The 56,825-nt window shown below is 74.1% G+C and carries 50 protein-coding genes (1 of these 50 only partly in view); 30 read left to right on the top strand and 20 right to left on the bottom strand.

The window, feature by feature from the left end; genetic code table 11:
* Positions 1 to 917: the 3' portion of a succinyl-diaminopimelate desuccinylase gene (gene dapE, locus ACIQIB_RS09595; protein ID WP_400655094.1), read on the top strand. 157 nt of this gene lie to the left of the window's left edge; 917 of the gene's 1,074 nt are visible here — the last part of the coding sequence; its start codon lies off the left edge, out of view; the stop codon is at positions 915 to 917.
* Between the two features lie 88 nt (positions 918 to 1,005).
* Entirely contained in the window at positions 1,006 to 1,815 is an 810-nt protein-coding gene (locus tag ACIQIB_RS09590; protein ID WP_363610848.1) for a TIGR00730 family Rossman fold protein, read from the top strand.
* Positions 1,816 to 1,820: 5 nt separating this feature from the next.
* Here the strand turns inward: ACIQIB_RS09590 and folP are convergent, their stop codons facing one another.
* Positions 1,821 to 2,633, bottom strand: coding sequence for a dihydropteroate synthase (gene folP / locus ACIQIB_RS09585; protein WP_363610931.1), 813 nt, complete (start codon positions 2,631 to 2,633; stop codon positions 1,821 to 1,823).
* A gap of 157 nt (positions 2,634 to 2,790) precedes the next feature.
* On the opposite strand from folP, the gene ACIQIB_RS09580 reads away from it, so the two are divergent.
* Both ACIQIB_RS09580 and ACIQIB_RS09575 read left to right on the top strand, forming a co-directional pair.
* Positions 2,791 to 3,207, top strand: a complete 417-nt coding sequence (locus tag ACIQIB_RS09580; protein ID WP_363610850.1) for a DivIVA domain-containing protein — start codon at positions 2,791 to 2,793, stop codon at positions 3,205 to 3,207.
* The gene (locus tag ACIQIB_RS09575) at positions 3,204 to 3,815 is read left to right on the top strand and encodes a DNA-3-methyladenine glycosylase I (RefSeq protein ID WP_400757432.1); all 612 of its coding nucleotides are present in this window, start codon (positions 3,204 to 3,206) and stop codon (positions 3,813 to 3,815) included. The genes ACIQIB_RS09580 and ACIQIB_RS09575 overlap by 4 nt, the downstream gene beginning before the upstream one ends.
* Positions 3,816 to 3,846: 31 nt before the next feature.
* On the opposite strand, the gene ACIQIB_RS09570 is transcribed toward ACIQIB_RS09575, so the two are convergent.
* Positions 3,847 to 4,647, bottom strand: a complete 801-nt coding sequence (locus ACIQIB_RS09570) for an enoyl-CoA hydratase-related protein (protein WP_363610853.1) — start codon at positions 4,645 to 4,647, stop codon at positions 3,847 to 3,849.
* Positions 4,648 to 4,943: 296 nt separating this feature from the next.
* Here ACIQIB_RS09570 and ACIQIB_RS09565 point away from each other — a divergent pair, with 296 nt between their 5' ends.
* Entirely contained in the window at positions 4,944 to 5,111 is a 168-nt protein-coding gene (locus ACIQIB_RS09565) for a DUF3117 domain-containing protein (RefSeq protein ID WP_014137929.1), read from the top strand.
* A 148-nt stretch (positions 5,112 to 5,259) separates the two neighbouring features.
* On the opposite strand, the gene ACIQIB_RS09560 is transcribed toward ACIQIB_RS09565, so the two are convergent.
* Complete coding sequence (locus tag ACIQIB_RS09560; protein WP_363610933.1) at positions 5,260 to 5,892, bottom strand: O-methyltransferase; 633 nt, start codon at positions 5,890 to 5,892, stop codon at positions 5,260 to 5,262.
* Positions 5,893 to 6,183: 291 nt separating this feature from the next.
* Here ACIQIB_RS09560 and sigE point away from each other — a divergent pair, with 291 nt between their 5' ends.
* From sigE to ACIQIB_RS09540, 4 genes are all read left to right on the top strand, one after another.
* The gene (sigE, locus tag ACIQIB_RS09555; protein WP_400655258.1) at positions 6,184 to 6,918 is read left to right on the top strand and encodes an RNA polymerase sigma factor SigE; all 735 of its coding nucleotides are present in this window, start codon (positions 6,184 to 6,186) and stop codon (positions 6,916 to 6,918) included.
* The gene (locus ACIQIB_RS09550; protein ID WP_363610855.1) at positions 6,915 to 7,907 is read left to right on the top strand and encodes a zf-HC2 domain-containing protein; all 993 of its coding nucleotides are present in this window, start codon (positions 6,915 to 6,917) and stop codon (positions 7,905 to 7,907) included. The genes sigE and ACIQIB_RS09550 overlap by 4 nt, the downstream gene beginning before the upstream one ends.
* A 138-nt stretch (positions 7,908 to 8,045) precedes the next feature.
* Entirely contained in the window at positions 8,046 to 8,483 is a 438-nt protein-coding gene (locus tag ACIQIB_RS09545; RefSeq protein ID WP_363610857.1) for a sec-independent translocase, read from the top strand.
* Between the two features lie 232 nt (positions 8,484 to 8,715).
* Positions 8,716 to 9,408: a hypothetical protein gene (locus tag ACIQIB_RS09540; protein ID WP_400757430.1), complete on the top strand. Its 693-nt coding sequence runs from the start codon at positions 8,716 to 8,718 to the stop codon at positions 9,406 to 9,408.
* 79 nt (positions 9,409 to 9,487) lie between these two features.
* Here ACIQIB_RS09540 and ACIQIB_RS09535 read toward each other — a convergent pair whose 3' ends face one another.
* The 4 genes from ACIQIB_RS09535 to ACIQIB_RS09520 all read right to left on the bottom strand — a co-directional run bounded on the left by ACIQIB_RS09535 (position 9,488) and on the right by ACIQIB_RS09520 (position 13,304).
* Positions 9,488 to 10,648: an Mrp/NBP35 family ATP-binding protein gene (locus tag ACIQIB_RS09535; RefSeq protein ID WP_400757429.1), complete on the bottom strand. Its 1,161-nt coding sequence runs from the start codon at positions 10,646 to 10,648 to the stop codon at positions 9,488 to 9,490.
* Positions 10,649 to 10,704: 56 nt separating this feature from the next.
* Positions 10,705 to 11,271, bottom strand: coding sequence for a DUF1003 domain-containing protein (locus ACIQIB_RS09530; protein ID WP_363610937.1), 567 nt, complete (start codon positions 11,269 to 11,271; stop codon positions 10,705 to 10,707).
* Between the two features lie 76 nt (positions 11,272 to 11,347).
* Entirely contained in the window at positions 11,348 to 12,631 is a 1,284-nt protein-coding gene (locus ACIQIB_RS09525; RefSeq protein WP_363610863.1) for a magnesium transporter MgtE N-terminal domain-containing protein, read from the bottom strand.
* Between the two features lie 100 nt (positions 12,632 to 12,731).
* A complete protein-coding gene (locus tag ACIQIB_RS09520; protein WP_400757428.1) occupies positions 12,732 to 13,304 on the bottom strand; it encodes a hypothetical protein in 573 nt (190 codons plus the stop codon).
* Positions 13,305 to 13,439: 135 nt separating this feature from the next.
* On the opposite strand from ACIQIB_RS09520, the gene ACIQIB_RS09515 reads away from it, so the two are divergent.
* A complete protein-coding gene (locus tag ACIQIB_RS09515; RefSeq protein WP_400757427.1) occupies positions 13,440 to 14,363 on the top strand; it encodes a DMT family transporter in 924 nt (307 codons plus the stop codon).
* Between the two features lie 9 nt (positions 14,364 to 14,372).
* Here the strand turns inward: ACIQIB_RS09515 and corA are convergent, their stop codons facing one another.
* A complete protein-coding gene (corA, locus tag ACIQIB_RS09510) occupies positions 14,373 to 15,497 on the bottom strand; it encodes a magnesium/cobalt transporter CorA (RefSeq protein ID WP_363610867.1) in 1,125 nt (374 codons plus the stop codon).
* A 453-nt stretch (positions 15,498 to 15,950) separates the two neighbouring features.
* On the opposite strand from corA, the gene ACIQIB_RS09505 reads away from it, so the two are divergent.
* Positions 15,951 to 16,616 (top strand): suppressor of fused domain protein, encoded by a 666-nt coding sequence (locus ACIQIB_RS09505; protein WP_363610869.1) that lies wholly within the window; start codon positions 15,951 to 15,953, stop codon positions 16,614 to 16,616.
* A gap of 71 nt (positions 16,617 to 16,687) precedes the next feature.
* Here ACIQIB_RS09505 and ACIQIB_RS09500 read toward each other — a convergent pair whose 3' ends face one another.
* From ACIQIB_RS09500 to ACIQIB_RS09480, 5 genes are all read right to left on the bottom strand, one after another.
* Positions 16,688 to 17,548 carry a PHP domain-containing protein gene (locus ACIQIB_RS09500; RefSeq protein ID WP_363610871.1) on the bottom strand — a complete coding sequence of 287 codons (861 nt, stop codon included), beginning with the start codon at positions 17,546 to 17,548 and terminating at the stop codon, positions 16,688 to 16,690.
* 62 nt (positions 17,549 to 17,610) lie between these two features.
* Complete coding sequence (locus tag ACIQIB_RS09495) at positions 17,611 to 18,249, bottom strand: DUF6758 family protein (protein ID WP_363610873.1); 639 nt, start codon at positions 18,247 to 18,249, stop codon at positions 17,611 to 17,613.
* Positions 18,250 to 18,569: 320 nt separating this feature from the next.
* A complete protein-coding gene (locus tag ACIQIB_RS09490; protein ID WP_363610875.1) occupies positions 18,570 to 18,716 on the bottom strand; it encodes a hypothetical protein in 147 nt (48 codons plus the stop codon).
* A gap of 406 nt (positions 18,717 to 19,122) precedes the next feature.
* Complete coding sequence (locus ACIQIB_RS09485) at positions 19,123 to 20,007, bottom strand: alpha/beta fold hydrolase (protein WP_400757425.1); 885 nt, start codon at positions 20,005 to 20,007, stop codon at positions 19,123 to 19,125.
* Positions 20,008 to 20,141: 134 nt separating this feature from the next.
* On the bottom strand, positions 20,142 to 21,905 hold the full coding sequence (locus ACIQIB_RS09480) for a DEAD/DEAH box helicase (RefSeq protein ID WP_400757423.1): 1,764 nt from the start codon (positions 21,903 to 21,905) through the stop codon (positions 20,142 to 20,144).
* Positions 21,906 to 22,666: 761 nt separating this feature from the next.
* On the opposite strand from ACIQIB_RS09480, the gene ACIQIB_RS09475 reads away from it, so the two are divergent.
* Positions 22,667 to 23,395 carry a ferritin-like fold-containing protein gene (locus ACIQIB_RS09475; protein ID WP_363610881.1) on the top strand — a complete coding sequence of 243 codons (729 nt, stop codon included), beginning with the start codon at positions 22,667 to 22,669 and terminating at the stop codon, positions 23,393 to 23,395.
* Between the two features lie 12 nt (positions 23,396 to 23,407).
* Here ACIQIB_RS09475 and ACIQIB_RS09470 read toward each other — a convergent pair whose 3' ends face one another.
* From ACIQIB_RS09470 to ACIQIB_RS09460, 3 genes are all read right to left on the bottom strand, one after another.
* Entirely contained in the window at positions 23,408 to 23,734 is a 327-nt protein-coding gene (locus ACIQIB_RS09470) for a hypothetical protein (RefSeq protein ID WP_363610883.1), read from the bottom strand.
* A gap of 126 nt (positions 23,735 to 23,860) precedes the next feature.
* The gene (locus ACIQIB_RS09465) at positions 23,861 to 24,088 is read right to left on the bottom strand and encodes a DUF3107 domain-containing protein (RefSeq protein WP_363610885.1); all 228 of its coding nucleotides are present in this window, start codon (positions 24,086 to 24,088) and stop codon (positions 23,861 to 23,863) included.
* A 132-nt stretch (positions 24,089 to 24,220) separates the two neighbouring features.
* Positions 24,221 to 24,883, bottom strand: coding sequence for a TetR/AcrR family transcriptional regulator (locus tag ACIQIB_RS09460; RefSeq protein ID WP_363610887.1), 663 nt, complete (start codon positions 24,881 to 24,883; stop codon positions 24,221 to 24,223).
* A 221-nt stretch (positions 24,884 to 25,104) separates the two neighbouring features.
* Between ACIQIB_RS09460 and ACIQIB_RS09455 the strand changes: the two genes are divergently transcribed.
* The 4 genes from ACIQIB_RS09455 (at position 25,105) to moeZ (ending at position 29,737) form a co-directional block, all read left to right on the top strand.
* Positions 25,105 to 26,034 carry an alpha/beta fold hydrolase gene (locus ACIQIB_RS09455; RefSeq protein ID WP_400655123.1) on the top strand — a complete coding sequence of 310 codons (930 nt, stop codon included), beginning with the start codon at positions 25,105 to 25,107 and terminating at the stop codon, positions 26,032 to 26,034.
* 380 nt (positions 26,035 to 26,414) lie between these two features.
* On the top strand, positions 26,415 to 27,206 hold the full coding sequence (locus ACIQIB_RS09450) for a glycosyltransferase (RefSeq protein WP_363610891.1): 792 nt from the start codon (positions 26,415 to 26,417) through the stop codon (positions 27,204 to 27,206).
* Between the two features lie 95 nt (positions 27,207 to 27,301).
* Positions 27,302 to 28,291: an NAD-dependent epimerase/dehydratase family protein gene (locus ACIQIB_RS09445; RefSeq protein ID WP_363610893.1), complete on the top strand. Its 990-nt coding sequence runs from the start codon at positions 27,302 to 27,304 to the stop codon at positions 28,289 to 28,291.
* Positions 28,292 to 28,558: 267 nt separating this feature from the next.
* A complete protein-coding gene (moeZ, locus tag ACIQIB_RS09440) occupies positions 28,559 to 29,737 on the top strand; it encodes an adenylyltransferase/sulfurtransferase MoeZ (RefSeq protein WP_363610895.1) in 1,179 nt (392 codons plus the stop codon).
* Between the two features lie 82 nt (positions 29,738 to 29,819).
* Here moeZ and ACIQIB_RS09435 read toward each other — a convergent pair whose 3' ends face one another.
* On the bottom strand, positions 29,820 to 32,582 hold the full coding sequence (locus ACIQIB_RS09435; RefSeq protein ID WP_400757421.1) for a flippase-like domain-containing protein: 2,763 nt from the start codon (positions 32,580 to 32,582) through the stop codon (positions 29,820 to 29,822).
* 134 nt (positions 32,583 to 32,716) lie between these two features.
* Between ACIQIB_RS09435 and ACIQIB_RS09430 the strand changes: the two genes are divergently transcribed.
* The 4 genes from ACIQIB_RS09430 (at position 32,717) to ACIQIB_RS09415 (ending at position 41,215) form a co-directional block, all read left to right on the top strand.
* On the top strand, positions 32,717 to 33,061 hold the full coding sequence (locus ACIQIB_RS09430; RefSeq protein ID WP_400655130.1) for an MGMT family protein: 345 nt from the start codon (positions 32,717 to 32,719) through the stop codon (positions 33,059 to 33,061).
* A gap of 36 nt (positions 33,062 to 33,097) precedes the next feature.
* Positions 33,098 to 36,562: an ATP-dependent helicase gene (locus ACIQIB_RS09425; RefSeq protein ID WP_400757419.1), complete on the top strand. Its 3,465-nt coding sequence runs from the start codon at positions 33,098 to 33,100 to the stop codon at positions 36,560 to 36,562.
* Positions 36,563 to 36,627: 65 nt separating this feature from the next.
* A complete protein-coding gene (locus tag ACIQIB_RS09420; RefSeq protein WP_400655134.1) occupies positions 36,628 to 39,837 on the top strand; it encodes a UvrD-helicase domain-containing protein in 3,210 nt (1,069 codons plus the stop codon).
* A 190-nt stretch (positions 39,838 to 40,027) separates the two neighbouring features.
* Positions 40,028 to 41,215, top strand: coding sequence for a PP2C family protein-serine/threonine phosphatase (locus ACIQIB_RS09415; RefSeq protein WP_400655136.1), 1,188 nt, complete (start codon positions 40,028 to 40,030; stop codon positions 41,213 to 41,215).
* Positions 41,216 to 41,225: 10 nt separating this feature from the next.
* Here ACIQIB_RS09415 and ACIQIB_RS09410 read toward each other — a convergent pair whose 3' ends face one another.
* Entirely contained in the window at positions 41,226 to 42,194 is a 969-nt protein-coding gene (locus tag ACIQIB_RS09410; protein ID WP_400655138.1) for an endonuclease/exonuclease/phosphatase family protein, read from the bottom strand.
* 78 nt (positions 42,195 to 42,272) lie between these two features.
* Here ACIQIB_RS09410 and ACIQIB_RS09405 point away from each other — a divergent pair, with 78 nt between their 5' ends.
* The 6 genes from ACIQIB_RS09405 to ACIQIB_RS09380 all read left to right on the top strand — a co-directional run bounded on the left by ACIQIB_RS09405 (position 42,273) and on the right by ACIQIB_RS09380 (position 50,368).
* Positions 42,273 to 42,923: a PadR family transcriptional regulator gene (locus ACIQIB_RS09405; protein WP_363610909.1), complete on the top strand. Its 651-nt coding sequence runs from the start codon at positions 42,273 to 42,275 to the stop codon at positions 42,921 to 42,923.
* A gap of 100 nt (positions 42,924 to 43,023) precedes the next feature.
* The gene (locus ACIQIB_RS09400) at positions 43,024 to 43,800 is read left to right on the top strand and encodes an ABC transporter ATP-binding protein (protein ID WP_400757418.1); all 777 of its coding nucleotides are present in this window, start codon (positions 43,024 to 43,026) and stop codon (positions 43,798 to 43,800) included.
* Entirely contained in the window at positions 43,797 to 46,682 is a 2,886-nt protein-coding gene (locus tag ACIQIB_RS09395; RefSeq protein WP_400757417.1) for an FtsX-like permease family protein, read from the top strand. Before ACIQIB_RS09400 ends, ACIQIB_RS09395 begins: the two co-directional genes overlap by 4 nt.
* 131 nt (positions 46,683 to 46,813) lie before the next feature.
* Positions 46,814 to 48,226 carry a dipeptidase gene (locus ACIQIB_RS09390; protein WP_363610915.1) on the top strand — a complete coding sequence of 471 codons (1,413 nt, stop codon included), beginning with the start codon at positions 46,814 to 46,816 and terminating at the stop codon, positions 48,224 to 48,226.
* A gap of 69 nt (positions 48,227 to 48,295) precedes the next feature.
* Positions 48,296 to 49,237, top strand: coding sequence for an NAD(+) diphosphatase (gene nudC, locus ACIQIB_RS09385; RefSeq protein WP_363610917.1), 942 nt, complete (start codon positions 48,296 to 48,298; stop codon positions 49,235 to 49,237).
* A 261-nt stretch (positions 49,238 to 49,498) separates the two neighbouring features.
* On the top strand, positions 49,499 to 50,368 hold the full coding sequence (locus ACIQIB_RS09380) for a GntR family transcriptional regulator (RefSeq protein ID WP_400757416.1): 870 nt from the start codon (positions 49,499 to 49,501) through the stop codon (positions 50,366 to 50,368).
* Between the two features lie 26 nt (positions 50,369 to 50,394).
* On the opposite strand, the gene ACIQIB_RS09375 is transcribed toward ACIQIB_RS09380, so the two are convergent.
* A complete protein-coding gene (locus tag ACIQIB_RS09375) occupies positions 50,395 to 50,652 on the bottom strand; it encodes a mycoredoxin (protein WP_363610921.1) in 258 nt (85 codons plus the stop codon).
* A gap of 209 nt (positions 50,653 to 50,861) precedes the next feature.
* Between ACIQIB_RS09375 and ACIQIB_RS09370 the strand changes: the two genes are divergently transcribed.
* The 4 genes from ACIQIB_RS09370 (at position 50,862) to ACIQIB_RS09355 (ending at position 54,793) form a co-directional block, all read left to right on the top strand.
* Positions 50,862 to 53,105: an ATP-dependent DNA helicase UvrD2 gene (locus ACIQIB_RS09370; protein ID WP_400655149.1), complete on the top strand. Its 2,244-nt coding sequence runs from the start codon at positions 50,862 to 50,864 to the stop codon at positions 53,103 to 53,105.
* 291 nt (positions 53,106 to 53,396) lie between these two features.
* Positions 53,397 to 53,861 (top strand): hypothetical protein, encoded by a 465-nt coding sequence (locus ACIQIB_RS09365; RefSeq protein ID WP_363610925.1) that lies wholly within the window; start codon positions 53,397 to 53,399, stop codon positions 53,859 to 53,861.
* 168 nt (positions 53,862 to 54,029) lie between these two features.
* Positions 54,030 to 54,398 carry a WhiB family transcriptional regulator gene (locus tag ACIQIB_RS09360; protein ID WP_400655151.1) on the top strand — a complete coding sequence of 123 codons (369 nt, stop codon included), beginning with the start codon at positions 54,030 to 54,032 and terminating at the stop codon, positions 54,396 to 54,398.
* 149 nt (positions 54,399 to 54,547) lie between these two features.
* A complete protein-coding gene (locus ACIQIB_RS09355) occupies positions 54,548 to 54,793 on the top strand; it encodes a hypothetical protein (protein ID WP_400655260.1) in 246 nt (81 codons plus the stop codon).
* Between the two features lie 85 nt (positions 54,794 to 54,878).
* Here the strand turns inward: ACIQIB_RS09355 and ACIQIB_RS09350 are convergent, their stop codons facing one another.
* The gene (locus ACIQIB_RS09350) at positions 54,879 to 56,294 is read right to left on the bottom strand and encodes an ABC1 kinase family protein (protein ID WP_400757414.1); all 1,416 of its coding nucleotides are present in this window, start codon (positions 56,292 to 56,294) and stop codon (positions 54,879 to 54,881) included.
* Positions 56,295 to 56,825 lie beyond the last annotated feature (531 nt).

Here is a 56,825-nt window from a genome sequence, read left to right as displayed (position 1 = left end):
ACGGCAACAACGTGGTCGCCCGCACCGACCTGGGCCGCGCCGAGCGCGTCCTGCTCGCCGGCCACCTGGACACCGTGCCGATCGCCGACAACCTGCCCTCCCGCGTCGAGGGCGACCTGCTCTACGGCTGCGGCACCTCCGACATGAAGTCCGGTGTGGCCGTCCAGCTGCGGCTGGCCGCCACCCTTCCGGAGCCCAACCGCGACCTCACCTTCGTCTTCTACGACTGCGAGGAGGTGGAGGCCCACCGCAACGGCCTCGGCCACCTCGCCGCCGAGCACCCCGACTGGCTGGCCGCCGACTTCGCGGTGCTGCTGGAGCCCAGCGGCGCCACCGTCGAGGGAGGCTGCCAGGGCACCATGCGGGCGCAGATCCGGCTCACCGGTGTGCGCGCCCACTCGGCCCGCAGCTGGCTCGGTGACAACGCCATCCACCACGCCGCCGAGGTGCTCGGCCGGCTCGCCCGGTACCAGCCGCGCCGGGTGGAGATCGACGGCCTGGAGTACCGCGAGGGCCTCAACGCCGTCCGCATCGACGGCGGCGTGGCCGGCAACGTCATCCCCGACGAGTGCGTGGTGACGGTCAACTTCCGCTTCGCGCCCGACCGCAGCGAGGCCGACGCCGAGAAGCACGTGCGCGAGGTCTTCGAGGGCTACGAGGTGACGGTCACCGACTCCGCCCCGGGCGCGCTGCCGGGCCTCGCCCAGCCCGCCGCGCAGGCCTTCCTGGCCGCCACCGGTGGCGTCGCCCGCGCCAAGTTCGGCTGGACCGACGTCGCCCGGTTCAGCGCGTTCGGCGTCCCCGCGGTCAACTACGGCCCCGGCGAACCGAACCTCGCGCACAAGCGGGACGAGCACTGCTCGCTCAGCGCCGTCACCGAGACCGAGCAGCGGCTGCGCGCCTGGCTGACCAGCTGAGCAGCCGCCGAACACGCCATCTTCCGGACGCCCAACCGACCTTCCCCCGTTGCCTGAAAACGGGGATCAACGGGCGTAGGGTTTCGTCATGACAGGCACAGGAGACGACAAGCACTACGGACACGGCCCCGAGCAGGTGGGCGAGCCGCCGCAGAAGAAGGCCTGGCCCGAGAAGCAGAAGGGCCCGGTGCTGGTGCGCCGGGACCAGGTCGGCACGAGCACCACGGACCAGCGCCTGCTGGACACCACCGGGCCGACCGACTGGCTGCACACCGATCCGTGGCGGGTGCTGCGGATCACCTCCGAGTTCGTCGAGGGCTTCGGCGCGCTGGCCGAACTCCCTCCCGCGATCAGCGTCTTCGGCTCCGCCCGGACCCCGGTCGACTCGCCCGAGTACGCGGCGGGCGTGGAGATCGGCCGGGCGCTGGTCGAGGCCGGCTACGCGGTGATCACCGGCGGCGGCCCGGGCGCGATGGAGGCCGCCAACCGCGGTGCCTCCGACGCGGGCGGGCTGAGCGTCGGCCTCGGCATCGAGCTGCCCTTCGAGCAGGGGCTCAACGAGTTCGTCGACCTCGGACTGAACTTCCGTTACTTCTTCGTCCGCAAGACGATGTTCGTCAAGTACGCGCAGGGCTTCGTGGTGCTGCCCGGCGGACTCGGCACGCTGGACGAGCTGTTCGAGGCGCTCACCCTGGTGCAGACGAAGAAGGTCACCCGCTTCCCGGTGATCCTCTTCGGCAGCGAGTACTGGGGCGGCCTCTTCGACTGGCTGAAGAACACCCTGGTCGCGCAGGGCAAGGCGGCCCCGCACGACCTCGAACTGTTCCACATCACCGACGACGTCGACGAGGTCATGAAGATCCTCGCCGACGCCCGTCGGCCGGTGAACGGGATCTGACCGGCCTACGCCAGCCCCCGGCGGGCCACCGCCGGGGGGCGGGTGCCCCGGATCGAGGCGACCATGTCCAGCACCTGCCGGGTCTCCGCCACCTGGTGCACCCGGTACACCTGGGCGCCCAGCCAGGCCGAGACGGCCGTGGTCGCCAGGGTGCCGAGCAGCCGCTCGTCCACGGGCCGGTCCAGCGTCTCGCCGACGAAGTCCTTGTTGGAGAGCGAGACCAGCACCGGGAAGCCGGTCGCGGTCATCTCCGGCAGCCGCCGGGTGGCCTCCAGCGAGTGCCGGGTGTTCTTGCCGAAGTCGTGCCCCGGGTCGATGATCAGCGCGTCCCGCCGCACCCCGAGCCCGGCGGCCCGCTCGGCCAGCCCGACGGTCACCCGCAGGATGTCCGCCATCACGTCCTCGTAGCCGACCCGGTGCGGCCTGGTCCGCGGTTCGGCGCCGCCCGCGTGGGTGCAGACCAGCCCGACGTCGTGGCGCGCGGCCACCTCGGCGAGTCGCGGGTCCACCCCGCCCCAGGCGTCGTTCAGCAGGTCAGCGCCCACCTCGCAGACCGCCTCGCCGACCTCGTGCCGCCAGGTGTCCACGCTGATCACGGCCCCCGGGTGGCGCCGGCGCAGCTCGGCCACGAACGGCACCGTGCGCCGCAGTTCCTCCTCGACCGTGACCTCGTCGCCCGGCCCGGCCTTCACCCCGCCGATGTCCAGGATGGCCGCGCCCTCGGCCATCGCCCGGTCCGCCGCGGCGAACGCGGCCTCGTCGGCGAAGGTGGCGCCCTTGTCGAAGAACGAATCCGGGGTGCGATTGACGATCGCCATGATCACCAGCTCGTCGTCACCGAATTCCCGTGGTCCCAGACGCAGTGCCACCGATGTCTCCTCCACAGCTGCTCCGGGTGCGATGATGGCCCCCGGCCTATCGGGGACCATGATCCCACTGTTGTCAGGGCCGGCCGGGAAGTCGGGAGGACAGCTCGTGTTCTGGGTGATCGTGGTGGCCATGGCCGTGGTGGTCGGCGGCGCCGCGCTGGTGGCGCTCGGCGGGGGCGGCTCGCTGCCGGAGGCGGTGCAGGACCGGATCGCCGCGCGGCTGCCGCAGGACCGTCCGCTGAGCCGGGACGACGTGGACGGGATCAGGCTGCCGATGGCCGTCCGCGGCTATCGGATGGACGAGGTGGACGACGTCCTCGACCGCCTCGGCGCGGAACTCGCGTACCGCGACTCGCGGATCGCCGAGCTGGAGGCGGGCGCCGCGCTGCGCGGCGCGGTCGAGGCCGGCCCGGACACCGGCGCCGAACCGCTGCCGGGCCTGGAGGAGTTCGCCAAGGTGGTCGAGCCCGCCGTGGTGCTGACCAAGGAGCCCGAGGACGCGAAGCCGGGGCGGGACCAGTGACCGAGCCGCTGACCGAGCCCCGCGCCGGGACCGGCGCCGTGGTCGGCCCGGACGGGCTGCGGCGCTGCGCCTGGGGCGACTCGGCGGACGACTACCGGGTCTACCACGACACCGAGTGGGGCCGCCCGGTGCACGGCGACGACGCCCTGTTCGAGCGGGTCTGCCTGGAGGCCTTCCAGTCCGGGCTGTCCTGGATCACCATCCTCCGCCGCCGCGCGGGCTTCCGGGCCGGGTTCGCCGGATTCGAGATCGCCAGGGTCGCGGAGTTCGGACCGGCCGACGTGGAGCGGCTGCTCGCCGACACCGGCATCATCCGCAACCGCGCCAAGATCGAGGCGGCCATCGCCAACGCCCGGGCCGCCCGCGAACTCGACGGCGGACTCGACGCGTTGATCTGGCGGTTCGCCGGTGACCCGGACCGGCCGGCCCCCCGCACCATGGGCGAGGTGCCGGCCATCACACCCGAGTCGACGGCGCTGGCGAAGGCGCTGAAGAAGGAGGGCTTCCGCTTCGTCGGCCCGACCACCGCCTACGCCCTGATGCAGGCCTGCGGCCTGGTCGACGACCACCTGGCCGACTGCCACGTCCGGGCGGCCCTGACGCGCTGAGGCGGCCCGGACGGCCCCTCGGGCCCGGGCGTCAGCGCCCCAGGTACTCCGGCTTCTCCTTGGCGATGAAGGCGCGGACCGCGATCCGGTGGTCCTCGCTGTCGCCCGCCAGGGTCTGCAGCTCGTCCTCCTTGTCCAGCAGTTCGTCCAGCGTGTGCGAAGCGCCGTACGCCAGCGACTCCTTGATGGCGCCGTACGCCACCGTGGGGCCCGCGGCCAGCTCCTTGGCGAAGGCCCGCGCGGTGGCGGCCAGCTCGGCGGCCGGGACCACCTTGGTGGCCAGACCCAGCTCCATCGCCTCGGCGGCCTTCACGGTCCGCGGCAGCATCAGCAGTTCGGTCGCCTTCGCGTGCCCGACCAGCCGCGGCAGCGTCCAGGACGCGCCCGAGTCGGCGGTCAGCGCGATCCCGGCGAAGGCGGTGTTGAAGCCGGCCGTGTCCGCGACGATCCGGAAGTCGCAGGCGAAGGCCAGCGAGGCGCCCGCGCCCGCCGCCACCCCGCCGACCGCCGCCACGGTCGGCTTGCGCATCCCGGCCAGCGCCCGCAGCAGCGGGTTGTAGTGCTCGGCGACGGTCTTCAGCGCGCCCTCGCCGGTCTCCCCGGCCCGCTTGAGCAGCTCCAGGTGCTCCTTGAGGTCCTGCCCGACGCAGAACGCGCGCTCACCGGCGCCGGTGAGCAGCACCGCCCGCACCGCCCGGTCCTCGGCGGCGGCCGCCACGGTGTCCCGCAGCGCCACCTTGGTCGCGGTGTCCAGCGCGTTCATCGCCTCCGGGCGGTTGACGGTGATGACGGCCAGGCCGCCGTCGAGCTCGTACAGGACGGAATCGGACATGGGCGAGGGCTCCCTTGTGATCGTCGCGGGGTCGGTCGTCTGTCAGGATGCCGGAGTGCGCGGCCGGGTGGGGAGTGTGAGGTATCGCACCTTTCGGTGCCGCGCCGACCGCCGCCGCGCCGGGGCTTATGCCGGGAAATGTGCCGCTTGGGCCCAATCCGGCCGTGGTTGCACCGAGAGTGATGTTGGTCATCAGCCCGTGGCATGCGGGATAATGGCTTCCGATCAATGCGTTCGATACCGGCGGTGGACGGACTGCCGGTGCGTAGCTGAGCGTTGCAGGAAGGGGAACGAGCATGGCGGCCATGAAGCCGCGGACGGGTGACGGCCCGCTCGAAGTCACCAAAGAGGGGCGGGGCATCATCATGCGCGTTCCGCTCGAAGGCGGCGGACGCCTTGTGGTGGAGCTCACGCCTGACGAGGCCGACGCCCTCGGCGAGGCCCTGAAGAAGGCCTGCGGCTGACCGCAGCGGGAACTCCCCATCTCCTGGAGATGTGCCGCCGGGCCCGGGTTCGACACGATGTGTCGGCCCGGGCTCTGTGGTTTCCGCCCCGGGCCCGGGTCCTGCCGGGCCCCGCTGCCCGGCCGGGCCCCCGGCCCCGTCGGGCCCGCTACCGCTTGACGGCGCAGAGCAGGCCGTCCGAGACGGGCAGCAGCGCCGGCAGCAGGTCGTCGCTCTCCCGGACGTCCCGGACCAGGTCGCGCACCGCGTGGGTCTGCGGGTCCTGCTGCTCCGGCTCGGCCAGCCGGCCCTCCTGGAACACGCCCTCGAAGCAGACCATCCCGCCCGGTCGCAGCAGCCGCAGCGACTCCGCTAGGTACTCCCGGGACTCCGCCGGGTCCCCGTCGCAGAACACCAGGTCGTACTGGCCGTCCGCGAGCCGGGGCAGCACCTCCAGCGCCCGGCCCGGTATGAACCGGGAGCGGTTGGCCGCGAATCCGGCCGCGTGGTAGGCCTCCCGGGCCAGCTGCTGGCGCACCGGCTCGGAGTCCACCGTGGTGAGCACACCGTCCGGCCGCATCCCGCGCAGCAGGTAGACGCCGGAGACGCCCGTCCCGGTACCGATCTCGGCGACGGCCTTGGCGTCCAGCGCCGCGGCCAGCAGCCGCAGGCAGGCACCGCCGCTCGGCCCGATCGACCTTATTCCCGTCCGCGCCGACTGGGCCCGGGCGTAGGTCAGCACCGCGTCCTCGCCCACAAAAGTGTCGGCGAGGGCCGCACGCGCGGGCCCGAACTCGCTGATGGCTGCCTCTTTCGGAGCCCCGGGTGGCGGCCCGGTGCCGAGGGGATGTCGATATTTCCTGCCACAGATTACTGGCCGACCGGGAACCGCGTACGGCGGCGGGCCGTTGCTGAAGAAGGGACCGGCCTGCGGATACCCCCCGGGCACTTTTATCCGGGCTTGACGGGTGAGGTGGATATGGTGGTGGCCCTGCTGGGCAGAAGAGCCGACCGAGGAGGTGTGGCCGAGGGCGACGTCCCTGTGCGGCGGCACATCCGCGGCACCGCGTCAGTCCGTACGCCGAAGCCCGTGATGAACCAGCCTGCGCACTCCACCCTGGACCAGCCGGCCGCCGAGACGCCGGTCGCCGGTGCCGCCGAGGCCCCCGCCGCCCTCGCGACCTTCACCGAGGGTCCCGACGCGCAGACCTGGACTCCGCCCACCTGGGAGGAGATCGTCGAGGCGCACAGCGCCCGCGTCTACCGCCTCGCCTACCGCCTGACGGGCAACCAGCACGACGCCGAGGACCTCACCCAGGAGGTCTTCGTCCGGGTCTTCCGTTCGCTGTCGACCTACACCCCCGGCACGTTCGAGGGCTGGCTGCACCGGATCACCACCAACCTGTTCCTGGACATGGTCCGCCGCCGCCAGCGGATCCGCTTCGACGCGCTCGGCGAGGACGCGGCCGAGCGCCTGGCCAGCCGCGAGCCGAGCCCGGCCCAGCACTTCAGCGACACCCACTTCGACGCCGACGTCCAGCAGGCGCTCGACACCCTCGCCCCGGAGTTCCGCGCCGCCGTGGTGCTCTGCGACATCGAGGGCCTCTCCTACGAGGAGATCGCCGCGACGCTGGGCGTCAAGCTCGGCACCGTCCGCAGCCGCATCCACCGCGGCCGCTCCCACCTGCGTGCCGCGCTCAAGCACCGCGCCCCCGGCTCGGCCCCCGGCCGTGAGCGCCGGGGCGGCTCCGAGGAGCCGGTGCCGGTCGGTGCCGTCGCCGGTGAGGCCGTCGGGGCGCCTGGTGGGCGCGGACGGAGGCGATCGTGAGCGCAACCGGCCGGTCAGGGCCGGACGCGGTCGGCAAGGCCGCGGCCCGGAGGAGCGGTTGGGCCCAGCTCGGGCGCCGGGGCCACGAGGAGCCCGACGCGCCCGCGGTGCTCGCCGGCCCGCTGCCGGGCGAGTCGGCGCTGCGCGCGGTGGCCGTCCGGCCGACCGAGCCCGCCGCCGAGGAGCACCATCTCGGGGAGCGGCTCTCCGCCTTCGTCGACGGCGAACTCGGCCATGACTCCCGTGACCGTGTCCAGGCCCACCTGGCGACCTGCCCGGAGTGCCTCGCCGAGGCCGACGAGGGCCGGGCCGTCAAGCACCTGCTGACCCGTACCGGCACCCCCGGCCCGTCCTCGGCGCTGATGGCCCGGCTGATGGCCGTCGGTGCCCTCCCGGACGACGAGCGGCCGGGCGGCCGGCCCCGCCGCGACGACGACGACCTCCCCGGCGGCGGCGTGGCGGCCGCGGGCACGCTCGGCGGCAGCCGGCTCACCGGCGGTTCGTTCGGCCGGGGCGCGGGTGCCTCCTTCGGCGCGGGCGCGCTCGGCGCCGACGCACCGCTGCCCGGGGTCGACCCGAGGGCGTTCGGGCGCGGCGGTTCGGTGCTGCGCCCGCTGATGGGCCGGCGCACGGGCCGGCCCGAGGCTCCGGTCCGGCCGCAGCCGGCCGCGGCGGCCACCGCGGTGGCCCGGCAGGCCCCGCCGCGTGGGCGCCGGTTCGTCTTCGCCGCCGCCGGTGCCTTCTCGGTCGCCGCGGTCACCCTCGGCGGGGTCGGCGGCTTCGCCGGTCCGGCCGACGAGCAGCACGGCACCTCGGTGAGCCCGGTCGGCGGCCCCGGCCGCGGCGGTCCGGTCCCGATGAACGCGCAGGTCCCGGTGGACTTCCCGGTCCACCCGGTGGCCGCCACCCGTTCCGCGGTCCCGCCCCGGGACCTGCCGGACCGCGTCACCGGCTCCGGTCTCGCCGGGATGCACCACGAGAACCGCTAGAACGGGCCTCGCGGGCCGCTCGTGACGGTTATGGCCATCGGCAGGTCTTTACCACGGCTTCATCACCGTGTGGGTCAGGGACCGGCCGGTGGCCATTACGCTGTTAGGAACCGCCGTCGGAGGAGCTAGGGAGCTTAGGTGTTCAGCGACGTAGGCTCACTGGAGGTCCTGACCCTGGTCATCATGGCCATCGTGATCTTCGGTCCGGACAAGCTGCCGAAGCTGATCCAGGACACCATGGGCTTCATCCGGAAGATCCGGTCCTTCGCCGACAGCGCGAAGGAGGACATCCGCAGCGAACTGGGCCCCGAGTTCCAGGACTTCGAGTTCGAGGACCTGCACCCCAAGACCTTCGTCCGCAAGCAGCTCATGGGCGGCAACGAGGACCCGCTGGGTCTCAAGGAGATGCGGGACACCCTGGACATCCGGTCGGTGCTGGACGACAAGCCCGCCGCCACCGTGAACGGCCGCGCGGGCACCGTCAGCATGGACAAGTCCGCCGCCGCTCCGGCGGCCTCCGCCGGGGCCCCGCTCCAGCCCGGTGAGCGGCCCCCGTTCGACCCCGACGCGACCTGACGAGGCCTGCCGCGACCCGGCGCCGGCACCCCGCGAGCGACACCACCGCCCCGTCCGGCCGCCCGGCTGAGCGGGGCGGTGGTGTGTGCGCCGCTATTGTGCTGATTGTTCCCGCTGTGCCGTCTGTCACTTCCGGTCCGATCCGGACCGAAGGCGCACGGCGGAGACGCCGGGGTGGGCCACCATGGGAGCGCACCGCGGCAGGGAAAAACGTGCGTTGAGGAGGTCCGGGATGGACGCGACGAGTCATGCGGTGACGAGTCATGCGGTGGGGACGACGGCCACGGCGGGTGGCCCGGTGGTCGGCGGGCAGCCCGGCCCGGCGGACCCGCTGGTGCCCTACCTGTCGGCGGACTTCCCCTGGTACGGCCTGGACGACGGCTGGACCGGGCGCCGCTATCTGATGCAGGCCGGCGCCGGGGGCCCGCGCGCCGGGGCCGTCGGCAACGTCGACTACGGCACCCTCGGCCACGGCGAGGAGCCGGCCAGACAGTACGAGCCGCGTGACATGCGCAAGTTCGCCGTGGTCGTCACGATGGCCCGCCGGGACAGCCGCCGCAGCGTCGACAACACCGGCACCCTCGAGGCGACCTCGGCCTCCTCCGCCGCCTGGCTGGCCGGCTCCGGCCTGCTCGCGGCGACCTGGCCGGGCCAGCTGGACCGCACGCTGCGCCAGGACTGGCTGGACCAGCAGAGCACGCTCGCCTGGGACCTCGCCGACGACCTGGCCGGCCCCGGCTGGTCCACCCTCAGCCTCCCGGTGAACGGCCTGCCGCAGCCCTTCCGCTACCGCGAGTCCGAGTACGGCTGGGTGCTCGCCGGCGAGGCCCCCGGCGTCCTGCTCGGCGCCTACGGCCGGGGCGTCAGCGCGTACGGCGCGGGCTTCGCCACCGTCCCCGACCTGACCGCCTACACCCGCCCCTGAGCCGCCCGCCCGGGGGCTCCGCGGCCCCCGGAGACGGCAACGGGCCGGACGCCCGCGCCCGGCCCGTTCACCGCTCGGGTCAGAACTTGTTCCTCGGCGTGAGCCCGAGGGAGAGGCCGGAGAGGCCGCGCTGACGGCCGCCGAGCTTGCCGGCGACGGAGCGCAGGGCGGCGCCGGCCGGGGAGTCGGGGGCGGCGAGCACGACCGGGCGGCCGTCGTCGCCGCCCTCGCGCAGCCGGACGTCGATCGGGATCGAGCCGAGCACCGGCACGGTGGCGCCGACGGTCCGGGTGAGCGCGTCCGCGACGGTCTGGCCGCCGCCGGTGCCGAACACGTCGATCATCTCGTCGCAGTGCGGGCAGGGCATGCCGGACATGTTCTCGATCACGCCGACGATCTTCTGGTGGGTCTGCACCGCGATGGTGCCGGCCCGCTCGGCGACCTCGGCGGCGGCCATCTGCGGGGTGGTGACGATCAGGATCTCGGCGTTCGGCACCAGCTGGGCCACCGAGATGGCGATGTCGCCGGTGCCGGGCGGCAGGTCGAGCAGCAGGACGTCCAGGTCGCCCCAGTAGACGTCGGCGAGGAACTGCTGCAGCGCGCGGTGCAGCATCGGGCCGCGCCAGACCACCGGGGCGTTGCCCGGGGTGAACATGCCGATCGAGATGACCTTCACGCCGTGTGCCTGCGGCGGCATGATCATGTCCTGGACCTGGGTGGGCCGGCCCTCGACGCCCAGCATGCGCGGCACGCTGTGGCCGTAGATGTCGGCGTCCACGACGGCGACCTTCAGGCCGTCGGCGGCCATCGCGGCCGCCAGGTTCACCGTCACCGAGGACTTGCCGACGCCGCCCTTGCCGGAGGCGACCGCGTAGACCCGGGTCAGTGTGCCGGGCTTGGCGAACGGGATCTCCCGCTCGGGGGCGCCGCCGCGCAGCAGCTGGGAGAGCTCCTTGCGCTGCTCGTCGCTCATCACGTCGAGTTCGACCTTGACGCCGGTCACACCCGGGACCTTGCCGACCGCCTCGCGGACCCGGGTGGTGATGGTGTCGCGCATCGGACAGCCGGAGACGGTCAGGTAGACCGCGACGCGCACCGCGCCGCCCTCGGCGATCTCGACCGATTTCACCATGCCGATCTCGGTGATCGGGCGGTTGATCTCCGGGTCGTTGACGGTCGCCAGTGCCTGGCGTACGGAATCCTCCGTGACGCCGGCCGCGACCTCTGTCTCGTTGGCCATGCCTTGATGGTACGGCGCTCAGGGGGGTGGCCGGCCGGCCGGTAGCGTGCCGCGGATCACAGCGCCTCGGAGGGCTCCCGGCGCTCGTCGATCTCCCTGAGCAGGGACTGGAGTTCGGAGCGGATACCGCCCAGTTCGGAGGCGATGAAGGCGCGGGTGGCGACCTCGCCGAGGCCCTGCCGCAGGGCGGCGACCTCGCGGGTCAGGTACTCGGTGTCGGCGATGTTGCGGTCGCTGCGGGCGCGGTCCTGCTCCATGTTGACGCGGTCCCGGTTGTCCTGGCGGTTCTGCGCGAGCAGGATCAGCGGCGCCGCGTACGAGGCCTGCAGCGACAGCATCAGGGTGAGGAAGATGAACGGGTAGTTGTCGAACCGCACCGAGCTGGGCAGCAGGGTGTTCCAGGCCACCCAGACGATGATCACCACCGTCATCCAGACGATGAACCGGCCGGTGCCGAGGAAGCGGGCGATCCGCTCGGAGAGCTTGCCGAAGGCCTCCGGGTCGTAGGCCGGCAGCGTGATCAGCCCGGGGCGGGCGGTGCGCGGCTGGTCGAGCCGGGTGCGGGCCGGTCCGGTGACCGAGGTCTCGGTGCGCTGGAGGCGGCCGCCCTCGCGGGTGCGCAGTTCGCGCAGCTGGCGCAGTTCCCGCAGTTCGCCCTGCAGGCGCTTGCGGGGGGAGTCGTCGCGTCGGCCCTTGCGGTCAGCGTCCACCGGTCGCCTCTCTCTCGTCGTCCAGCCCGTGCAGGGCGGCCTCGCGCCAGTCGTCGGGCAGCAGGTGGTCGAGCACGTCGTCGACGGTGACCGCGCCGAGCAGGTGGTCGCCGTCGTCGACGACGGGCGCGGCCACCATGTTGTACGTCGCCAGGTAGCTGGTGATCAGGGACAGCGGGGTGTCCGGCGGCAGCGGGTCCAGGTCGTCGTCCACCAGCGAGCCGACCAGGACGTACGGGGGCTCGCGGAGCAGCCGCTGGAAGTGCACGGTGCCCAGGTACTTGCCGGTAGGGGTCTCGTTCGGCGGGCGGCAGACGAAGACCTGTGCGGCGAGGGCCGGCTTGTGGTCGGAGATCCGGACGCGGGCGAGCGCCTCGGCCACCGTGGCGTCCGGCTCCAGCACGATCGGCTCGGTGGTCATCAGGCCGCCGGCGGTGTTCTCCTCGTACGTCAGCAGCCGCCGCACCGGCTCGGCCTCGTCCGGCTCCATCAGCTGGAGCAGCCGCTCGGCCTCGTCCCCTGGCAGTTCGGAGAGCAGGTCGGCGGCGTCGTCCGGGTCCATCGCCTCCAGGACGTCGGCGGCCCGTTCGTCCTTCAGCTTGCCGATGATCTCGACCTGGTCGTCCTCGGGCAGCTCCTCCAGGACGTCGGCGAGCCGTTCGTCGTCGAGGGCGGCGGCGACCTCGGCGCGGCGCTTGGCGGAGAGGTGGTGCAGGACGTTGGCGAGGTCGGCGGGGCGCAGCTGGTCGAAGGTGGCGAGCAGGTTGGCGGCGCCCTGGTCCTGCTCGGGGAGGGCGAAGCCGGTGACGTCCTTCCAGTTCAGGGTCAGCCGCTCGCCCTTGCCCTTGCGCAGCCGGCCGGCCCGGCCGACCTGGACGAAGACCTTGCTGATCTCCCACTCGCGCACCCGGGCCTGGACCATCGCCACGTCCAGCACGGTGACCTCCTCGGAGGTCTTGCTCCAGGTGACGGTGCGGTCCAGCAGCTCGGCGAGGACGAGGGTCTCGGACGGGCGCTGTTCGAAGCGGCGCATGTTGATCACGCCGGTGGTCAGCACCTGGCCGGACTCCAGGCTGGTCACCCTGGTCATCGGGAGGAAGATCCGGCGCCGGCCGACCACCTCGACCACCAGCCCGAGCACCCGCGGCGGGCGGCCGCCGAGCCGCAGCGAGACCACCACGTCGCGAACCCGGCCGACCTGGTCGCCGTTCGGGTCGAAGACGGCGATACCGGCGAGATGCGAGATGAAGACCCGGCCCCCTGGACCTGCCATGGACTCCCTCGACTCGCTCGACGCCCGGTCGGGCGCGCGCGGCGCGCCCCGCGTGCACAGGCTACCCGGGCCGCGGCGGACCGGCCTGGCGAGGCGTGGTTCAGCTCCCGGTGCGGCCGGTGCGGCGCTTGAACAGCAGCCGGGGCAGGCCGGCCGGGACGGGCCGGCGGGTGGTGGCGGGGGTGGGCATCGGGACGACGGCGTGCGAGTCGTCGGGCATGGCGCCCGGCTGCTCGGTGAGCAGGCCGTCGCCGCGGCCGGCCGGCTCCAGCCGCAGGACGCGGCACTCGCGGGCCCAGCGCTCGGTGATGGTGTCGGTGTCGGGCGCGTTCAGCCGCTTCCCCTTGAGCTCCTCGACCGCGCCGAGCCAGGCCTCGCCCCGCGGGGCGAGCTCGGTGACCCGGGCCGGCCAGCCGGTCAGCCGGCCGCCCTTGTCCTTGCTGCGGACGGTCACCACGGCGCCCGCCCCGGCGGACAGACCGTGCAGCGGCTGCTCGTCGCCGTCACCGACCACCACCACGGCGCCGTCGTACCAGGCGTGCCAGAGCGCCCGGCTCTGCTCCTGGCCGTCCGCCCGCACCCAGAGCAGACCGGACTTCTTCGCGGCCTCCTCCAGCAGGGCCCGGTCGAGGAAGTCGTCGGCGGTCGCGGTCGCGGCAGGCGTACGGTCCATGGCGGACAGCGTACGTCCTGGGCCGTCCGGGAGATGTCTCACCCGTCGGGCGACAGTTCCGTGAGCGTGGCACGGGCCTTACCTTGGGAGCGCCCCTCCGGGGTGTCCGCCCCCGCCACGAGCCGAAGGAGCGCCGTGCCCGCCGCCCGGTCCGAGACCGCAGCCCCCGTCCGCACCGCCCCGGCGCCGTCGCACCCGCTGCCCACCCTCGACCTGCTGCTGCTCGCGGTCTCCGTCGCGGGCATCTCGCTCTCCGCGCCGCTGATCAGCGCCACCGCCGCGCCCGCCCTGGCGATCGCGTTCTGGCGCAACGTCATGTCGGTCGGCGTGCTCGGCCCGTACGCGCTGCTGCGGCACCGGGCGGAGCTGCGCGGGATCGGCCGGCGGGCGCTGCTGCTGGCGGTGGCGGCCGGTGTGCTGCTCGCCGTGCACTTCGCGCTCTGGATGCCGAGCCTGCGGATGACCTCGGTGGCCTCGGCGACCGCGCTGGTGACCACCACCCCGCTCTGGACGATCCTGCTGCAGCGGCTGCTCGGGGTGCGGGCGCCCCGACCGGTCTGGACCGGGACGTGCGTGGCCTTCGCCGGGGTGCTGGTGCTCACCGGGGTGGACCTCTCGCTCTCGCCCCGCGCGCTGCTCGGCGACGCGCTGGCGCTCGGCGCCGGACTGGCGGCGGCCGGGTACCTGCTGCTGGGTGCGGAGGTCCGCAGGACCGTGAGCACCACCGCGTACACGCTGGTCTGCTACGCCACCACGGCGGCGGTGCTGCTGGTGGTCTGCCTGGCCGCCGGGACGCCGATGACGGGCTGGCCGGCCGGGGTCTGGTGGCAGATCGTGCTGCTGATGGTCACCGCCCAGCTGCTCGGCCACTCGCTCAGCAACCGGGTGGTGCGCACGCTCGGCCCGTCCGTCACCTCGACCGCGATCCTGCTGGAGACGCCGGGCGCCGCGCTGATCGCGGCCGTCTGGCTGGGCCAGTGGCCCCCGGCGGCCGCGTACCCGGCGGTGGTGCTGATCCTGCTCGGTCTGGTCCTGGTCGCGCGGGGCGGCCGGAGGTAGGCGACGGCTTCAGAGCCAGCCGTTGCGGCGGAAGCCCCGGTACATCCCGATGCAGACGATGACGATCCCGCTGAGCACCACCGGGTAGCCGTACTTGGTGTCCAGCTCGGGCATGTACTTGAAGTTCATGCCGTAGACGCCGGTGATCATGGTGGGGACGGCGAAGATCGCCGCCCAGGCGGTGATCTTGCGCATGTCCTCGTTCTGCGCCACCGAGACCTGTGCCAGGTTGGCCTGGAGCAGCGAGTTCAGCAGTTCGTCGAAGCCGTGCACCTGCTCGGTGACCCGGGCGAGGTGGTCGGCGACGTCCCGGAAGTACTTCTGGATGTCCGGGTCGACCAGGCGCTGGAGCGGCTCGGAGAGCTGCTGCATCGGGCGCAGCAGCGGTGCCACCGCCCGCTTGAACTCCAGTACCTCGCGCTTGAGTTGGTAGACCCGGCCGACGTCGGTGCCCCGGCCGCCCTTGTTGGAGAAGACGTCGGACTCGATCTCGTCCACGTCGGTCTGCAGCCGGTCGGCGACCAGCAGGTAGTTGTCCACCACGTGGTCGGCGATGGCGTGGAGCACGGCGGACGGGCCCTTGGCGAGCAGCCCGGCGCCGTCCGCGTCGGCCTCCAGACGGTGCCGCAGTTCCTGCAGTGAACTGTGTCCGCCGTGCCGGACGGTGATCACGAAGTCCCGCCCGGCGAAGACCATCAGCTCGCCGGTCTCGACCACCTCGCTGGTCGGGGTGAGCTGGTCGTGCTCGACGTAGCGGATCGTCTTGAAGACGGCGAACAGCACGTCGTCGTACCGCTCGACCTTGGGCCGCTGGTGCGCGTGGACGGCGTCCTCGACCGCGAGCGGGTGCAGGCCGAAGCGCTGGGCGATGCCCTCGAACTCGGCCTCGGTGGGCTCGTGCAGGCCGATCCAGCTGAACGACCCGGAGCCCTCGGGCAGTTGCTGCGAGGCCTTGACCTGGCGGGCCGCCTCGCGCGGGCTGCAGCTCTCGCCGTGGCGGCGGCCGTGCTGGTAGACCGCGCAGTCCACCACGGAGGAGGCGGACCGGTCCGGGTGGATCGAGTCGAACAGGCCGGCCGCGGTGCGGCGGCGGTTGGTGCGGACGGCGGCGCGCAGGCTGTTGATCATCGACATGGCAGGCTCCCTTGGGCAGGAGCCGTCGCACGGCGGCGCGGTGGCGGAAGGGCCGTGGTGCGACGGCGAGGAACACCGATGGATTCCGGCGCCTGCGGTCGGTCCTCGGCCTTGCTGGGGCACGTGGTGGAGCGACCGGGCGTCGGTGGGGTGCTCTCCCGGCCGGCCCGACACTTGCCTCGGTCATCTCGACGGACGCGGCTGTTCCAGCTGCTGCTGTTGTTTCAGCCTGCGTGGCGAGGGGTACGGGGAAGGCGTCCGGGCCGGGTAGAGCTGCCGGTACTGCATGGTCGGCTGGTATCCACCGCAACCACCTCCTTCACGCCGCTGCCCCGGAGGTAAGGATCCCCGGTGGCCAGTCGCTCACACTAACATCTGACCGGCTGTCGGCGCTGGGGCGTTCCGGTGGCGGCCGTGCCAACCGCGGGGGTGCGCCGGGTTACGCTCACCGGCATGGCGCACGACTTCCCGCCCTTCGGCGATCTCCCCCCGGCCTCCGGCTGGGAGGACCCTCACGGCAGCCCGCACGGCGCCTCCCGGGAGGCGGTGCTGGCCGCCGTGGAGGCCCGGCTGCTGACCGCCTTCGGCGAGCCCGGTGGCCGTGCCGCGGTCACCTTCCTCGGCGCGGACCGGATCGAGGTGCTGCGCTTCGGCCCGGACGCCGAGGGGCTGGTCCGTTACGCGACGCTCGGGATGTCCGCCGCGCCGATGGCCGACCCGGCCGCACCGGTCGCCGACCAGGTGCGCGGCCCGCGCGTCGAACTGGTGCTGACGGTCCGCGGGGGCCGCGACAGCGTGCTCCGCTCGCTGGCCACCTTCGCCGCGACGCCGCAGGTGGAGGGCCTGGTGGTGGCCCCCGGCGGCTCGCTGGACCTCGGCGCCCCGCTCTGGGACGGCGCGCCGTTCACCTCCGTACTGGCCGCCGAACCGGGCGGTCTGGTGGCCGACCTGGAGCTGGAGGGGCCGGCCGACCCGGTCCGCTTCCTGCCGCTGCTGCCGATGACGCCCAACGAGGCCGGCTGGAAGCGGGTGCACGGCGCGGCCGCGCTGGAGGAGCGCTGGCTGAAGCACGGCACCGATCTGCGCGACCCGGAGCGGCGCGGCGTCCCGCTGGACTGACGGCCGGTCAGCCGGGGGCGCGGGGCGTCGGCCGCACCACGCCCGGTGCCCCCGTACGCCCGCGTGAGCGGTCAGCCGCCGATCGGCTTCGCGCCGGTGGCCTGGGCCAGCAGCGCCTCGTAGACGGCCGGGTCGGTGGTGTGCTCGCCGAGCCGCACGGTCTTGCGGGTGCCGTGGTAGTCGCTGGAGCCGGTGGTCAGCAGGCCGAGTTCGGCGGCCAGCGCGCGCAGCCGGGCCCGGGCCGGTTCGTCGTGGTCGATGTGGTCGACCTCCAGCGCTGCCAGGCCGGCCGCCGCGAGATCGGCGATCACCTGGTCGGAGACGGTCCGGCCGCGCTTGACCGCGCCCGGGTGGGCGAAGACCGGCACCCCGCCGGCCGCCCGGACCAGCCGGACCGCCGTGACCGGGTCGGTCTCGTGCTTGCGGACGTCCGCCCGGCCGCCGTTGGCCAGCCAGTCGGCGGTGAAGGCGTCCGAGACGGTCGCCACCACGCCCGCCTCGACCAGCGCGCTGGCGATGTGCGGCCGGCCCACCGAGCCGGTGCCCGCGATCCGTTCGACCTGCTCCCAGCTGATGTCCGCGCCCAGGGCGCGGCAGCGCTCGACGATCGCCCGCCCGCGCCGGAACCGGTCCGTGCGGACCAGCTCGCGCTCGCGCGCGAACTCCGGCTCGGCCGGGTCGAACAGGTAGGCCAGCAGATGCATGCTGATGCCGTCCACCACGCAGGACAGTTCGGCGCCCGGGACGAGGGTCAGCCGGGCCCCGGCCGGCAGCGCGCGCACCGCCCCGGCGGCCTCGGCGTGGCCCGCCACGGTGTCGTGGTCGGTGAGCGCGACCACGTCCAGGCCCGCGGCGACGGCCGCCCTGACCAGCTCCGCCGGGCTGTCGGTGCCGTCGGACGCGTTGCTGTGGGCGTGCAGGTCGATGCGCACGGAGTGCTCTCCTGGGGTGGACGCTCGCGGGTGCCGCCCAGGATAGACGCGGCGGCCGCCGGTCAGCCGAACAGGCGGGGGGAGAGCGCCCCGCAGGGCAGCAGGTCGAGCTCGGCGCCGGCCTCGCGCAGGTCGGTGAGCACCAGTTCGTCGTACATCACCAGGGCCGACTGCTCCGGCCAGGCCACCGCCCAGAGCCAGAGGCCCCGGGCCTCGCCGACGAAGACCGCGCGGTCGGCCGGGGCGTCCGGGACGTGGAACATCGGGGTGGGCCGTCCGGCCGCCATCAGCTTGGCGTCGGCGGGCTTGTAGAGCGCGACGGTCTCGCCCGGATCCGGCCCGGCCAGCCCCGCGTACCGGGCACCGAGCCCGACGCCCAGCTCCTCGGCGACCAGCACCAGCTCGCCGAAACCGCCGAGCGGCGCCGGGCCCGAGCAGGCGACGGCGGTGGCCCGGGCGCCCGAGACATCGTCACCGACGTGCGCGATACCGGTGTAGAGCCAGCCGACCGGCAGTGGCCAGGGCAGCCAGACGGGGACCTGCGAACGGGCGACGGCGACGTTCAGCGCCTCCACGCTCGGAGGCAGCACCGGCTGCATCGGATGCACGGCTCCGTGCCGGTCGCACTGCCAGGTGTCTGAGAACAGACCGGGGGCGCGCACCCGACCGGCGCACCTCGGGCAGCTTGGCTCGCCCCTCATAGCCGACAACGCTCCTCCCTCCGGACCGCCGCGTCAAGGACGATCACCCGTACGGAGGGCTCGGCGGCACCTGTCGCTGGCGGGCGCCCGGGCCGGCGCGGCGTGGGCGGCTCCCGCTAGGGGATGTCCAGCGGCGGGCGGCGGCAAACGTCGGCCGGTCCGCGCCCGGTGGACGGAGCGGGGCGGCCCCGGACGCACTGACGCCCCGTCATCGTCGGTTGCGGTGACAGGGCGTCAGTCGGGTATCGGAACGTCGGGATCGGACGCTCCCGGCTCTTCGGCGGCGGGTGAGGGCTCCCGGTCGGAGGCGCCGCGCTGGGTCAGACGGTCGGGCACGGACGGATCAGCAGGCGTTCGCCGGTGTGGGCGGCGGCCTGGACGACCTCGCGGACGGTCTCGGCATCGGCGATCAGGGGGTTGGTGGCGCCACCGTGGGCGTCGTCCAGTCGGAGGATCTCGAAGCGCATGGGCCTCTCCTTTCCTGGCCCCGTCGGGCGGGGCGGTCGTGGCTGACTCGATATCAGCCCACTCGGGGACTGTCGGATCCGTCGCATCGGTCGGATCTGTGCGATCTGTCGGGTCGAACGGTCGACGATCTGCTGCGGCAAAGGGCTCCCCCCTGCTTGCCAAGTGCGTCTGGTGCCTCATGAACCACGGTGACGTGGCGGTGCTACCGGGCCGTTGCCCGTCCGTAAAGTCCTGGTTTCGGCTGACTCGCGCCGACGTCGATGTCGACGATGATTCCCGGACAGAATCAAATATTACCGCAACTAACGAATTTTGTCCTCTGTGCCGCCCGAAGTTGATCGAACAACGGAGGGCCCGGAGTGGTCACGAGTGGTCCAGACCGGTCCGGTCCGGGCCCCGGCGGGCTCAGGCCCAGAAGTCCAGCAGCGCCTCGGCGGTCGCGGCCGGCCGCTCCGCGTTGGGGGAGTGCCCGGCGTCCTCGACGACCACCCGGCGGGCGCCCAGCCGCTCGGCCATCCGGGTCTGCTCCGGCACCGGCCAGGCGTAGTCCCGCACGCCGGAGAGCACCAGGGCGGGCAGGACGGCGGCGGTCGCGGCCAGCTCGTCCACCCGGTCCGGCGCGGAGATCAGATGGGCACCGGTGGTGCTCAGCGCCTGTGGCACATTGGCCACCCAGCGGCGGTGCAGGAACTCCGCGACCTCCGCGGACGGGCGCCGCTCCCGGTCGCCGGCGCCCTCCTCCAGCTGCTGGAGCACCTGCCAGATCTCCTCCAGGCTCATCGTCGGCAGCACGTCGATCAGCAGCTTGGTGCGCGCCGCCTCGCCCGGCTCGATCGGGCCGGGGCCGGTGGACATCAGCGTCAGCGAGCGCCACGGCAGCGGGCCCGCCCCGGCTCCCAGGACGGCCTCCCGGGCCACCTGGCCGCCGAAGGAGTGGCCGAGCAGGTGCAACGGTCCGCCCCCGGGGCCGCCCTCGGCCAGCAGGGCCGCGGACAGCGCCCGGACGTCCGCGCCCAGCGCGGACACGGCGTAGCCGGCCGGGTCGTCGGGACCGCCGGTCTCGTACTGGCCGCGCTGGTCGACCGCGGTCACCCGGTGGCCGGCCGCCGCCAGCGGCTCCAGCAGCGCGATGAAGTCCTCCTTGCTGCCGGTGAAGCCGGGCACCAGCAGCGCCGCCCCCCGTACCTCCCCGGCCGGCTCGGCCCGCAGCGCGGCGAACTCCCCGCGGGCGGTCGCGATCCGCAGCGCACGCGCGCAGGAGGGAAGGGTGAGGAACGGCGGCGTGCTCATGGGCGGATCTCCTCAGGGGCATGCGACTGGCCGGTAACCCGAGCTTAGGGCCTGCCCGGCGGGCCCGGCGCGGCGGGGAACGCCGAAGGGGACGGGCCGGTCGCGGACCGGCCCGTCCCCTCCGGGGCGGTGCGTCAGCTCTCCGGGGTCGCCTCGGTGGCGGCGGCCGGGCGGCGGGTGCGGGTGCGGCGGCGCGGGGCGGCGGCCTCGGCCGGGGCGTCCGCGGTGGCCTCGGGCGCGGCCTCGACGGCGGTCTCGGCCTTCGCCTTGGCCCGGCTGCGGGTCCGCGGCTTGGTGGCCGGCTTCTCCTCGGCGACGGCGACGGCGGCGACCGCGGCGGCCGGAGCCTCGGCGGGCGCCTCGGTCACCGTGACGGCCGTGCCCTCGCCGGCGGCGGCGGTGCCGCGCGGGCGGCGACGGCGGCGGCGCGGAGCGGCCTCGCCCTCGGCGCCCTCGACGGCAGGAGCGGCCGGGGCCTCGACCGCCGAAGCGGCGCCGGCCGGGCTCTCCACCACCGCGTCGCCCTCGACGGCGGAGCCGCCACGGGTGCGCCGGCGCTCACGGGTGCGGCGGGCCGGCTTCTCCTCGACGGCCTCGGCGGTGGCCGTACCGGTCCGGCCGGAGCCGCCCCGGGTGCCACCGCCACCGTTACCGCCGCCGTTACCGCCACGGCCCCGGCCGGCCGCCGAACGCGAACCGCGCCCGCCGGTCTCGCCGAGGTCCTCGACCTCCTCCGCGCCCAGGCCGGCGCGGGTCCGCTCGGAGCGGGGCAGCACGCCGGTGGTCCCCGGGGCGATCTTCAGCAGCTCGTACAGGTGCGCCGAGGTGGAGTAGGTCTCCTCCGGGTCGTTGAACGACAGGTCCAGCGCCTTGTTGATCAGCTGCCAGCGCGGGATGTCGTCCCAGTCCACCAGCGTGACGGCGGTGCCGGAGGCGCCGGCCCGGCCGGTGCGGCCGATCCGGTGCAGGTAGGTCTTCTCGTCCTCGGGGCACTGGTAGTTGATGACGTGCGTGACGCCCTCGACGTCGATGCCGCGGGCGGCGACATCGGTGCAGACCAGGACGTCGACCTTGCCGTTGCGGAACGCCCGCAGGGCCTGCTCGCGCGCGCCCTGGCCGAGGTCGCCGTGCACCGCGCCGGCCGCGAAGCCGCGCTGGGTGAGCTGGTCGGAGACGTCGGCGGCGGTGCGCTTGGTGCGGCAGAAGATCATCGCCAGCCCGCGGCCGTCGGCCTGCAGGATGCGCGAGACCATCTCCACCTTGTCGAGCGAGTGCGCCCGGAAGATGTGCTGGTCGACGCTGGCGACGGTGTGGCCGGTGTCGTCCGGGGCAGCGGCCCGGATGTGGGTCGGCTGGTTCATGTACCGGCGGGCGAGGCTGATCACCTGGCCCGGCATGGTGGCCGAGAACAGCAGGGTCTGCCGCTTGGCGGGCAGCATGGTGAGGATCTTCTCGACGTCGGGCAGGAAGCCCAGGTCGAGCATCTCGTCGGCCTCGTCCAGGACGAGCGCGCGGACCGTGGACAGGTTCAGCTTCTTCTGCCCGGCGAGGTCCAGCAGGCGGCCCGGGGTGCCGACGACGATGTCGACGCCCTTCTTCAGGGCCTCGACCTGCGGCTCGTACGCCCGGCCGCCGTAGACGGCCAGCACGCGGACGTCGCGCACCTTGCCGGCGGTCTGCAGGTCGTTGGTGACCTGGGTGCACAGCTCACGCGTCGGGACGACGATCAGCGCCTGCGGGGACTCGGAGAGCTGCTCCTCGGTGGCCCGGCCGGCGTCGATGTCGGCCCGGACGACGACCCGCTCGATCAGCGGGAGGCCGAAACCGAGCGTCTTGCCGGTGCCGGTCTTGGCCTGGCCGATGACGTCGTGACCGGTCAGCGCGACCGGGAGGGTCATCTCCTGGATGGGGAAGGGATGGACGATGCCGACGGACTCGAGCGCCTCGGCGGTCTCCGGGAGGATCCCCAGATCCCGGAACGTCGTCTTGATGGGTTCAGCGGTGGTGGACAGGGTGCTGCCTCTTCCGTGTGGGAGGGGCCGAGAGCGAGCGGCGGGCGGGCAGCCGCGCGGCTGCGTACGGGCCTGGACGGCCCTGAATACAGCTGCGCGGACGCACAACCGCGCCGGTCCCTGCGGCCGGCCGGTCCGCGCGGCCCGGTACGGGGCGCGTCGCCGGCGGCGTCGGGGAGGATTCCCGTGAGGGACCTGCGCGGGACCTTCGCCTGGCGGCGCGGTCCGCGGCGGCCCTCGCTCGGCCACTGATGCGGTGCCAAGGCTTGAAGTCCAAGCCATGGTCGGAGCCGATCGGCTCTCCGACCGGGCATCCGCGTACGTGAGTACCCGGCTTCCGGTACGGACACGTCCTGATGGACGGTGCCGTTACGGAGCGGGCTTGCCCGGCGCACCGAGACGGCGGTGACACCGTGCGAGCACTACGGGCCTCCCTACCACCATACAGTCACGCGACGACTCGAACACGTGACGCTTCTGACACCGGGGTGAGCGGCGGGTGTCCGGGGCGGAACTTTTCGGTGGTGGTCCTGGGGCGGAGGCGCCGGCGGCCGGCCCGGGCGACCGGGGGCGGGGCCGGGCCGGGGAGCCCGCGGCGGCGGCCGGAGACGTGTACCGCAGGGCGGGCCGGACTAAGGTGGCAGGTCATGGAGACCCATGGTGAGACGCAGGACGACGCGGCCGGTTCGATCGGGGACTGGGCGGCCCGCTCGGCCGATCCGGGATACCGGGCGGCCGTGCTGGACCTGCTCGGCGCCCTCGCGTACGGCGAGCTGAGCGCCTTCGAGCGGCTCGCCGAGGACGCCAAGCTCGCGCCCGACCTCGCCGACAAGGCGGCGCTGGCCCGGATGGCCTCCGCCGAGTTCCAGCACTACCAGCGCCTGCACGACCGGCTCGCCGAGGTGGGCGCGGACCCGCAGGAGGCGATGCGGCCGTTCGTCGAGCCGCTGGAGCTCTTCCACCGGATGACCGCGCCCTCGGACTGGCTGGAGGGCCTGGTCAAGGCCTACGTCGGCGACGCGATCGCGACCGACTTCTACCGCGAGGTGGCCGTCCGGCTGGACGACGACACCCGCGACCTGGTGCTCGGCGTGATGTCGGACACCGGGCACGCCCAGTTCGCCGTCGACAAGGTCCGCCAGGCCATCGAGGCGGACCCGCGGGCCGGCGGCCGGCTCGCGCTCTGGGGCCGACGGCTGATGGGCGAGGCGCTGAGCCAGGCCCAGCGGGTGGTCGCGGAGCGGGACGCGCTCTCCAACCTGCTGGTCGGCGGTGTGCAGCTGCAGGGCTTCGACCTGGTCGAGGTCGGCAAGATGTTCAACCGGATCACCGAGGCGCACACCAAGCGGATGGCCGCGCTGGGCCTCGCCTCCTGAGACCGCGCCCCGTCAGGCAGGCCGGTGGCGCCGCTGCGCGCGGTGCGCGCCCGGGCGGTGGGGGCGGTGCCGGTGGGCCGGCGCCCGCCCGGCCGCCAGGTCGGGCCGGGCCAGTACCGAGGTGAGCAGGGCGGAGACGACGGCCGAGACGCCGAGCGTCACCGCCGGGTACCCGCCGTTCAGGGTGAAGTGCGTGATCACCCCGCTGACCAGGGCCGCCACCAGCGCCGTCCCGATCGTCAGCCCCCGGCCGGCCGGGAAGTGGGCGGGCAGTGCGAGCAGCGCGGCCGAGCCGACGATCAGGCCGATGAGGACGAAGGCGATCGACTCGACCAGCAAGGCTGCCTCCCGGGGTGCGGGTGCGGCGTGCGGACGGCCGCACTGTCGCCCTACCCCTGATGACCCGGCCGTACACGCAGCGGTGCCCCGCCCCCTCGGTGAGGGGGCGGGGCACCGGGCAGCGTCTCAGCTGGTGCCGAACCCGACCTTGCGGGCCGCCGACTCGCCGATCTCCACGTACGCCAGGCGCTCGGCCGGGACGATGACGCGGCGGCCGTGCTCGTCGGTCAGCGAGAAGAGCTTCGAGGTGCCCTCCAGCGCCTTGGCGATCGCGCTCTCGACCTCTTCGGCAGTCTGCGAGCTCTCGATCACGATCTCGCGCGGCGCGTTCTGCACGCCGATCTTGACCTCCACGGCTTCCGTCCCTCCGGGGTTGCAGCCATCCACGCACGGGCACCGGACCGCCTGGGACAAGCGTTCGCGACGACCGCGCCGTACGGCTTCACCATAGAGCACACGATCAGCGCCGAGGCGAAGGTCAGCGCATCACCGCTCTTCGCCCGCCGCCTCCGCGGCCTCGGCGACGGGATGCATCGGGAAGCCCTTCAGACCGCGCCAGGCCAGGCTCGCGACCAGCCGGACCGCCTCGTCGCGGGGGATCTCCAGCCCCTGCGAGAGCCAGTAGCGGGCGGTGATCTGGGCCAGGCCGCAGACCCCGGCGGCGAGCAGCTTGGACTCGGCCTCCGGCAGGTCGGTGTCCTCCTGGATCACCTTGCTGACCAGGGTCGCGCTGGCGTCCGAGGCACGCTCGACGCGCTCGCGCACGGCCGGTTCGTTGGTCAGGTCCGACTCGAAGACCAGCCGGAAGGCGCCGGACTCGCTGGAGACGTAGTTGAAGTACGCCTCCATGGTCGCGGCCACCCGCTGCTTGTTGTCGGTGGTCGCGGCCAGCGCCGCGCGGGTCGACTCGACCAGGGCGTCGCAGTGCTTGTCCAGCAGCGCCAGGTAGAGCTCCAGCTTTCCGGGGAAGTGCTGGTACAGCACCGGCTTGCTGACCCCGGCGCGGTCGGCGATGTCGTCCATGGCGGCCGCGTGGTAACCCTGCGCGACGAACACCTCCTGGGCGGCACCGAGCAGTTGTTCACGGCGGGCGCTTCGCGGCAGGCGGGCACCGCGCGGGCGCTCCTGCGCCTCCTGGATGGCCGTCACGGCGCTCCTCACTTCACGGGTTGTTCGGGGCTGGCAAGATGACCGATTCTACTTTTCGGTAACCACCTTCGCGCTTGGCGAGCGTGAGAAAAGCACCGAGCCCCCTTGTCAGGAGCCCACAATACGGCGCTGACCACGGCTGACGGCAGTGGTGTGACGTCGGCCGGGAGGGCGGCCCGGGCCCGGGGGCGCGGGGTGGCGTCTCACTACCATCGTCCACCATGAGCAGCGCTGAGCAGCAGGTACGGACGGAGGCAGGGCGGCCCGGGCCGCTCCGCACGGTCGAGGTCCCCGGTCCGGTGCCGGCGGCGCACCGGCCCGGCGGTGACGGTGGTGGCGCGGACGGGCGGGAGCCGGCGCTCTTCGTGCACGGGCTCGGCGGCTCGGCGGCCAACTGGACGGCGCTGATGGACCGCCTCGGCGGCCTGGTCGACGGTGAGGCCGTGGACCTGCCCGGCTTCGGCCGGTCCGCTCCGCCGGCCGACGGCAACCTGACCGTCTCCGGCCACGTCCGCGCGGTGATCGGCCACCTGGAGGCGGCCGGGCGCGGTCCGGTGCACCTGTTCGGCAACTCGCTGGGCGGGGCCGTCGCCGTCCGGCTCGCCGCGCTCCGCCCCGACCTGGTGCGCAGCCTCACCCTGATCTCGCCCGCGCTGCCCGAACTGCCGCCGCAGCGCACGGCCTGGCCGACCGGGCTGCTCGCGGTGCCCGGGGTCCCCGCGCTGCTGCGCCGGCTGCCGTCGAAGGGGCGGGCCCCCGAGGCCGCCACCGAGGAACTGCTGAGGCTGGTCTACGGAGACCCGGACGGCCTGTCCGAGGCCGCCCGGGCCGCGGCGGTGGCCGAGTACCGGAGCCGACTGGCGGTGCCGTACGCGATGCGGGCGCTGACCGGGTCGGCGCGCGGAATCGTTTCGGCTTACACCGAGCGCGGCGACCAGTCGCTCTGGCGGCAGGCCGAGCAGGTGCGGGTGCCGGTGCTGCTGGTGTACGGGCTGCGGGACAAGCTGGTCTCCTACCGCTCGGCGCGGCGGGCCTGCGCGGCGTTCGCGGACGCCCGGCTGCTGGTGCTGCCGGACTCGGGGCACGTGGCGATGATGGAGCACCCCGAGCAGGTGGCGCGCGCGGTCCGGGAGCTGCTCGGGCGCGGCTGACCCGCCCGGAGCGGGAGAGCCCCAACGCCCCGGCCCGGGCGAGGTCACGCGGGTTCACTCGTTCAGGTGGCAGCCAGGCATGTGACCGATGGATCGCCGGGGGCCGGTCCTACCTTTCTGCTGTCGGACCGAACACATGTGGGGGCGTCGCGGCAGCCGGAGGATCCGGAGGGCGGCCGTACGCAGGGTGACGGCGGGTCGGAGGTGACCGCCGGGCGGCCGCCCCGCCGGCCGGCGGCACCCCGGCCGGGCCGCGATGCCGCCGGCCGACCGGGCCCCTCGGCCCCGGGCCGTTCCCGGGCCGGTCGCGGGGCCATTCCGGGTGGCCGCCCAGGCCGCTCAAGCAATCCGTCGATCCCGCTCTGCTCTGGAGGTCTCCCGTGCGCATAGCCCTGCTCACCGAGGGTGCCCGCCTGTATTCCCGGCGTGGTTCCGGCGGCCTGGCCGCGGTGGGCCTCTGCCATCTGGCGGGCGGCGGCGCGGCGCTGCCCGCGCCGGGGGCGGGCCGGGACGCCGAGCCGGTGCCGTACGCCTTCGCCCGGGTCCGGGCCGGGCGGCCCGCGGCGCGGCCGGTGATCCACGGTGAGGAGACGGCGCCCGGCCACCGGGCGCACCGCGAGGCCGTGGCCGGCCGGCCGGGAGTGGCCGGGGCGGTGGAATTCGCCGGACGGCCCGCATCGTCGGCGCGGGCCTGGGAGGGTGGCACCGTGGTCGTCTTCTCGGCGCTCGCCCCGCGCGGTCCGCGGCTGCCGGCGGACGCGATGCTCAGCGGTCGGGCGGTGGTCCCCACCGATGTGGGGGTGGCACGCGAGGCGGCTGGGCCGACCGGGCCGCTGGTCCCGCCCCGGGATCCGGACGCGCCGGCGGGTGCCTGCCCGGCGCTGCCGCGGGACGAGGAGCGGGGGTCCCGGCCGGGGTCGGCCGGGCGGCTGAGGGCGCAGGAACGCTTCGCCGTGGAACGGGTGGTCGGCGCGTTCCGCGAGATCTGCCCGGAGCCGGTCTCGCGGTGGCCGGCCTTCCCGGCGGCCGGGGCCGACGGCGGGGCCGGGGAGCGTTCGCGCCCGTTCGCCCGGCCCACCGGGTACCGGCCGGCCGCCGCGCCGGGCGCGCTCGCCGCTCCCGCGCTCTGGCTCGCGCTGCTCGCGCTGGGCCGGGCCGGCCCGCACCGCTGACCGGGCCCGCGCCGGCGCCGCCACCGATCCACTGTCCTGTTGTTCATTCTGTCCGCCAGGTCGTACCGACCTCGCTTCGTGGAAGGACACCCCCGATGAGGGTGCTGCTGCTGGGCGCCGACGGCTTTATCGGCCGTCGGGTCACCGATCGTCTGCTCATGGACCAGGAGTTGCAGGTGACGGTGCTCGGCCGGCGTGACTCCGCCGACATCCGCTTCGACCTGACCACCGGCAGTCCGGGCGCGCTGGCCCGGTTCCTGGACGCGGTCGCGCCCCAGGTGGTGATCAACTGCGCGGGCGCCACCTACGGCAGCTCGCGCACCCTGATCCGGGCGAACACGCTGGCGGTGGCCACCGTCTGCGAGGCGATCCGGCGCAGCCGGGAGCCGGCCCGGCTGGTGCACGTCGGCTCGGCGGCGGAGTACGGGCCGGTGCCGGGCGGTGTGCCGGTGGCGGAGAGCGCCGAGCCGCGCCCGGTGGGCCCGTACGGGGTGTCCAAGCTCGCCGGGACGGAGCTGGTGCTGGCCTCCGGGCTGGACGCGGCCGTGCTGCGGGTGTTCGACGTGGTGGGCCCGGGCGCGCCGACCGCCTCGCTGTTCGGACGGCTCGCCGAGGGCCTGCGCCGGGCGCTGGAGCGGGAGGAGTCCCAGGTGCGGATGCCGGACCTGTCCGGCTACCGGGACTTCGTGGACGTCCGGGACGTCGCCCGGGCGATCCAGGCGGCGGCGGTGTCGGCGGCCACCGGGGTGATCAACATCGGCAGCGGGCACGCCGTCCGGGCCCGGGACGCGGCGCAGCTGCTGGTCCGGGCGGCCGGTTTCGAGGGGACGGTCCTGGAGGAGAACCGGCAGATGCTGCTGCCCGCGCAGTCCGCCGGACCGGCCGACCACCTGCCCGGGCACCATCTGCCGGGCCACCGGGCGCCGGAGCCGCGGCCGGCCGAGGGGCGCGGTCCGGCGGGCGAGCCGGTGCCGTGGCGGCAGGCGGACGTCCGGACCGCCCGGGACCGTCTCGGCTGGCGGACGCAGGTGCCGCTGGAGGAGTCGCTCGGGGACGTCTGGCTGGAGACGGCCTGCCGGGTCTGAGCGCGGGCCGGTCCGGGGCGGCGGCCGGGGCCGGGCGGCCCGCCGCGGCTCTTCCGCGGCCCTTTCGCGGGGCCCCGGACCTGCTGGGCCCCGGGGCCGGCGGGCGGTCCCACCATCCGGTGCCGCCCGTCTCGCCAGTCGGACGAGCTGTCTCGGAATACCGGGGCGGCATGACACTGTTGGCGTAGCAGAGCCACCTCGGTGGCGGAGCAACAAGCCACAAGAGGTTGGCCCAGGCCACCTGAACCGACGACCATCGGAGTCCCCGTGTCGCTGCCACCCCTGGTCGAGCCGGCCGCCGAGCTCACCGTCGACGAGGTCCGCAGGTACTCCCGCCACCTGATCATCCCCGATGTGGGCATGGCCGGGCAGAAGCGGCTGAAGAACGCCAAGGTGCTGTGTGTCGGCGCCGGCGGCCTGGGCTCGCCCGCGCTGATGTACCTGGCCGCGGCCGGTGTCGGCACGCTCGGCATCGTCGAGTTCGACGTGGTGGACGAGTCCAACCTCCAGCGGCAGATCATCCACGGCCAGTCGGACATCGGCCGCTCCAAGGGCGAGTCGGCGCGGGACTCCGTCAAGGAGATCAACCCCTACGTCAACGTGATCCTCCACGAGGAGCGCCTCGACAACGACAACGTCATGGAGATCTTCTCCGGCTACGACCTGATCGTCGACGGCACCGACAACTTCGCCACCCGCTACCTGGTCAACGACGCCGCGGTGCTGCTCGGCAAGCCGTACGTGTGGGGTTCGATCTACCGCTTCGACGGCCAGGCGAGCGTGTTCTGGGCCGAGCACGGCCCGTGCTACCGCTGCCTCTACCCGGAGGCCCCGCCGGCCGGCATGGTCCCGTCCTGCGCCGAGGGCGGCGTGCTGGGCGTGCTCTGCGCCTCCATCGGCTCGATCCAGGTCACCGAGGCGATCAAGCTGCTGGCCGGGGTCGGCGAGCCGCTGGTCGGCCGGCTGATGATCTACGACGCCCTGGAGATGACCTACCGCCAGGTGAAGGTCCGCAAGGACCCGAACTGCGCGCTCTGCGGCGAGAACCCGACGGTCACCGAGCTGATCGACTACGAGGCCTTCTGCGGCGTGGTGTCGGAGGAGGCGCAGGCCGCCGCCGCCGGTTCGACGATCACCTCGAAGCAGCTCAAGCAGTGGCAGGACGACAAGGAGGACATCTTCCTGATCGACGTCCGCGAGCCCGGTGAGTACGAGATCGTCAACATCCCCGGCGCGGTGCTGATCCCGAAGAACGAGTTCCTGATGGGCGACGCCCTGGAGTCGCTGCCGCAGGACAAGAAGATCGTGCTGCACTGCAAGTCGGGCGTGCGCTCGGCCGAGGTGCTGGCCGTGGTGAAGGCGGCCGGCTTCGCCAACGCCGTGCACCTCGGCGGCGGCGTGCTCGGCTGGGTGAGCCAGATCGAGCCGCACAAGCCGGTTTACTAGGCCTGACGTACCAGGCCTGACGTACCAGGCCTGACGCGCGAAGGGCCCGCCGTTCCCGGCGGGCCCTTTCGCATGCGCGGACCTACAGCGCGCCCTTGCGCTGGAGCACGTTGTAGGAGATCCAGCCGGGCAGCACCGGCAGCCAGAAGGTCAGCGCGCGGTAGAGGAAGACCGCCGGGGTGGCGACCGCGGCCGGCACGTCGGCGAAGGTCAGGGCACTGATCAGGGCCACCTCCACCGGGCCGATCCCGCCGGGTGTGGGGATCGCGGAACCGGCCGCGTTGGCGGTCAGGAAGACCACTGCGACCGCCGAGAAGCTGATGCTGCCGCCGAAGGCCTGCACCGAGGCGTCCAGGCAGGCGGTGAACGACAGGGTCAGCAGCAGGATGCCGCCGAAGCCGGTGATCAGCTTCCTGGGGGTCTGCATCAGGTCGAGCATCCGGGGCACCACGCCGAAGAACAGCGAGCGCAGCCGGTTCAGCACGAACCGCCGCAGCGGGGCGACGGCCGCGACCACCAGGGCGAGCACGGCGGCGGTCAGCACCCCGATGATCACCGCCCGGGAGGCGGAGAGGTCGCCGTTGGTCTGGCTGCCGGTGATCAGGCCGAAGCTGAACAGCAGCAGCAGGTGCCCGGCCAGCCCGGCCAGCTGGGAGGCGCCGACGGAGGCGACCGCCTGGCCGGAGCGGATGCCGGCCTTCTGCAGATAGCGGGTGTTCAGCGCGATGCCGCCGATCGCGGCGGGCGCGACCAGCTTGACGAAGGACCCGGCCAGCTGGGCGGCGACGGTGCGCCGGAACGGCAGCTTCTCCGGGACGAACCCGGTCAGGCTCATCGAGGCGGCCACGTAGCTGAACGCGGCGCCGGCCAGGGCCACCGCAGCCCAGGCCCAGTCCATCTGGGAGAGCTTGAGCTGGGCCGGCTTGATGGTGGTCAGGGCCAGATAGGCGGCGAAGGTGAGCGCGATCACCATGATCAGGCTCTTCGGCTTGAGCCGTTCCAGCTTGGCCGTCTCGGTCGGTGCCTCGGGGGCGATCTGGAGGATCTGGCCGCGGAGCCGGCTGAGCAGGTCCTCGCCGGCCGCCGCGATGTCCTCCTCGGCCTGCTGCTGGGTGCGCTCGCCGGCGGCGACCTGCTCCAGCGCCCGGGCCCGGGCGGCGGCCTTGCGTTCCCTGGTGAGCTTCTTCAGGTCGACCCTGGTGGAGCGGCTCATGCCGACCGGCTGGAGCAGCGGCAGCGCCTGCGCCACCCGCTCGGCGCCGAGGACGGCGTTGGCGGTGGCGACCGCCCGCTCCGGGCCGATCCGCAGCGCGAAGGTGGTGAGCAGCTGGGCGATGTCGATGCGCAGCGTCAGATCGGTGGCCGCGATGTCGCCGCCGGAGAGGTTGACCAGGCAGGCCGCCTTCTCGTCGACGACCAGCAGCGACTCGCCGGTGAGCCGGCGGTGGGCGATCCGGCGCTCGTGCAGGGCGGCGACCGACTCCCAGAGCGAGGCCATCACCTGGTCGGTGACCTCCCCCTCGCCGAGGTCGTCCAGGATGCGGCCCTCGACGTTCTCGTAGACCAGGATCGCGGCGTCCGGACCGAGCTCGGAGGTGGCGACCAGCTGCGGGGCGCGGGCGCCCGAGGCGGCCGCCGCGTAGGCGATCAGCGCCTCCTGCTCCAGGGCCTGGCGCAGCGACTGGGGGCTGCGGCGGACGGCCACCGAGCGCAGCCGCAGCCGCCGCCAGGCGCGGTAGAAGAAGCCGGAGGCCTGCTGCTCGCGGTCGATGATGTGGACGTCCAGCGGCGGGCCGCTCTGCTGGGCGACGTAGTAGCGGCGGGTGCCGCCGGGCGCGTCGGGAGCGCGGTGGGCGCTGGCCGGGGTGAAGCCGACCTTGCGCAGGCCGATCATCAGGTGCTGGCCGGTGGGCCGGATGTTCGGCGAGCCGATCGCGTACAGCGTGCCGTAGGCGACGGACCAGCCGATCAGCACGGTGAGCAGCAGGGACAGCGGGGTGGTGTAGCCGCCGAGCAGCTCGGTGATCCCGCTGAAGATCACCACCACCCAGAGGGCGACCCGCCAGCGCGGCCGGCTCGACATGCCGACCGCGGTCATATAGGCGATCACCGGCGCCAGATAGCCGTGCACCGGGTCGGTGAGGGTGCCGTTGCTGTCCAGCGGCAGTCTGGTGAGGGCGTCCCGGATGTGATCGGAGGCGCCCTCGGCGACCCACCAGTCGATGCCCAGCGAGACGCCGTAGGCGAGCACCGAGGCGAGCACACCGTCGGCGACCCGCAGGCCGTCGCGTTTGATCAGCCGCTCCACCGCGAAGGCGAGCGGGACGGCGAGCACCGCGACGCTGGAGACCAGGCCGGTGATGGTGGAGAGCACCGGGGAGAACCGGGGCGCGTTGGAGGCGATGTCCAGCTCGATGCCGGTGGTGGTCGAGGTTGCGACGCCGGCCAGGACGAACACCGCGACGATGCCGAAGACGCCGGCCAGGAAGCGGATCAGATCGGACGGGCGGTGCGCCCGGGCGGCGAGCAGCGGCTCGTCCACGTCCAGGTGCGGGGTGTCGTCCAACGGCTCGTGCGGCCCGTGCGGCCCGGCCGGTTCGTACGGTGCGGGCGCCGGCCCGGGGGCGGGCTGCTGGGCCGGGACACCGGTCGTCGCCGGCTCGGGTGCGGGCCCGGGCAGCCCGGCCTCGGGGCCGGTCGGCTGGGGGGTCTTGATCGTCCGGTCCTTGATCAGGGAGACTTCCGGTGACGGCTCGGCGGCGCTCTCGCCGCCGGGACGTGCGGGCACGGCGCCGGCGGACTCGTCGGAGTCCTCGTCCACGCCCACGTCAGCCGTCCCGGTCATCTGGTCTTGTCCTCGTATCACCACTCACCGCCCCGAAGATGGTGGCATGCCTCGGCGCCCCGTGCTGGACAGGGGGCGGATCGGGCGCGGCGGATCGTCCACGACGGACCTCCCGGGCGCCCGGATGGGGAAGAATGCCGCAGGTGACGGACGCTACCGACGACGGCGGCCACGACGCGCTGCCACCCTTCGCCGAACTGGTGCTCGACCTGACCGAGCGGATTCCACCCGGCCGGGTGATGACCTACGGAGACGTCGCCGAATACCTCGGCCAGGGCGGACCCCGCCAGGTCGGCCGGGTCATGGCACTCTACGGCGGCGCCGTGCCCTGGTGGCGGGTGATCCGCGCGGACGGCCGGTTCCTGCCCGGCCACGAGCACCGCGCCCTCGCCCACTACGGCGAGGAGGGCACCCCGCTGCGCGAACTCGCCGACCCGCCCCGGGTCGACCTGAAGCGGGCCCGCTGGGACGGCAGGTGACCCCGGACCTTCCCGGAACCGGGTGCGCGGACGGGAATGACGGGGCAGGATCGTAGGCTCGATACGGACGGGCCCCGGGCGGGCCCGTCCGACGTTGCCCGCAGCACGACCCCCAGGAACTCCGTGACCTCCCCCTACCGTCTGGTGCGCAGCCCCCTCGCCCAGCCCGCCCCGCCCGTGCTGGACGAGTACCAGCGCGCCGTGGTCGAGCACACGGGCGGCCCGCTGCTGGTGCTCGCCGGGCCCGGGACGGGCAAGACCACGACCCTGGTGGAGGCCGTCGCCCGGCGGATCGAACGCGGCACCGACCCCGAGCGGATCCTGGTCCTGACCTTCAGCCGCAAGGCCGCGATGGAGCTCCGCGACCGGATGTCCGGCCGGCTCGGGGCCTCGGCCGCCGCCCCGCAGGCCACCACCTTCCACTCCTTCTGCTACGCCCTGCTCCGCGCCCACCAGGACCCGCAGGACTACGCCGAGCCGCTGCGGCTGCTCTCCGGCCCCGAGCAGGACGTCATGGTCCGCGAGCTGCTGGCCGGCGGCGCCGAGGACGCCCGCCTCGCCGCGTCCGACGACGGCCCCGCCACGGGCGGCCGGATCGGCTGGCCGCTCGACCTGCGCGCCTGCCTGACCACCCGCGGCTTCGCCGACGAGGTCCGCGCGGTGCTCGCCCGCAGCCGCGAACTGGGCCTCGGCGAGGACGAGCTGCGCCGCTTCGCCGAGGGCGTCCAGCGCCCCGACTGGGCCGCCGCCGCGCACTTCCTCGCCGACTACCTGGACGTTCTCGACCTGCGCGGCGTCCTCGACTACGCCGAACTCGTCCACCGCGCCGTGCTGCTCGCCGAACGCGCCGAGGTCGGCGAGGACCTGCGGCAGCGCTACGAGGCCGTCTTCGTCGACGAGTACCAGGACACCGACCCCTCGCAGGTCCGGCTGCTGCGCCGGCTGGCCGGCGGCGGGCGGGAGCTGGTCGCCGTCGGCGACCCCGACCAGTCGATCTACGCGTTCCGCGGCGCCGACATCAACGGCATCCTGGAATTCCCGCAGACCTTCCGGCGGGCCGACGGCGGCCCCGCCGAGGTCAAGGTCCTGCGGGTCTCCCGCCGCTCCGGCGCCGTCCTGCTCGCCGCCTCCCGCGAACTCGCCCGGCGGATGCCGATGGGCCGGCTGCCCGCCGACAAGCTCGCCCAGCACCGCGCCCTGCTGCCCTCCCGCGAGGGCGGCCGGGTCGAGGTCTACACCTACCCCACCCCCGGCACCGAGCTGGACTCCATCGCCGACCTGCTCCGCCGCGCCCACCTGGAGGACGGCGTGCCCTGGGGCGAGATGGCCGTGCTGGTCCGGGCCGGCGGCCGTTCCATCCCCGGCGTCCGGCGGGCGCTCAGCGCGGCCGGCGTCCCGCTGGAGATCGACGGCGACGACCTGCCGCTGCGCGAGGAACCCGCCGTCGCCCAGCTGCTGCTCGCCCTCAGGGTCTGCGCCGAGCAGGCGGTCCGGCAGGCCGCCCGGGACCGGCACGACCACGAGGAGGAGACCACCACCGACCTCCACACCGCCGACCCCCTCACCACCGAGCTCGCCCACACCCTGCTCACCGGCCCGCTCGGCGGCATGGACGGCTCCGACCTGCGCCGCCTCGGCCGCGCCCTGCGCGAGGAGGAACGCGCGGTGCTGCGCGCGGCCGACCTGCCCGCCGCCGCGCTGCGCCCCGCCGAGGAACTGATCCGCGAGGCCCTGGCCGAGCCCGAGCGCCTCGTCGCCCTCGACCCCGCCTACGCCCGCCGCGCCCGCGACCTCGGCACCCTGCTGCGCAAGGTCCGCGAACGGCTGGCCGGCGGCTGCACCGCCGAGGAGGCCCTCTGGGACCTCTGGGACGGCAGCCGGCGCTGGCGCGAACGCCTGGAACGGGCCGCCCTGCGCGGCGGCGCGGCCGGCCGCAACGCCGACCGCGACCTGGACGCGCTCTGCGCCCTGTTCGAGACCGCCGCCCGCGCCGAGGAACAGGTCACCGGGCACCGCGGCGCCCTCGACCTGCTCGCCGAGCTGGAGGCCCAGGACATCGCCGCCGACACCCTCACCGTGCGGGCCGTCCGCCCGGAGGCCGTCCGGCTGATGACCGCCCACCGCTCCAAGGGCCTGGAATGGCGCCTCGTCGTGGTCGCCGGTGTCCAGGACGGCCTCTGGCCGGACCTGCGCCGCCGCGGCTCGCTGCTGGAGGCCGACCGGATCGGCCGCGACGGCCTCGCCGAACCGCTCTCCCCGGCCGCCCTGCTCGGCGAGGAGCGCCGGCTCTTCTACGTCGCCGCCACCCGGGCCAGGGAACGGCTGATCGTCACCGCCGTCAAGGCGCCCGCCGAGGACGGCGACGAACCCTCCCGCTTCCTGCGCGAGCTCTACCGCGAGGAACTCGACCCCAGAACCGGCCGGGTGCTGCGCCGCACCCCCCAGGTCACCGTCGAGGACATCACCCACCGCCCGCGCCGCCCGCTCTCGGTGCCCGCACTGGTCGCCGAGCTGCGCGCGGTCACCGTCGACCCGGCCCGCTCGCCGGAACTGCGCCGCGCCGCCGCCGAACGGCTCGCCACCCTCGCGGCCGCCGCCGACGAGGACGGCCTGCCACTGGTCCCCGCCGCCCACCCCGAACGCTGGTGGGGCCTGGACGACGCCACCGCCGCCCCCGACCCGCTGCGCGACGCCGGCCTGCCGGTGCGGCTGTCCGGCAGCGGCCTGGAACAGCTGGAGAACTGCTCGCTCCAGTGGTTCCTGGACAAGGAGGTCAAGGCGCGCGGCGCCGGCTCCGCCGCCCAGGGCTTCGGCAACGTGGTGCACGCCCTCGCCGACGAGGTCGGCTCCGGCCGCACCCCCGCCGACCTCGCCGTGCTGATGGAGCGGCTGGACACGGTCTGGGACGCGCTGGCCTTCGACGCCCCCTGGAAGTCCCAGCAGGAGAAGACCGAGGCCCGCGCCGCCCTGGAGCGCTTCCTCAACTGGCACGTGCTGGAACGCGGCCGCGATCTCGTCGCCACCGAGCACGGCTTCGACGTCAGCCTGGACGTCGGCGGCGTCTCGGTACGCATCCGCGGCTCGATGGACCGGGTCGAGAAGGACGACGCCGGGCGCGCCTACGTGGTCGACTTCAAGACCGGCAAGCAGATCCCGACCGACAAGTCGCTGCCCGAGCACAAGCAGCTCGCCGTCTACCAGCTCGCCGTCCGGGCCGGCGCCCTCAACGAACTGCCCGGCTTCGACGACCACCCGCCGCAGACCGGCGGCGCCGAACTGGTGCACCTGCGCGAGCCATCCGCCAAGGCCCTGCCCGACGCGCCCAAGGTGCAGCGGCAGGACCCGCCCGAGGGCGAGCCCTGGATCGAGAACCTGCTCGCCGACGCCGCCGGAAGGGTCCTCGCCGAACGCTTCGTCCCGCAGACCGGCAGCGGCTGCGACCGGTGCTCGTTCCGCCGCAGCTGCTCCGCCCAGCGGGACGGCGCGCAGCTCGTCGAGTAACCGGCCGGGGAGCGCCGGGGCCGTTCGGGTGAGGGACTGTCCGCCCGTCCGGTTAGCGTTGAGGGGTGACCGCCGTGCTCAGCCGCCCCGACCAGCTCAAGGACCTGCTGGGCATCCCCTTCAACCCGGAGCAGATGGCGGCCATCGGCGCCCCGCTGGAACCGGCCGTCATCGTGGCCGGCGCCGGCTCCGGCAAGACCACCGTGATGGCCGCCCGCGTGGTCTGGCTGGTCGGCTCCGGCGCCGTCCGGCCCGAGGAGGTGCTCGGCCTCACCTTCACCAACAAGGCCGCCGGCGAACTCTCCGAACGCGTCCGCGCCGCCCTGCTGCGCGCCGGCGTCGCCGAACCGGACGAGGAGCCGCTCGGCGAACCCGAGATCTCCACCTACCACGCCTTCGCCGGCCGGCTGCTCAAGGAGCACGGCCTGCGGATCGGCATCGAGCCCGACGTCCGGCTGCTCGCCGACGCCACCCGCTTCCAGCTCGCCGCCAAGGTGCTGCGCACCGCCCGCGGCCCCTTCCCGGCGCTCACCGGCACCTTCGCCAACCTGGTCGCCGACCTCACCGCCCTGGACGGCGAACTCGCCGAGCACCTGGTCGAGCCCGCCGCCCTGCGCGCGTACGACGAGGAACTGCTCGACACCCTGGCCACCGCCAAACTCACCAACGACGACCTCAGGGCCGTCCCCGGCACCGCCCGGGCCCGGCTGGAACTGCTGCGCCTGGTCGAGGAGTACCGGCGCCGCAAGGCCGCCGCCGGGCTGATGGACTTCGGCGACCAGATAGCCGCCGCCGCCCGCCTCGCCCAGCAGCGGCCCGAGGTCGGCGAACTGCTCCGCGGCCAGTTCCGGGTGGTCCTGCTCGACGAGTACCAGGACACCTCCGTCGCCCAGCGGCTGATGCTCGCCGGGCTCTTCGGCGCCGGCCCGGACGGCGCCGGTGGCGGCCACGCCGTCACCGCCGTCGGCGACCCCTGCCAGGCGATCTACGGCTGGCGCGGCGCCTCCGTCGCCAACCTGGACGACTTCCCCCGGCACTTCCCGAAGGCCGGCGGCACCCCGGCCGCCCGGTACGCGCTCAGCGAGAACCGCCGCAGCGGCGGCCGGCTGCTCGCCTTCGCCAACGAGCTGGCCGCGCCGCTGCGCGCCATGCACGCGGGCGTCGAGGCGCTGCGCCCGGCGCCCGGCGCCGAGCAGGACGGATACGTCCGGGCCGCGCTGCTGCCCACCCACGCCGCCGAGATCGACTGGCTGGCCGACTCGATCGCCCACCTGGTGCGCACCGGCACCGCGCCCGGCCGGATCGCCGTGCTCTGCCGGGGCGGCGCGGCGTTCCCCGACATCCACGCGGCGCTGGTCGCCCGCGAGGTGCCGGTCGAGGTGGTCGGCCTCGGCGGACTGCTGCAACTGCCCGAGGTGGCCGACCTGGTCGCGGTCTGCGAGGTGCTGCAGGACCCGACCGCCAACGCGGCGCTGGTCCGGCTGCTGATCGGCCCGCGCTGGCGGATCGGCGCCCGCGACCTCGCCCTGCTCGGGCGCCGCGCCGCCGACCTGGTCCGCACCGCCCGGCCCGAGGGCGTGGAGGCGCTGGCCGCCGCCGTCGCCGAGACCGACCCCACCGAGGTGGTCTCGCTCGCCGACGCGCTGGAGACCTTCCTGGACGCCGACCAGCCCGACGAACTGCCGTTCTCCCCGGAGGCCCGGGTGCGGTTCGCCCGCCTCGCCCGGGAGCTGCGCGAGCTGCGCCGCTCGCTCGCCGAGCCGCTGATGGACGTGCTGCACCGGGTGCTCGCGGTCACCGGCCTGGAGGTCGAACTCGCCGCCTCGCCGAAGGCCCTGGCCGCCCGCCGCCGGGAGACCCTGCACGCCTTCCTGGACGTCGCGGCGGGCTTCGCCGACCTGGACGGCGACCCGGGCCTGCCGGCCTTCCTCGGCTTCCTGCGCGCCGCCCAGCAGTACGAGCGCGGCCTGGACAGCAGCCTGCCCGGTGGCGAGGACACCGTGAAGGTGCTCACCGCCCACAAGTCCAAGGGGCTGGAGTGGGACGTCGTCGCCGTCCCCGGCCTGGTCAAGGGGGCGTTCCCGTCCTCGGCCCCGCGCGAGCGCTGGACCAGCACCAAACGGGTGCTCCCGCACGCGCTGCGCGGCGACGCGGCCACCCTGCCCGACGTCCGCGGCGGCTGGACCGGCAAGTCGATGACCGCGTTCAGGCAGCAGCTCGCCGAGCACTCCGCCACCGAGGAGCTGCGCCTCGGCTATGTCGCCTTCACCCGGCCGCGCTCCCTGCTGCTGGCCTCCGGCCACTGGTGGGGGCCGACCCAGAAGACCGTCCGCGGCCCGTCCGCCTTCCTGGAGGCGCTGCGCGCCCACTGCGAGCGGCCCGGCGCGGGCGAGACCGAGCACTGGGCGGAGCAGCCCGCCAAGGGGGCGGAGAACCCCGCGCTGGCCGCCCCGGTGGAACGGCCCTGGCCGCTGCCGCTGGACCCGGCCGCCCAGCACGCCCGCCGCCGGGTCGCCGAGGTGGTCCGCCGCCGGCTGGCCGGGCAGCCGGCCCCGGAGCCGGAGCCGATGGGCGTCGAGGACCGCCGCCAGGTGGAGTCCTGGGACCGCGACCTCACCGCGCTGCTCGGCGAGTTGGAGCGCTCCCGGCGTGGCGTCCGGGAGGTGCCGCTGCCGCCCGCGCTCTCCGCCACCCAGCTGCTGCGGCTGGCCGCCGATCCGGACGGCTTCGCCCACGACCTGGCCCGCCCGATGCCGCGCCCGCCGCAGCCCGCCGCCCGCCGGGGCACCCGCTTCCACGCCTGGGTGCAGGCCAGGATCGAGCCGCTGCTGCTCATCGGGCCGGGCGCGCTGCCGGGCGCGGACGACGACGGGATCGAGGACGAGCAGGACCTGGAGCGCCTCAAGGAGGCGTTCCTGCGCACCCCGTACGCGCACCGGACGCCGTACCGGGTCGAGGCGCCGTTCCAGCTGGTGCTGGCGGGCCGGGTGGTGCGCGGCCGGATCGACGCGGTCTATCGTGAAGGTGACGGCCGGTCAGAATCCGGTGCGGCGTCACGCTACGAAGTGGTGGACTGGAAGACCCATCGCGAGGAGACCGCCGACCCGCTCCAGCTCGCCGTCTACCGGGTCGCCTGGGCCGAACAGTTGGGCGTTCCGCTGGAGCAGGTCACGGCGTCGTTCCTGTATGTCCGCAGCGGCCGGATCGAACAACCCGCAGGACTTCCCGACCGAAAAGAGTTGGAACGGCTCCTGATCGGGAACAGTGAAGAATGAGTCACAGAGAGCAGTCAAGTCATCACGGCATCGCGCGAAACCTGTGCGTCGTGCACGTTTCGCGCCTATTGTGGGGTCGGTAACCGGTCAACCCCCGTGCTCCGGCCGCCAGCGAGGCCCGCATTCCCTAACCCTCAGTCATCGCCGCAGGTGCCCCCGGCATCGGCGTCTTCTGCTGGAGAGACCGAAGTTGAGCGCGACCGGATGGATCAGAGAGCGGTTCGCCGGGCCGGCCCCGGGGCCCGCGGCCGGTGCGACCGGCACCTGGCCGAGAACGGCGCTCGCGCTGCCGTTCATCGGCATGACGCTGGTCGTCGTCCTCGATTACATCAGCAACACCGCGGTGACGGTCGAACCGGCCCTCACCGCCGTCCCCGCGCTGGCCGCCGTGGTCAGCCGACGCACCTGGTACCCGCTCGCCATCGGCGCCTGCACCGAGGCCGGCGCCTTCCTGATGGCCTTCCACAACGATGTGCTCGGCGAGTCCGTACACAGCGCCACCGTCTTCGCCATCCTCCTGGTCGCCGCGATCGGCTGGGTCAGCGCGACCCTGCGGCTGCGCCAGGAGGAGGCGCTCGCCGACGCCCAGCTGGTCGCCTCCATCGCCCGCCGGGTACTGCTGCGGCCCGTCCCCGAACGGGTCGGCACGGTGCGCGCCGCCGTCCACTACGAGGCCGCGGCCGCCCACGCCAGGATCGGCGGAGACCTCTACGAGGTGGTCAACACCCGGCACGGCGTCCGGGCGGTGGTCGGTGACGTGCGCGGCAAGGGGCTCGGCGCGGTGGAGACCGCCGCCGCCGTGCTCGGCGCCTTCCGCGAGGCCGCCCACCAGGAGTCCGCGCTGGACCGGGTGGCCGGCTGGCTCGCCGTCAGCCTCGACCGCGCGCTGCACGAGAACGACCACCCCGGTGTGGAGGAGGAGTTCGTCACCCTGGTGCTGATCGGCGTCCGGCCCGACGGCACCGCCGAGATCGTCAACTGCGGCCACCCCTCACCCCTGCTGCTGCGCGGCACCGAGCCCGTCCGGCCGCTGGAGCTCGCCGAGACGGTGCCCCCGCTCGGCGTCCTCGACCCGGCCGACGTCCGGCCGCCCGTGCACCGGGTCCCGCTGCTCCAGGGGGACCGCGTGCTGCTCTTCACCGACGGCGTCATCGAGGCCCGGGACCGCTCCGGCGCCTTCTACCCGCTCGCCGACCGGCTGCCGCGGCACGCGGACGGCCGGCCCGCCGAGGTCCTGCGGCGGCTGCACGAGGACGTCGTCCGGCACGTCGGCCGCCAGCTCGGGGACGACGCCGCGATGCTGCTGCTCCAGTACGATCCCCCGCCGGCCGCCGGAGCCCAGCTGCCGCACCAGAACGGGCTGCTGACCCGGCGGTAGCTTCCTGGGACTACAGCGACACCGCCACCACCAGCGGCCGGTGGTCGGAGACCGCCGCCCGCGGTGCGGCCGCCGGACCCACCGCGGTGCGCGGCACGCCCACCGCCAGCACATGGTCGAACTGCACGGCCGGCCGGTGCGAGGGATAGGTGGGCGTGCGCGCCAGGTCGTGCCAGCCCTGGAGCCGCGCCCGCGGCTCGCGCACCCGCCGCCGGCGCGGCTCCACCAGCCGCGGCCGGGCCCGGCGGGCCGCCCGCAGCTCGCGCACCCGCGCCCGGGGCGCGGTCCGGTCCAGCGCGGTGGCCCCGCCGAGCACCGTCCGGGGCACCGCGCCGATCAGGTTGAAGTCGCCCAGCACCAGGTACGGCCCCGGCAGGTCGGCGATCCAGCGCCGGATCCCGGCCAGCTGCGCCATGTTCCAGCCCGGGACGAAAGACAGGTGCGCGGCCACCACCGTGAACGGCCCCCGCTCGCCCTCCAGAACCGCCGCCACCGCCGCCCGCGGCTCGTCCGGGACGGGCGTGAGCCCGCGCCGCCCGGCCACCCGCAGCGGCAGCCCGAACGGCGCCGGGGCGAACCGGCGGGCCCGCCAGTGGCGGACCGGCAGCCGGGTCAGCAGCGCGGTGCCGTACGAGGGCGGGGCGCCGTCGCCGACCTCGCCCGGCCCGTACACCTGGAACTCGGGGGCGGACGGCTCCGGGAGCCAGCCGGCCACCGGCGCCGGGCGGCCGTGCAGCGCCGCCGCGAACCGCCAGTCGGCCGCACCCATCGCCTTGGCGGCGACGGCCGCCTGGTCGGCGCCGCCCGAGCGCGACTGGTGCCGGTCCACCTCCTGAAGGGCCAGCACGTCGACGTCCAGCGCGGCCACCGCCTCCGCCAGCGGCCCTCCGGGGTCGGCCGGGTAGGGCAGCGGGGTGCCGTCCGCCGCGAGCGGCTGACCGTGCAGCAGATTGAAGGTGGCGATGCGCAACTGGCTCACACCGCACGACGGTACCCGCTCGCCGGGGGAGGGGGCGCCGCTTGAGGCCACTGGGCATACCGGGTATACATACTCGGTATGTCCATCCGTCACGGTCTGCTCGCCCTGCTCGACCAGGGCCCCCGCTACGGCTACCAGCTGCGCACCGAGTTCGAGGCGCGCACCGGTGCCACCTGGCCGCTCAACGTCGGCCAGGTCTACACCACCCTGTCCCGCCTGGAGCGCGACGGCCTGGTCGAGCCCGCCGGGGAGGACGAGGAGGGGCACCAGTTCTACGCCGTCACCGAGGCCGGCCGGGCCGAACTGCGAGCCTGGTTCGACACCCCGGTGCCCCGGACCAACCCGCCGCGCGACGAACTGGCGATCAAGCTCGCCATGGCGGTGACCGTCCCCGGGGTGGACGTGCCCGCCGTCGTCCAGGGCCAGCGACGCCACAGCATCAAGGCCCTCCAGGACTACACCCGGCTCAAGGGCCGCGCCCTGGCCGGCGAGACCCGCCCCGGAAACGCCGGAAGCCAGGGCCGGTCCACCAGCCCCGGCGCCGACCTCGCCTGGCTGCTCGTCCTCGAACAGCTCATCTTCCAGACCGAGGCCGAGATCCGCTGGCTCGACCACTGCGAGACCCGCCTCGCCCAGCAGGCCGAGATCGAACAGGCCAGAGCCGCCGAGGCCCGCGAGACCGAGACCAGGACCACCCGCCGCCCCGGCCGCCGGCGGACCAAGGCCTGAACCCGTGCCCCGCAGCACGGGCCGGGGGCCGGACCGCGGCCCCGCACCACCACCAGAACCACCGGCTCCCGACCAGGAGCCCAGAACAGCAGGGGGAAACGTGACCCACACCGATCCGACCCGCAGCGGCACCCAAGCCGTTCTGCACCTGGAGAACGTCACCCGGGTCCACGGACAGGGCGCGTCCGAAGTACACGCGTTGCGCGGGGTCGACCTCAAGGTCCACCCCGGCGAGTTCGTCGCCGTCATGGGCCCGTCCGGCTCCGGCAAGTCCACCCTGCTCACCCTCGCGGGCGGCCTGGACACCCCGACCACCGGCCAGGTCCTGGTCGAGGGCGTCGACCTCGGCGGCCTCAGCCGCAAGCGGCTGGCCGAGGTCCGCCGCCGCTCCATCGGCTACGTCTTCCAGGACTACAACCTGATACCGGCCCTGACCGCCGCCGAGAACATCTCACTGCCCCGCGAACTCGACGGCCTCTCCACCCGCGCGGCCCGCCGCGAGGCCCTCGCCGCCCTGGAGGAGCTCGGCATCCCGGAACTCGCCGACCGCTTCCCCGACGACATGTCCGGCGGCCAGCAGCAGCGCGTCGCCATCGCCCGCGCCCTGATCGGCGAACGCCGCCTCGTCCTCGCCGACGAACCCACCGGCGCGCTCGACTCCACCACCGGCGAATCCGTCCTCGCCGTCCTGCGGGCCCGCTGCGACGCCGGCGCCGCCGCCATGATGGTCACCCACGAAGCCCGGCACGCCGCCTGGGCCGACCGCGTGGTCTTCCTGCGCGACGGCCGCATGGTCGACGAGAGCATCAGCCAGGACGCCGCCAGCCTGCTCGTCACCGCCGCCGCCAACAGCGGGAAGGGCCCGGTGCAGCAGTGAAGCTCACCGCCTGGCGGGTCGCCCTGCGCATCGCCCGCCGCGACGCCCTGCGCGCCAAGGGCCGCAGCGCCCTCGTCGTCGCCATGGTCGCCCTGCCCGTCCTCGGCGTCACCGGCGCCGACGTGGTCTTCCGCAGCGCCGACCTCGACCCCGCCGAGCGGGTCGTCCGCGCCATGGGCCAGGCCAACGCCCAACTCCAGCTCGTGGAGCGCGGCGCCATCATCATGCAGGCCCCGGACCCGGACACCGGCTACGACATGGAGAGCCCCGAAGCGGCCGAGCAGGAGAACGGCCGGCCCAAGTACACCCCCGAGCAGCGCCGCAGCCTCGACACCGAGCCCGCCGAACTCGCCCGGCAACTGCTCCCGCCCGGCAGCACGCTCGTCCCGGAGCGCCGGGGCCCGTTCACCTCCACCAGCACCGCCCAGGGCCTGCTCAGCGTGCAGACCACCGAGGCCGACCTCAACGACCCGGTCTGGAAGGGCCGGATCGACCTCGTCAAGGGCCGTGCCCCCGGCGCGGGCCACGAGATCGCCGTCACCCAGGCCTTCCTCGACCGCTCCGGGCTCAAGCTCGGCGACCGCACCGCCCCGCGCGGCCTCGAAGCCACCCCCTACACCATCACCGCCGTCGTCGAGTACCCCGGCGAGCTGCGGGCCACCGAACTGGTCGCCCGGCCCGGCTCCCTGATCGACCCCCTGAACGCGTACGCCGCCGGCCAGGGCTCGCGCCGCACCCCGTCCGACGACCGGACCGACCGGTGGCTGGTCAAACTCCCCGCCGGGGCCACGTTCGACTGGCCCAAGGTGAGCGAGCTCAACCGGTACGGCTTCACCCTCGCCGCGCGCAACGTCATGCTCGACCCGCCGGCCCGCTCCGACGTGCCCTACTACGTCAAGGAGGACCAGCGGAAATCCGGCGGGACCAGCTACTTCGACCGCACCCGGGTCGTCATCCTGGCCACCGTGATGGGCATGGCCCTGCTGGAGATCGTGCTCCTCGCGGGCCCCGCCTTCGCCGTCGGCGCCAGACGCTCCCGGCGGCAGCTCGGCCTGCTCGCCGCCGGCGGCGGTGACCGCGCCAACATCCGGGCCGTCGTGCTCGGCGGCGGCATCGTCCTCGGCTCCACCGGCGCCGCACTCGGCCTCGGCCTCGGCCTCGGCACCGTCGCCCTGGTGCGCACCCACGCAGAGGAGTACGCCGGGCAGCGGTTCGGCCACTTCGACGTGCAGCCGCTCGACCTGCTCGGCGTCCTCGCCATCGGCCTGGTCACCGGCCTGCTCGCGGCCGTCGTCCCCGCCGTCCAGGCCTCCCGGCAGGACGTGGTCGCCGCGCTCACCGGCCGTGACTCGCTCAAGCCGCCGAGCCGCAAGCTGGCCCTGCTCGGTCTGCTGATGCTCGGCGGCGGCGCCGCCCTCGCCCTGCTCGGCTCCACCGGCGGCTTCGGCAACACCAGCCTGGCCGTCCTGGGCGGCTCGGCGGTCGCCGAACTCGGCATGGTCGCCCTCACCCCCTACCTGGTCGGACTCTTCGGCCGGATCGGCCGCTGGCTGCCGCTCGGCCCCCGCCTCGCCCTGCGCGACTCCGTCCGCCACCGCGGGCGCACCGCACCCGCCGTCGCCGCCGTGATGGCCGCCGTCGCCGGGTCGGTCGCCATGGGCATCTACACCTTCAGCACCGACGAGCAGCAACGCCGGGAGTACACCGCCGGAGCGCCCGCCGGAGCGGTCACCCTGGACAGCGGCTGGGGCTCCGCCGCGGACGGCAAACTGCTGCCCCAGATGCGCAACGCCGTCGAGAGCAGCATCCCCGGCCTCGGCACCCGCGCCGACGTCCAGAAGGTCGGCTACAAGGGCGACTGCTCGGTGACCGAGGGCAGCTGCGGCTTCGTCACCGTCAACATGCCCAAGGAACGGCGCTGCCCGCTGGACGCGAACGGCTTCGTCGACATCAGCGACGAGGAGGCGAACCGGCTCCGCAAGGAGGACGAGCGCTGCAAGAGCGGCCACACCAGCCGGTCCAACACCTTCGGCGCCCTGGTGTCCGGTGACGCCACCGTGCTGCACAACCTCTTCGGCATCACCGACCCGGCCGTCGGCCAGGCGCTGGCGGCCGGCAAGGCCGTGGTCTTCGACCCCAAGTACGTCAAGGACGGCACGGTCCTGGTCGAGCTGACCGAGCCCCAGGACCGGTCGGCGGCCAAGCCCGGCAAGCCGGTCGAGGAGGTCGTCCACGAGGTCGCCGTCGACGCCTACCTGGCCACCGCGGTCATCCCGACCGCCGGCCAGACCCTGATCACCCCGGACACCGCCCACCGGCTCGGCCTGACCACCACCGACGCCGGCTCGGTCTGGCTGCCCGAGACCGCCCCGACCGACGGCGCCGAACAGAAGGCCATGGGCGCGCTGAGCAAGCTCGCCGACCACACCTACCTCCAGGTCGAGCGCGGCTACCACTCCCAGCGCGACCTGGTCACCCTCGGCCTGACCGCCTTCGCCGCCCTGGTCGCGCTCGGCGCGGCCGGCATCGCCACCGGTCTCGCCGCCGCCGACTCCCAGCGCGACCTCACCACCCTCGCGGCGGTCGGCGCCGAGCCCAGGATCCGCCGCACCCTCTCCGGCTTCCAGTGCGGAGTGATCGCGACCATGGGCACCCTGCTCGGCGTCGTCGCCGGCGTGGTGCCGGCCGTGGCGCTGCTCAAGGTCGAGGCCGCCGCGGCGGTCTTCCCGGGGATGAGCCCCGAGCAGGTGGCGAACCGGTCGCTGGTGGTCTTCCCGTGGCTCAACGTGGGGGTCACCGTGGTCGTCCTGCCGCTGCTCGCGGTGGTACTGGCCACGCTGCTCACCCGCTCGCGGATCTCGCTGCTGCGCCGCTCCGGCTGACGCGCGGTCCGCCGCCACCACCCCTCGTCACCCCCGGCCGTCTCCGTGCGGCCGGGGGTGACGGACGTTACAGGTCTCGTGCGCCGGACGGCCGGGGCGGACACCCGCGCGGGCGAACTAAAGTCGTCCGTATGACGAAAACCCCGGACAGCGTCGTCCGCTCCTTCATCGACCGGCACCAGAGCGCCTTCCTGGCCGACCTCTCCGAGTGGCTGAGCATCCCCTCGGTCTCCGCCGACCCCGGCCGGGCCGGCGAGGTGCGCCGCTCCGCCGAGTGGCTGGCCGCGAAGCTGCGCGACACCGGGTTCCCGGTGGCCGAGGTCTGGGAGACGGACGGCCTGCCGGCGGTCTTCGCCGAGTGGCCGTCCGGGGACGCGTCCGCGCCGACCGTGCTGGTCTACGGGCACCACGACGTGCAGCCGGCGGCCAAGGAGGACGGCTGGGCGACCGAGCCGTTCGAGCCGACCGTGGTCGGGAAGCAGCTGTTCGCCCGCGGCGCGGCCGACGACAAGGGCCAGGTCTTCTTCCACACGCTGGGGGTCCGGGCCCACCTGGCCGCCACCGGGCGCACCGCCCCGGCCGTCAACCTCAAGCTGCTGATCGAGGGTGAGGAGGAGTCCGGTTCGCCGCACTTCGCCGACCTGGTCCGCCGGGAGGCCGCGCGACTGGCCTCCGATGTGGTGATCATCTCGGACACCGGCATGTGGTCGGAGACCACGCCGACCGTCTGCACCGGCATGCGCGGTCTGGCCGACGCCCAGATCGACCTGTACGGCCCGGACACCGACATCCACTCCGGCTCCTTCGGCGGCGCCGTGCCCAACCCGGCCGCGGTCGCGGCCGAGCTGGCCGCCGCGCTGCACGACGCCGACCGCCGGGTCTCCGTGCCCGGCTTCTACGACGGCGTGGTCGAGCTGACCGAGCGCGAGCGGGAGCTCTTCGCCGAGCTGCCCTTCGACGAGGCGCAGTGGCTGAAGGTCGCCAAGTCGTACGGCACCCGGGGCGAGGCCGGCTACTCCACCCTGGAGCGGGTCTGGGCCCGGCCGACCGCCGAGGTCAACGGCATCTGGGGCGGCTACACCGGCCCCGGCGGCAAGACCATCGTGCCGTCCTCGGCGCACCTCAAGCTCTCCTTCCGGCTGGTCGCCGGGCAGGAGGTGGAGCAGGTCCGGGCGGCCGTCCGGGACTGGGTGGCCGCGCGGGTGCCCGAGGGCATCCGGTACGAGCTGGTGTTCCCGGGCGCGACCCGGCCCTGCCTGACCCCGCTGGACCACCCGGCGCTGCGGTCCACCGTCCGGGCGATGGGGCGGGCGTTCCAGCAGAAGATCCTCTTCACCCGCGAGGGCGGCTCCGGCCCGGCCGCCGACCTCCAGGACGTGCTCGGCGCGCCGGTGCTCTTCCTCGGCATCTCGGTGCCGTCGGACGGCTGGCACTCGGTCAACGAGAAGGTCGAGCTGGACCTGCTGGCCAAGGGCGTGGAGACGGCCGCCTATCTCTGGGGCGACCTGGCCGAGAACTGGCGGCCGGGCGGCGAGGGCGTGTGAGGGCCACAGGGCCCGCCCTGACAGCGAGATCACTCATCCGGATGATTCATCACGTGGGGATGGAACGAAGTGAGCACCGTGCCTGAGACCGAACGCCCGCGGCACCTGGCGCTGGCCCGGGCCGGGGTGGACCGGGCGGCCCAGCACCGGTTCGACGAACCCTGGCTGGCGGCCGCGTGGAGCCACCCGAACACCAAGGTCCTGCCGATCGCCGGGGGCGAGGCGTTCGTGGTGGACACCGGGAACGGCACCGAACTGGTCCTGCTGCCCTCCTTCGAGGCGCCGCAGACCGGTGACCGCTACTTCCTGGGCACCGACGAGGACGGCGTCTCGTACTTCGCACTGGCCGGCGAGAGCCTGCCCGGGCGGCTGGACGGCGACGCCCGGCCGGCCGGGCTGCGCGAGGTCGGCGGGCTGCTCTCCGACCGGGACGCCGGGCTGCTGGTGCACGCCGTCGCGCTGGAGCACTGGCACCGGCTGCACAGCTTCTGTTCGCGCTGCGGGCACCCGACCGAGAAGGCCGGTGCCGGGCACATCCGCCGCTGCACCTCCTGCGCGGCCGAGCACTACCCGCGCACCGACCCGGCGGTGATCATGATGATCACCGACGAGCAGGACCGCTGCCTGCTCGGCCGCCAGGCCATCTGGCCGGAGGGCCGCTGGTCGACCCTGGCCGGCTTCGTGGAGCCGGGGGAGTCGATCGAGCAGGCCGTGATCCGCGAGGTCTTCGAGGAGGCCGGTGTGCGGGTCGCCGAGGTCGGCTACGTCGCCAGCCAGCCCTGGCCGTTCCCGTCCAGCCTGATGCTGGGCTTCATGGGCAAGGCGGCCCCGGACGGGACGGCGATCACGGTGGACGGCGAGGAGCTGGCCGAGGCGCGCTGGTTCTCCCGGGAGGAGCTGCGGGCCGGGATGGCGGCGGGCGAGATCCTGCCGCCGTCCGGGATTTCGATCGCACGTCACCTGGTCGAACTCTGGTACGGCGAACCGCTGCCGTCGGCGGCGCGCTGGTAATGCGGCGAAATGGGGCGTGCGGATAAATTCGTGCGCCCCAATTTTCCGTTTCGAGCCCCATGCTGCTCGGGTCATCGCGGTCCTGGCCGTCGGGGCCGGTTGCTGCGGCCGAGGCCCGGCCGACCTGCCGTGCGGATGTTCGTATCCGGAGGGACCTAGGCCCCCGGGGGAGGGCGTGCGCCCCGGGTGCGCCGTCACCGATACGGAGGACATTGCCGGAATCGGCCGGACGGGGTCACCTCCCTCGCTACATTCACTCGGGTGACAATTCCACGGGGCACCGCCCAATCCCCCAAATACCAGCGTCTCGCCGCCGATCTGCGCCGCCGGATCGCCGAGGGCGAGTTCACCGCCGACGCGGCCCTGCCGGTCGAGAGCGAACTGGAGCGACAGTACGGAGTCGCCCGCAACACCGTCCGGCTGGCCGTCGACGTGCTGGTCAACGAGGGCCGGCTGGTCCGCCTCCAGGGCAAGGGCACCTATCTCCGGGAGCATCCCGTCCTGGACCACCGCGCCTTCGGCCCCACCCTGCCGCCCGCGCCACGGGACTGTCTGGCCGTGCCCACCGCCGTCTACCTCGGCGAGGCCGTCGAGGCCGGCCGGGAGCTCACCGTCGACTTCGAGATGATGATCGTCCGGGCCCGGGTCGACATCGCCGAGCGGCTCGGACTGCGGCCCGGCGAGGCCATCGTGGTCCGCCGCCAGCTGCGGATGCTGGACCGCGAGCCGTACTCGATCGAGGAGAGCCACTACCGGGCCGGCCTCGCCGCGGGCACCCCGCTGATGGAGCCCGACCAGATCGACGGCGGGGACGAGGCGGTGCTCGCCGTGCTCGGCCGCACCGAGATCGGCGCCGTCGACCACCTGGTCGCCCGGATGCCGGGGCCGGAGGAGGCACAGTGGTTCCAGGGCGGCCCCGGGGTGCCGCTGATGGTTCAGACCCGGGTCACCTACGACCGGCGCGGGCCCGTCCGGGTCATCGAGACCCGCTACTCGGCCGACCGCAGCCGGCTCGTCTACGGCGTGGGCGACCTCGCCGCCCGCGCCTCGCTGCCCGCGCCCGCCACCCCGGTGGACCCGGCCAGGGCGGACCAGGCCAGGGCGGACACGGCCCGGGCCGACGCGCCGTAGCGCACCGGCCCGGGGACGCCGTGGACTCAGGCCGCGAGGGCCTTCTTGACCTGGATCAGGCTCGGGTTGGTCATCACGACCCGCTCGCCGCCGCCGACCGGCTGCACCAGCACGGTCGGGACGGTCTGGTTGCCGTTGTTGACGGACTCGACGAAGGACGCCGACGCCGGGTCCTCCTCGATGTTGATCTCGGTGTAGCCGATGCCTTCACGGTCCAGCTGGCTCTTGAGTCGGTTGCAGTACCCGCACCAGGTCGTGCTGTACATCGTGACGCTGCCGGACATCGAGGGGGCTCCTTCGGGAGGGGGCGTACGGTCTCAGGCGAGAACGTCCGCCGCGCGACGGTCATTCCGCGGACGCCCGGAGTGAGGGGCGACCTCTCACCCTTGGGGGCGCAGCCGCCATTCCGCACGCCGGGAGGCGTGGTGATCATCCTGCGATCACACCGCGCTTGTGGACAAGCCCGCCCGAGTTGTCCCACCGGGCTGAGAGGATGGAAGGCATGCAGGAAGACCTCTTGAGCGGCAGCCCGTTCGACGACTACCGGGCCCCCTCCGGCCCCGACGCGGTGCTCGCCGGGCTCGACCCCGAGCAACGGGCCGTCGCCACCGCCCTGCAGGGGCCCGTCTGCGTCCTGGCCGGCGCCGGCACGGGCAAGACGCGCGCCATCACCCACCGGATCGCCTACGGCGTGCGCAGCGGGGTCTACCAGCCCCAGCAGGTCCTCGCGGTCACCTTCACCGCCCGCGCCGCCGGCGAGATGCGCGGCCGGCTGCGCCAGCTCGGCGCCGAGGGCGTCCAGGCCCGCACCTTCCACGCCGCCGCGCTGCGCCAGCTCCAGTACTTCTGGCCGCGCGCCGTCGGCGGGCCGGTGCCCCAGCTGCTGGAACGCAAGGTCCAGCTGGTCGCCGAGTCCGCGGGACGCTGCGGGCTGCGGGTCCAGCGCACCGAACTGCGCGACCTCACCGCCGAGATCGAATGGGCCAAGGTCACCCAGATCGGCCCCGACGACTATCCGGCCGCGGTGCAGAAGTCGGGCCGCGACGCCCCCCGCGACCCGGCCGAGACCGCCCAGGTCTACCGGGTCTACGAGGAGACCAAGAGCCGCCGCGGCGTCATCGACTTCGAGGACGTCCTGCTGCTGACCGCCGCCATCCTGGAGGACCGCCCGGACATCGCCGACCAGGTCCGCACCCAGTACCGGCACTTCACCGTCGACGAGTACCAGGACGTCTCCCCGCTCCAGCAGCGGCTGCTCGACCAGTGGACCGGCCCCGGCGGCGGCGCCAGCCTCTGCGTCGTCGGCGACGCCAGCCAGACCATCTACTCCTTCACCGGCGCGACCCCCGACTACCTGCTGAACTTCCGCACCCGCCACCCCGAGGCGACGGTGGTCAAACTGGTCCGCGACTACCGCTCCACCCCGCAGGTCGTCCACCTCGCCAACGGCCTGCTCGCACAGGCCCGCGGCCAGGCCGCCCGGCACCGGCTGGAGCTCGTCTCGCAGCGCGAGGCCGGCCCCGAACCCGTCTACACCGAGTACGAGGACGAGCCGACCGAGGCCGAGACCACCGCCCGCCGGATCAAGGAGCTGCTGGCCTCGGGCGTGCGGGCCAGCGAGGTCGCCGTGCTGTTCCGCACCAACGGCCAGTCCGAGGTCTACGAGCAGGCGCTCGCCGACCTCGGCGTCTCCTACCAGCTCAAGGGCGCCGAGCGGTTCTTCGAGCGGCCCGAGGTCCGCGACGCCGGAGTGCTGCTGCGCGGCGCCGCCCGGGCCGGCTCCGACCCGCTCACCGACGGCGCCCCCGGGCTGGCCGCCCAGGTCCGTGCCGTCCTCGCCACCCGGGGCTTCACCCCCGAGCCGCCGGCCGGCTCCGGCGCGGTGCGCGAGCGCTGGGAGTCGCTGGCCGCGCTGGTCCGGCTCGCCGAGGAGTTCGAGCGCACCCGGACCGCCGACGGACAGAGCGCCGACCTCGCCGCGTACGTCGCCGAACTCGACGCCCGCGCCGCCGCCCAGCACGCACCCGCGGTGGAGGGCGTCACCCTGGCCTCGCTGCACGCCGCCAAGGGCCTGGAGTGGGACGCGGTCTTCCTGGTCGGCCTCACCGAGGGCACGCTGCCGATCATCTACGCCAAGACCGACGAGCAGATCGAGGAGGAGCGCCGGCTGCTCTACGTCGGCGTCACCCGCGCCCGTAAGCACATCTCGCTCTCCTGGGCGCTCTCCCGCTCCCCGGGCGGCCGGGCCAGCCGCAAGCCGACGCGCTTCCTGGACGGCCTGCGGCCGAACTCCGGCGCACCGGGCGCACGCGCCGGAGGCCGGAGCGGGCGGGGCGGCGTCGAGCCCGGCGAGCGCTCCGCCGGGCGCCGGGTGCGCGGGCCGGTCAAGTGCCGGGTCTGCGAGCGGGTGCTCACCGAGGCGGTCGAACGCAAGCTGCGCCGGTGCGAGAGCTGTCCCTCCACGATGGACGAGGGGCTGTACGAGCGGCTGCGCGAGTGGCGGGCCGGGCAGGCGAAGAAGCAGGGCGCGCCGGCCTACGTCGTCTTCACCGACGCGACGCTGATGGCGATCGCCGAGGACGTCCCCGCGAACCGGCAGGAGCTGGCCGTGATCTCGGGGGTCGGTGCGATGAAGCTGGACAAGTACGGGGCCGCCGTGCTCTCGTTGTGCGCGGGGGAGGAGCCCGAGGACGATCCGGTCGACGTCGAGGACGGCGATCCGGCCGAACCGGCCTGAGCCGGACCGGGCTGGTCCGAGCCGGCCCGGAAGCGGTCGCCCGGGGTGCTTCGGAACCCGCCGGGAAACTCGCCGGAAAAATAGTTTGCGCGTCGTACCGGGAGCGCAATAGCCTGCCGGAGCGGTCAAGGGGACGCGATCGTGCGGGGTGACACCTGCGCCTTGTTCCCTTGCGCACCAGAGCCACATCTACAGTTTCACCAGCTCCACCCGCACCACCGAGACAGACATCCGAACAGTTCGAGGCCCGGGAGACCAGGCCTCGCGAGGCGCCGAGAGGAGGCGAAGACAGTGGAAACCATCACGATCACCAAACTGACTGGCCAGACCGTCGTCGCTACCTCCTCCCTGCGTGCCGCCCGCCTGCGGGCTCTCGCCGAGCTGGGTGGAACCGGTCTGGGTCTCGACACCACCGGTGTCTCCGTCGTCCCCGTTGTCAGTGGTCCTGGACACACTGATCTCTGCATCACGGGTGTCACGGGCGGCATCGAAGGCACCTCCGTCGAGACCGGTCTGTCCCGTGACTGGGCGTCGGCCGGCACGTCGCGCTCCCTGCGTGATGAGCGACCGACCCAGGCACCGAAGGCGGCAGTAGCCCTTGCCATGCATGGCGGCTATGCGCAGGTCATCGGTGCCGGAAACGCCCAGAAGCAGAACGAGCAGCAGATTAACCAGGCCAAGGCCGCCTTTACCGGCGCCATGGCCGTCCGGATGCGGGCCTTCCGCGGGCCTGAACCCTGGAGAGAACGAACCTGAGGAAGCCTCAGGTCGGCACCTCCAGGGCCGCGGAACCCGTCACACCGGGATCCGCGGCCCTTCTGTTTTGTCCGGTACGCAAGACCACCCAGGCCCCCCGGGGCCTCCGGCCCAGCCCCACCAGTCAGCTGAGCCGGACCCACTGAAAAGACGAGGAAGACGCCCACAGTGTCCACGGTCATCACACCGCCCATCCCGTCCGTACCGCCGACAAGCCAGAACACCAAGGCCGACCAGGCCGACCCCCCGGAGGTTTCTCTTATGCAGCTCACCTCGATCGAGCAGGCCGAGGCGCTCGGTCTCCCCATCCCGTGCCGCGCCTTCGACCCGGAGGTCTTCTTCGCGGAGACGCCGGCCGACGTCGAGTACGCGAAGTCCCTCTGTGGCACCTGCCCGGTCAAGGACGTCTGTCTGACCGGCGCGCTGGAGCGGCGTGAGCCGTGGGGCGTCTGGGGCGGCGAGCTCTTCGTCCAGGGTGTCGTCGTGGCCCGCAAGCGGCCGCGTGGCCGCCCGCGCAAGACCGAGGTCGCAGCGTGAACCCCGCGCTCGGAGCCGCGGCCGTCCGTCGGGGAGAGCAGCCCCCGCTGGACAGCGCCCTGCGCCGCTCCGTGCGTCTCGCCGCCGCCAAAGCCGACGCAGCCCGCACCGTCCACTTCCCCACGTCGCACCACGAGCAGGACCACGACATGACCGCCGCCGCCATCGATCCGACCGTCCGCGCAGAGCAGACCACCGAACTTCAGATCCAGAACAGGACCCTCGAGATGCAACTTCTCCACGAATCCCTGGCCCGTGCCCATATGCAAGAGCGCTTGCAGGAAGCCGAGCACGAACGGCTCGTCACCCGGATCGCCCGGGCCGGCCGGCTCAAGCAGAAGGCCGAACGCGCCTCGCTGCGCGCCCGCAAGGCCCTCGCCGTCGCGCTGATGTAGGCGCGGGGCCGGATTCGCCCCACCCCCGTCGTGCCGCAGGCCGCTCCCCACCATGGGGAGCGGCCTGCGGCCGTTGTGCCGGGGGTCAGCGCTTGCGGGTGCCGCCGCGCTTCTTCGCGGGCTTCGGCTCCGGCTCCGGCGCCTCGGCCTGGTCGGCGCCCCCGCCCGCGGCCTCGTCCGCGAACTGGGGCAGCCACGCCAGCATCTCCGTACGGAACGGCGCCTTCGCGCCGAGCTGGCAGAGCACCCCGATGGTGCTCAGCGTGACCCGGTGGATCAGCAGGTACGCCGGCGGCAGGTTGAGCTGCTTGCCCAGGTTGTAGGCGGGCGAACGCGGATCGGCGATCCGCGCGGCCTGGGACCGCATCCAGCTGCGGGTGAAGTGGAAGGTGTCCACCGCGGCCGGCTCGATGATCGGCAGCAGGTAGTCGAGCACCGCGTCCGGGTCCAGCTCGATCGAGGGCTTGACGAAGCCCTCCTCGCGCAGCATGTCCAGCACACCCGCCGCGTCCCCGGCCAGCGCCATCCGCAGCGAGGCGCCGATCGGGGCGGGCAGCCCGCCCGGCAGCCGGTCCACGGTGCCGAAGTCCAGGACCCCGAGCCGCCAGCCTTCCGCCGGGCCGTCGTCCTTGAGCAGCCGGAAGTTGCCAGGGTGCGGGTCGGCATGGAGCAGACCCGTCCGGGACGGGCCCGCGAACAGGAACCGGGCCAGCAGATGCCCGGCCCGGTCGCGCTCCTCCTGGGTGCCGTTCGCGATCACCTCGGCCAGCGGGACGCCGTCCATCCACTCGGTGACCAGTACCTGGTCGGCCTGCGCCACCACCCCGGGCACCACGATGTCCGGATCGCCCGCGAACTCCTCGGCGTGCCGGCGCTGGGCACCGGCCTCCAGCTCGTAGTCCAGTTCCTCGGCGACCCGCTCACGCAGCTCGGTGATCAGCGGCTTGATGTCGAGCCCGGGGATGAGCGGGCCGAGCAGCCAGGCCACCCGGCTCAGCTGGGAGAGGTCGGCCAGCAGCGCGTCCCCCGCGCCCGGGTACTGGACCTTGACCGCGACCTCGCGCCCGTCGTGCCAGACCGCCCGGTGCACCTGCCCGATCGACGCGGCGGCCGCCGGGCGGTCGTCGAAGCTGCGGAACAGCTCGCGCCAGCCCTCACCGAGCCGCTGCTCCAGCGCGGTGTGCACCTTGGCGGCGGGCATCGGGGGAGCGGCGTCCTGGAGCTTGGTGAGCGCGGCCCGGTACGGCCCGGCGACCTCCTCCGGCAGTGCGGCCTCGAAGACGGACAGCACCTGCCCGAACTTCATCGCCCCGCCCTTGAGCTCGCCCAGGACCTTGAACAGCTGGTCCGCGGTGGCCTGTTGCAGTTCGGCGGTCACCACCTCGGCGGAGCGCCCGCCGATCCGCCTGCCCAGTCCGAGCGTTGCCCGGCCGGCTATCCCCAGCGGCAGGGCGGCGAGCCGTGCCGTGCGGGTCACTGCCTTGCGCGGAAGATCGCTCACCCGGGCCTCCAATCCACACGCCCCCGGCACCCCACGACCGGGGGCCGACCATCACTACGCCATTGTGCCCGCTCCCCACTCCGCCCCCGGCCGCATTTGCCACTTGCTGCAACGGTTCACCGGGCACCCGCCTCCGGCCGGTTCCGCCGCTCTCCTCGCGCGCCCCGCCCGGGGCCCGTCCGTCGGCAGAGGGCCAGCAGAGTGCCAGCAGAGGGCCAGGGGTGGGCCTTGCCCGCTGCCGTGGGGCGGAGGGCCGCGCCTCGACCGCACCGGGTGGCGTTGCGCACAGGAAGTCGGTCGGGCCGACTTCCTGTGCGCGGTGGTTCGAGGCGATTGGGCTTCCGTTCGGCCCGCCGCCCCGGGCAGCGGGCCGGGTCTGTCGGCTGTTTCGTCGGCCTCGGGCGCTTGCGGCCGAGGCCGACGGGCTGAGCTGGGCTGGGCTGAGCTTCCGGGGGGGGGGGGCGCCCCCCCCCCCCCCCCCCCCCCCCCCCCCCCCCCCCCCCGGCGCCGGGGGGGGGGCGGGCGGGGGGC

It is taken from the genome of Kitasatospora sp. NPDC092286 (assembly GCF_044755565.1).
Classification (GTDB): domain Bacteria; phylum Actinomycetota; class Actinomycetes; order Streptomycetales; family Streptomycetaceae; genus Kitasatospora.
Note: the sequence above shows the minus strand (reverse complement) of the source record. Positions and strands in the feature narration are given on the sequence as shown.

What these genes read in the sequence shown, in the direction of transcription:
- ACIQIB_RS09480 (WP_400757423.1), bottom strand. Translation starts at nt 21,905, where the DNA reads ATGACCCTCCCGGTCGCGCTGACCGGTCACGACGTCATCGGCCAGGCC.
- ACIQIB_RS09390 (WP_363610915.1), top strand. Translation starts at nt 46,814, where the DNA reads ATGACGAAAACCCCGGACAGCGTCGTCCGCTCCTTCATCGACCGGCAC.
- ACIQIB_RS09525 (WP_363610863.1), bottom strand. Translation starts at nt 12,631, where the DNA reads ATGGCAGGTCCAGGGGGCCGGGTCTTCATCTCGCATCTCGCCGGTATC.
- ACIQIB_RS09565 (WP_014137929.1), top strand. Translation starts at nt 4,944, where the DNA reads ATGGCGGCCATGAAGCCGCGGACGGGTGACGGCCCGCTCGAAGTCACC.
- ACIQIB_RS09430 (WP_400655130.1), top strand. Translation starts at nt 32,717, where the DNA reads ATGCCGCAGGTGACGGACGCTACCGACGACGGCGGCCACGACGCGCTG.
- ACIQIB_RS09540 (WP_400757430.1), top strand. Translation starts at nt 8,716, where the DNA reads ATGGACGCGACGAGTCATGCGGTGACGAGTCATGCGGTGGGGACGACG.
- corA (WP_363610867.1), bottom strand. Translation starts at nt 15,497, where the DNA reads ATGTCGATGATCAACAGCCTGCGCGCCGCCGTCCGCACCAACCGCCGC.
- ACIQIB_RS09355 (WP_400655260.1), top strand. Translation starts at nt 54,548, where the DNA reads ATGACCGCCGCCGCCATCGATCCGACCGTCCGCGCAGAGCAGACCACC.
- ACIQIB_RS09590 (WP_363610848.1), top strand. Translation starts at nt 1,006, where the DNA reads ATGACAGGCACAGGAGACGACAAGCACTACGGACACGGCCCCGAGCAG.
- ACIQIB_RS09485 (WP_400757425.1), bottom strand. Translation starts at nt 20,007, where the DNA reads ATGAGCACGCCGCCGTTCCTCACCCTTCCCTCCTGCGCGCGTGCGCTG.
- ACIQIB_RS09535 (WP_400757429.1), bottom strand. Translation starts at nt 10,648, where the DNA reads ATGGCCAACGAGACAGAGGTCGCGGCCGGCGTCACGGAGGATTCCGTA.
- ACIQIB_RS09435 (WP_400757421.1), bottom strand. Translation starts at nt 32,582, where the DNA reads ATGACCGGGACGGCTGACGTGGGCGTGGACGAGGACTCCGACGAGTCC.
- sigE (WP_400655258.1), top strand. Translation starts at nt 6,184, where the DNA reads ATGAACCAGCCTGCGCACTCCACCCTGGACCAGCCGGCCGCCGAGACG.
- ACIQIB_RS09455 (WP_400655123.1), top strand. Translation starts at nt 25,105, where the DNA reads ATGAGCAGCGCTGAGCAGCAGGTACGGACGGAGGCAGGGCGGCCCGGG.
- ACIQIB_RS09425 (WP_400757419.1), top strand. Translation starts at nt 33,098, where the DNA reads ATGACGGGGCAGGATCGTAGGCTCGATACGGACGGGCCCCGGGCGGGC.
- ACIQIB_RS09495 (WP_363610873.1), bottom strand. Translation starts at nt 18,249, where the DNA reads ATGAGGGGCGAGCCAAGCTGCCCGAGGTGCGCCGGTCGGGTGCGCGCC.
- folP (WP_363610931.1), bottom strand. Translation starts at nt 2,633, where the DNA reads ATGGCGATCGTCAATCGCACCCCGGATTCGTTCTTCGACAAGGGCGCC.
- ACIQIB_RS09375 (WP_363610921.1), bottom strand. Translation starts at nt 50,652, where the DNA reads ATGTCCGGCAGCGTCACGATGTACAGCACGACCTGGTGCGGGTACTGC.
- ACIQIB_RS09475 (WP_363610881.1), top strand. Translation starts at nt 22,667, where the DNA reads ATGGAGACCCATGGTGAGACGCAGGACGACGCGGCCGGTTCGATCGGG.
- ACIQIB_RS09490 (WP_363610875.1), bottom strand. Translation starts at nt 18,716, where the DNA reads ATGCGCTTCGAGATCCTCCGACTGGACGACGCCCACGGTGGCGCCACC.
- ACIQIB_RS09505 (WP_363610869.1), top strand. Translation starts at nt 15,951, where the DNA reads ATGGCGCACGACTTCCCGCCCTTCGGCGATCTCCCCCCGGCCTCCGGC.
- ACIQIB_RS09405 (WP_363610909.1), top strand. Translation starts at nt 42,273, where the DNA reads ATGTCCATCCGTCACGGTCTGCTCGCCCTGCTCGACCAGGGCCCCCGC.
- ACIQIB_RS09370 (WP_400655149.1), top strand. Translation starts at nt 50,862, where the DNA reads ATGGAAGGCATGCAGGAAGACCTCTTGAGCGGCAGCCCGTTCGACGAC.
- ACIQIB_RS09445 (WP_363610893.1), top strand. Translation starts at nt 27,302, where the DNA reads ATGAGGGTGCTGCTGCTGGGCGCCGACGGCTTTATCGGCCGTCGGGTC.
- ACIQIB_RS09520 (WP_400757428.1), bottom strand. Translation starts at nt 13,304, where the DNA reads ATGGACCGTACGCCTGCCGCGACCGCGACCGCCGACGACTTCCTCGAC.
- ACIQIB_RS09570 (WP_363610853.1), bottom strand. Translation starts at nt 4,647, where the DNA reads ATGTCCGATTCCGTCCTGTACGAGCTCGACGGCGGCCTGGCCGTCATC.